The sequence below is a fragment of the Saccharopolyspora sp. 6V genome, from assembly GCF_020176785.1.
In the GTDB taxonomy this organism is placed as follows: domain Bacteria; phylum Actinomycetota; class Actinomycetes; order Mycobacteriales; family Pseudonocardiaceae; genus Saccharopolyspora_C; species Saccharopolyspora_C gregorii.
Window position 1 is genome coordinate 1 of the sequence record NZ_JAIUKB010000095.1, and the last position, 57,671, is coordinate 57,671.

A 57,671-nucleotide genomic window follows, 5' to 3' on the forward strand; every position below is an offset into this window, starting at 1 on the left:
ATCGTCAGGTGGGCGTGCGGGGTCGCCGTCCTGACGTCAATCAAGATCAACTAAGGGGGTTTCGCGGGGGCGCCCCCCCCCCCGGCCCGGGGGGGGGGGGGGGGGGGGGGGGGGGGGGGGGGGGGGGGGGCGCCCCCCCCGCGCCGAGGAGGGAATCCGATGCCCCGCCCCTTGCAGTTCTCCGCGTTCGTCATGAACACGACCTCGCACATCACCCACGGCGCGTGGCGGTTGCCCGAGGCGCGGCAGACCGACTTCAACGACCTGGACCTGTGGGTGTCGCTCGCGCGGGAGCTGGAGCGGGGGAAGTTCGACTTCATCTTCTTCGCCGACGTGGTGGGTCTGTACGGCGACCACCGCTCGTCGTGGGAGAAGTACGTGGAGTCCGGGTTGCAGATCCCCAGCAACGACCCGTCGGTGATCGCCTCGGCGATCGCGCACGCCACCTCGGAGCTGGGGATCGCGATCACCAGTTCGGTGTTGCAGGAGCACCCGTTCAACTTCGCCCGCAAGATCTCCACGCTGGATCACGCCTCGCGCGGCCGGATCGCCTGGAACATCGTCACCAGCCTGTCGCCGAACGCGTGGCGCAACTTCGGCTACGCCGACATCACCCCGCACGAGGAGCGGTACGCGTGGGCCGACGAGTACGTGGACGTGGTGTACAAGCTGTGGGAGGGCTCCTGGGACGACGGGGCGCTGCCGCAGGACAAGGCGTCCGGGGTGCACGGCGACTTCAGCCGGATTCACAAGATCCACCACGAGGGTGCCCGGTACCGCGTCGAAGGACCGCACCTGGTGGCGCCGTCGCCGCAGCGCACCCCGCTGCTGTTCCAGGCGGGCTCGTCCCCCACCGGCCGCCGGTTCGCGGCCCGCAACGCGGAGGCCCAGTTCATCCAGTCGCCCAGCCCGGCGGATGCGAAGGCGCTGGTGGACGACACCCGGCGGCTCGTGGCCGAAGCCGGCCGCCGGCCGGGTGACCTGCGGTTCTTCCAGGGCCTGTCGTTCGTCATCGGCAGCACCGAGGCCGAGGCGCGGCTGCGCGCCGACGAGCTGGACGAGTACCTCGACGACGACGCGATCATCGCGCACGCGGCGGGCGGCATCGGCGTGGACCTCGGGCACTACGACCTGGACACCCCGATCGGCGACATCGAGTCGGAGGGGTCCCGCAGCCACCTGCTGTGGTTGCGGGAGGCCGTGCCGGACCGGGAGCCGACGGTCCGCGACCTCGCGCGGCTGCGCACCCGGAACAGCCGCGTCGTCGGCACCCCCGAGCAGATCGCCGACCGGCTCGACGAGTGGCGGGCCGCCGGGGTCGACGGCATCAACGTCATGAACTACACGATCCCCGGCAGCTACCTGGAGTTCATCGAGCACGTCACGCCGGTGCTGCGGGACCGCGGGCTGGCGCAACGGGAGTACGCCCCCGGCACCACCCGCCGCAAGATCACCGGTGCCGACCTGCTCGACGAGCACCACCCGGCCGCCGCCTACCGGGGCGCGTTCTCCTGACCGCCCGCACGCACCGCATTCCCCGCCGCAGCGCGGCAGACCCTTCGAACGGTGAGGAGCCGAAGTGACCGCCGAAACCACGATCGCCGCGCCCGCGGACCCGGTGCTGCCGGGTTCCCCCGAACTCGCCGCGCTGATCGCCGAGATCGCCGCCGGGGCCGAGGAGCGCGCGGCCAAGGACCGCAACGCGCACGAGCAGATCGACTGGATCCGCCGGGCGCGCCTCGGCGCGATCACCCTGCCCGCGTCCGAAGGCGGCCCCGGTGCCTCGGTGCGGCAGCTGCTGTCGGTGGTGATCGACCTGGCCGAGGCCGATCCGAACGTGGCGCACGCGCTGCGAGCGCACTTCTGGCAGGTCAACGAGCTGCTGCGCGCGCTGCCTCCCGGCCCGCGCAGGCAGCACTGGCTCGACGAGGTCCGCGCCGGGAAGCTGTTCGGCAACGCCAACAGCGAACGCGGCGGGCAGGCGGCCGGGGCGTTCTCCTTCGCCACCGGGCTCACCCGCACCGGGGACGGATTCCGGCTCAACGGCGAGAAGTTCTACTCCACCGGCACCCTGTTCGCCGACCACATAGGGGTGTCCGCGCAGCTCGACGAGAACTCGGTCGCGGCCGTGCTGGTCCCGGTGGGCCGCGAGGGGGTGACCGTCCTGGACGACTGGGACGGCATCGGGCAGACCCGCACCGGCACCGGCACCGGCACCACCGTCTTCGACGACGTGCGCATCGAGGAGCACGAGGTGATCGACGTGCGGGTCACCGACGGTTCGCCGCGGCCGACGAGCGATGTGGCGCAGCTGCAGCTGTACCTGCAGGCGATCATCGCGGGCGTCCTGCGCAGCGTGGCCACCGACGCCGCCGCGCTGATCCGCGGCCGTTCCCGCTCGTTCCAGCACGCGCCGACCGCCTCGCCCGCCGACGACCCGATCCTGCACGCCGAGGTCGGCCGGATCAGCAGCGCCGCCTACGTCGCCGAGGCCGCGGTGCTCGCCGCCGCCGACGAGATCGACGCCGCCTACCGCAGCGAACGGCTCGGCTCGCCCGACCCGGCGCTGTTCGCGGCGGCCTCGCTGGCCGCGTCCAAGGTGAAGGTGCACGTGGACGCCATCGCGCTGCGCGCGGCGACCGACCTGTTCGAGGTCGGCGGCGCGTCGGCGGCGAGCCGCTCGCGGAACCTGGACCGGCACTGGCGCAACATCCGCACCCTCACGCTGCACAACCCGACCGCCTACAAGGCGGCCGTGGTCGGCGACGTGACCGTCAACGCCACCCCGCTCCCCGTCAACGGCTACTTCTGATCCCACCAGGTGAACGGCCCACCGGCCCCGCCACGCTGGGCGGATGGGCCGTTCGCCCCTGCCGCGGTTCTCACCTGGCGGAACGGAGTCGTGCCGGTGCGGTAGTTTTCGCCCGTGCCCGGCAACCCGACCGCTCCGCCTGAGGTCACCTACGTGACCGTCGCGCTCGCCTGCCGCCTGCCGCTGGTGCGGGTGCTGTGTCGCGGTTCGTCCCCGCTCCGCTGACGAATCCGCCGACCGCACGGCGCCACCGGGCCGTTCGCCCGGGTGCCGTCCTCCCGTTCCCGAGGACCCCATGCCCGCAGCACTGCACGCGCTCCCCCCTGCCCGCGACACCGGTCCGACCGTCATCGCCCCCGGGCTGCGGATCGTGGACGCGCCCGCGGCCGCGGTGCTGCGGGTCGCGCGGCGCGAGGGGCCGGTGTTCCGCGACGTCGCCGCCACCCGCACCGGGCTCAGCGCGCCCACGGTGAACCGGCACGTCGCCGCGCTGATCGAAGCCGGGTTGCTGCGGGAGCGCACCGACCTCGCCCCGGCCGGAGCGGTCGGGCGGCCGCGCCTGCCGTTCGAGCTGCGCCGCGAACCGCACCTCACCGCGGGAGTCCACATCGGATTCCGCACCACCACGATCACCGCGCACGACCTGCACGGGCGGGTGCTCGGCGGGATCCGGGCGCACACCGGCGGCGGGGACGCCGGCGAGGTGCTGCGCGCGATCGGCTCGCGGGTGCACCGGTTCCTCGCACGCTGGCCCGGCCGGACCCCGCTGTGGGCCGGGGTCGCCCTCGGCGGCCGGGTCGACGACCTGGGCCGCGTCGACCACCCGCTGCTGGGCTGGCGGGCCGCCCCGGTCGGCGAGCTGATCGGCGAGCAGCTGGGCCTGCCGGTCTCGGTGGCGCCGCACGTGGAATCGATGGCCGCGGCCGAGCTGTCGTTCGGCCCGGCTGACGACCCGCACGGCAGCACGCTGTACTGCTACGCCCGCGAGATGATCGGGGTGGCGCTGACCATCGGCGGAGCCGTGCACAACCCCAGCACCGGCCCCGGCGGGCTCGGCCACCTGCCGTCCGGTCCGACCGAGCTGCTGGACCCGCGCGGCACCGGCAGGCTGTCCGACGCGGTGAGCGACACGGCGCTGGTCGCGGCGGCAGGCGCGCACGGGCTGGAGGTGCGCAGCACCGCCGCTCTCGCCGAGCTGGCCGCGGGCGGGGACCCGCTCGCGACGTCCCTGCTGCGGGAACGCGCCCGGGTGCTGGGTCGCGCCCTCGGGCACATCGCGGACGTGGTCAACCCCGATCGGATCGTGCTCGGCGGCCAGGCGTTCACCGAGCACCGGGCGGCGCTGCGCGACGTGGCGGGCGCGGTGGCGGAGCACTCCGCGGTGCCGCGCGACCTGCGGCTCACCGCCGCCGGGGACGGCATCCAGCAGCAGGCGGCGGCCGCGGTGTCGCTGGACGTGCTCTACGCGGACCCGCTCGGCGCGCTGCGCCACCACGCCCGCGCGACTAGTGGGCGCGGATCAGGCCGCCGTCGCAGCGCAGCTGCGCACCGGTGATGTAGGAGGCCGGGGCGCTCGCGAGGAACACCACGGCGGCCGCGTACTCCTCGGGCGTGCCGAACCGGCCTGCCGGGATGTCGGCGCGGGAGGCGTCGCGGACCGCGTCCGGGGCGACCCCGCGGTGCGCGGCCATCGCCTCGTTGATCGAGGTCAGCCGCTCGGTCTCGATCCGGCCGGGCAGCACCAGGTTGACGGTGACGCCGTCGGCGGCGACCTCGGTCGCCAGCGTCTTCAGGTATCCGGCGAGGGCGGCACGGCCCACGTTGGAGGCGGCGAGCCCGTTGATGGGCTGCTGCACGCCGCTGGAGCCGATGGCGACGATCCGGCCCCAGCCGCGCTCCCGCATACCCGGCAGGACCTGCTCGACCAGCCGGACGTGCGGGGTGAGCAACCGGTGCACGGCCTGCTCGGCGTCCTCGGCGGTCATCTCGGCGGCGGTGCCGGGGGCGGGACCGCCGCCGTTGAGCACCAGCACGTCGACCGGCCCGAACGCCCCGGTGGCGGCGTCGACGAGGCTGCGCGGCCCGTCCGGGTCGAGCAGGTCCACGCCGACGCCGACCGCCGACGGGAGCTCCGCCGCCAGTTCCGCGGCGAGCTCGGCCCGCCGCCCGCCGAACGCGACGTGCGCGCCCTCGCCCGCGAGCCCGCGCACGACGGCCGCGCCCAGCCCGGAGGTCGCGCCCGGCACCACCGCGACTCGCCCGCTCAACCCGAGATCCATGCGTCCTCCTCGATTCCCGCCCGCTCCGACCAGGTGAGCGGCCCGTCCGCCCACTGTGACCGGTCGAACGGGCCGCTCCCCCGCGGGGGTCAGGCGTGCTGCGGGAGCAGGCGGGCGGCGTTCCCGCGGTCCACGGCGGCGTGGTCGATCACCGGTGACGCGTCGAGTCGTTCGGTCATGACCGTGGCGATGTCGGCGGGCGCGTAGGGGAAATCGCTGCCGAACAGGATGCGCTCGGGGTCGGCGAACGCGGTCAGCCCGGGCAGCGCGTACGGCGAGGCGGACAGCGCGGTGTCGAAGTAGCAGCGGCGCAGGTCGGCGATCAGGTCCGCGGTGCTCCGCTCGCCCCCGGCCATCTCCAGGCAGGCCGCGATGCGCTCCACCGCGTAGGGCAGGAAGCCGCCCGCGTGCGACAGGATGACCTTCAGATCGGGGTGGCGGTGCAGCGTGCCGCTCGCGGCGAGCTTCGCCGCGGCGCGGGTGGTGTCGAGCAGGAAGTCCGCGGCGAACGGCGGGATTCCGGGCACCGGATCGGCCGGCAGCGCCGAGGGGTGCACGAACACGACGGCGCCGCGCCTGCCGAGTTCGGCCAGCAGCGGTTCGAACGCCTCGTCCCCGAGGTAGGTGCCGCCGCTGTTGGCCAGCAGCACGACCCCGTCGGCGCCCAGTTCGTCGAGCGCGTGCTCGGCTTCGGCCAGCGCCCCGTCCACGTCGGGCAGCGTGAGCGTCGCCCAGAACCCGAACCGGCCGGGGTGGTCGCGGACGAGCTCGGCGCAGTGCTCGTTGAGGGCGCGCGCCAGGTCGCGCCCTTCCTGCCCGGGCCACGGTTCGACGCCGGGGGTGGTGACGGACAGGATCGCGGTGCTGATCCCGTTGCGGTCCATCAGGTCCAGCGAGGCCTGCGGGCTCCAGTCCGGCAGGTGCCTGCCGCCCGCCGCGTCGGAGCCGACGCGCTGCAGGGCTTCCCGGTAGACGGGCGGCACGACGTGGTGGTGGACGTCGATGCGTTGTGCCGTGGACATGACCGCCTCCTATTACTTAGCTTGCTAACCAACGGCTACGCTAGCACCCATGAGCGGACCCGCCCAGGAACCGGACTCCAGCCCCGACGAACCCGGCCCCGACGAACCGGGCCTCAACGATCCCGGGGTCGACGAGCTGGCGCAGGCCGCCGACGCGCTGTTCCTCGCGATGCGCCGGGCCAGGGCCGCGCACGCGGCGGGCGTCGAAGGGCTGTCGCTGGCCCAGCTGGCCCTGGTGCTGCCGCTGGCGACCGGCGCCGAACTCCCGGTGAGCGACCTGGCCGCGGCGGCGGGCGTCACCCTGCCCACCGCGACCCGGATGCTGAACCAGCTGGAGGGCAAGCGGCTGGTGGCGCGGCGGCGCAGCCCCGAGGACGAGCGCCGCGTGCTGATCAGCCTGACCGAGCGCGGCACCACGGCCTTGCACCGCCTGCGCGAGCAGCGCCGCCGCGAGCAGGCCCGCGGCTACGCCGCGTTCACCCCCGAGGAGCGGCTGCACCTGGCCGCCCAGCTGGAACGCCTCACCGAGATCATCAACTCCGGCTACCGGGAGCAGCTCGACTGATCCGCTGTGGACCCGGGCCCGGCCGGACGGCGATGATCGGGCCCACCGGCGACCTCGGGGAGGAACCACCGTGTCCGAAGAGACCGCGCAGGCCGGGTTCGGCCGCGACCGCCAGTCCGCGATCTACGGTGCGGGCGTGTCGGGCCGCAGGCCGCGGGTGCCCACCGACCACCGGGAGCTGGAGCGGCGCGCGCGACGCGCCTGCTCGCCGCGCGCCTGGGCGTACGTGGCGGGCGGTGCGGGCGCAGAGGCGACGATGCGGGCCAACCGAGCGGCGTTCGACCGCCGGTCGATCGTGCCGCGGACGCTGCGCGACGTGTCCCGGCGGGACCTGGGCGTCGAGCTGTTCGGCCGCCGCATCCCGGCCCCGGTGCTGTTCGCGCCCGTGGGCGCCGTCGAACTCGTCCACCCCGAAGCGGACCTGGCCGTGGCGCGGGCCGCCGCCGAGCTCGGGTTGCCGTACGTGTTCTCCAACCAGGCCTGCGTGCCGATGGAGGACTGCGCGGCCACGATGGGCGACGCGCCGCGCTGGTTCCAGCTGTACTGGAGCACCGACGAGGAACTCGTGGACAGCCTGCTCGCCCGCGCCGAGCGCAGCGGCGCGGAGGCCGTGGTGGTCACGCTCGACACGACCATGCTGGGCTGGCGCCCGCGGGACCTGGACCTGGGTTCGCTGCCGTTCGCGCGCGGCGAGGGCATCGCGCAGTACACCTCGGATCCGCGCTTCCGGGAGATGGTGCGGGAACGGGTGGCGCGCGGCTCCGGCGGCGAGGACGTGCGGATCACGTTCGCCGCGGTGCGGGCGCTGCTGTCGATGAGCCGCCGGTTCCCCGGTCCGCTGCTGCGGAACCTGCGCTCCCCGGAGCCGCGGGAGGCGGTGCGCACCTTCCTGGACACCTACTCGCGGCCGTCGTTGACCTGGGCCGACCTGGCCTCGCTGCGGGAGCGCACGAAGCTGCCGATCGTGCTCAAGGGCGTGCTGCACCCGGACGACGCCCGCCGGGCGGTGGACGCCGGGGTGGACGGCGTCGTCGTGTCGAACCACGGCGGGCGCCAGGTCGACGGATCGGTGGCCGCGCTGGACGCGCTGGCGGAGATCGCTCCGGTCGTCGGCGCGGAGCTGACCGTGCTGTTCGACAGCGGGATCCGCTCCGGCGGCGACGTGGTCAAGGCGCTCGCGCTGGGCGCGGACGCGGTCTGCGTCGGCCGCCCCTACGTGCACGGGCTGGGGCTGGCGGGGGCGGCGGGAGACCCGGACGCGGTCGCCGACGTCGTCGCCGAACTGGACCTCACCCTGGGCCTCACCGGCCACGCCTCCCCCGCCGAGCTGACCCCGAACGTCCTCCGCGGCTGATCTGCCTCTGAGCGGGGAATGGCGACAGCCGGTTCCACGCGAGCACGTCCATGCGGCGGACCAGCGCGAAAGCGGGCACGAACGTGAGGTCGTCGAGCGGCCGCCGGAATGCCCCTACCGGCGCGCGAGGAGGCCGGAAGCGGTCACCGCCGTGGTGCGGCGGACCAGGTCGGTGAAGTCCAGGCGCATCGCGGCCAGCGAGGGGTCCGAGTCGTAGACGGCCACCATCTCCGGGGACGGGCGGCTGCACTGCCATGCGGTCATGGCCGTCAGCAGAGCGGTCTCGGCCAGCGCCCCGGCATCGGCGTCGGTCAATTCGGGGAGGTGCCGCCGGACGAGCCCGACCAGTGCGCGGAGCGACTGCTGGGCCCTGCGCTTGTGCCGGATGCCGACGTCGGTGGAGATGTTCTGCTCCAGCACCGCACCCTGCGCGCTGAACAGGTCGCACAGCACCGGGCGCTTCGCCATCGAGGTGGCCCAGAGGTCGGCCAGGTGGTCCCCGCGCTCTCGCGGCGTGCCCTGGTCGCGGTGCGGCACCTGCTCCAGTTCGGCGATCCAGTCCGCGATCTCCACGTCGAGCAGATCGAGCAGGACCGCCTCGCGCGATTCGAAGTACCGCAGCACGTTCGCCTTGGCCAGGCCGACCCGGCGGCTCAGCTCGTTCAGGCTCAGCCTGGCGACCGGCATCTCCGCGAGCATCGCGGCCGCGGTGTCGAGGATCTGCCGCCGCCGCTGGGTTCGCTGTTCATCGGTGCGGGCGCGCTGGAAGCTCACGCGCACATGTTACATACCGCCGGTACGTTGATAAGATACCACCGGTCCTTTATGCTGAGGTCGACGAAAGACCAGCGGCGCGCGAAGGAGTTCGGGATGTACCAAGTTCCTGACCAGCAGGGGAAGCTCGCCGTGGTGACCGGCGCCAACAGCGGCACGGGCGAGGAGGCCGCCGCGCGCCTCGCAGGTGCCGGAGCAGAGGTCATCCTCGCGGTGCGCACCCCGGCCAAAGGCGAACAGGCGAAGACCGAGATCCGCGCCGCACACCCCGGCGCCCGCGTGCAGGTCCGCCGCCTCGACCTGGCGGACCTGTCCTCGGTGCAGGACTTCGCGGAAAGCCTCGTGGCAGCAGGAAGGCCGCTGGACCTGCTGCTCAACAACGCCGGAGTGATGAACGTGCCCCAGCGCACCGTGACCGCCGATGGCTTCGAACTTCAGCTGGGCAGCAACTTCCTCGGGCCGTTCGCCCTCACCAACCGGCTGCTGCCCGCGCTGCTCGCAGCCCCCGCACCACGGGTGGTCACGATGAGCAGCGGCACCGCCAACCGGGCGCGCATCGACTTCGCCGATCTGCAGTCCACCCGCGCTTACAGCCCGACCCGCGCCTACGCGCAGTCCAAGCTGGCCGACATGCTGCTGATGGTGCACCTGGCCGAGCTCGCAGCCAGGCGCGGTTGGTCCTTGCTGTCGACCGGCGCGCACCCCGGCTACACCCGCACCAACCTGACGACCTCCGGGCCCACCCTCAACGGCGGCAGGCCCGGTCTGCTGGAATCGATCCTGTACAAGATCGTGCCCTCGCAGGGCCCAGCACAGGGCACGGAACCCCTGTTGTTCGCGGCGACGAGTCGCGCCGCCACCGCGGGCGGCTACTACGGCCCGCGATGGGGCTTGGTCGGCCCGGCCAAGCAGGTCGCACTTCCGCGATCGGGGCGGGACGCGGCCCTCGCGGCACGCCTGTGGGCTGAGGCCGAACGCCTCACCGGAGTGACCGTCCCCGCCTGAGGGCCGCGATCGACCGGCGACCGCCGCTCACCGCCGAGCTCATGCGGCGCCGCCTTCGGTCCGCAAGGATTCGGCGATCTTCTCGCCGACGAGGACGGCGGTCAGGTGCGGGTTGGCGCGCGGCAGCCACGGGAACACGCTCGCGTCGGCGACCCGCAGTCCGTCGACGCCGAGCATCCGCCCGTGCGGGTCGACGACGGTGTCCGGCCGGTCCGGGTCGCCCATCCGGCAGGTGCCCGCGGCGTGCGCGGTGTCGGAGACGTTGGCGAGCGCGAAATCGGCGAACTCCCGGTCGTCCATGTCGGTCGCGGGATCGACCATGCCCGCGCCGAGCCCCATCGCCGCGCTGATCTTCCGCAGTTCCGGTTGCGCCGCGAAGGCGCGCAGCTCGTCCACCACCACGCGCAGCCGCCGCAGGTCCCGCTCATCGGAGAGCAGATCGAACGCCACGTCCGGGTCCGCGGCCGGGTCGGTGCCGGTGATGCGGACCCGCCCGGTCGAGTGCACCCGGTTGTTCCAGCCGAGGACGCCCGCGACGGGGACGCCGATGCCGAGCGCGCCGGGCGCCGCGAGCATCCCGTCGTTGATCTCGTCGCCGACGCCGGTGGTGAACCGCAGGCACAGCTGCCCGCGTTCGGGCAGGCCGCCGTAGTCCGGTGGTTCGTGCAGCGCGAGCGCCAGCAGGATCGCCGGGTGGTCCTGCAACCCGTCTCCCACCGGCAGGTCGGCGACCGGCCGGATGCCGAGCTCGCGCAGCTCCGCGGCGGGCCCGATGCCGGAGCGCTGCAGGATCGCCGGGGTGTGCACGGCACCGGCGGCGAGCACGGTCTCGGCGGCGCGGTACTCCACCGGCTCACCACCGATGATCGCCCGCACCCCGATGGCGCGGTTCCCGGCGAACCGGATGCGGTCGACGAGCGCGCCGCCGATGACGTGCAGCTCGGCCCGGTCCCGGTTCGGTTCGAGGTAGCCGTCGTTGGTGGACACGCGCCGGTCGCCGATCGCGTTGAACGCGTACGGCGACACCCCGGTCGAGCCGGGTGCGTTGTGGTCCGGCGCCCACGGGTGGCCGCGCCGCTCCGCGATCCGGTCCAGGGCGGCTTCGACGGTGGCGAAGTCCTCCCGCCGCGGCCGGCGCACCGGGATGGGGCCGCCGGAGCCGTGGTAGGGCCGGTCGGCGAAGTCGTGGTCGTCCTCCAGCCGGTTCAGCAGCGGCAGCACGTCCTGGTATCCCCAGCCGGCGCACCCCTGCGCGGCCCAGCCGTCGAGGTCCTCGACGGTCGGCCGGATCGCGAACAGCCCGTTGACCGCGGAGCTGCCACCGACGCCCCGGCCCCGCACGTAGCGCGCGGGCCCTTGCGCGGCGGACCGGGACGCGCGCAGCTCGGGGAACGTGTGGGTGGCCGCCAGCTGCTCCACCAGCTTGATCTTGCCGGGTTCGACGCCGCGGATCTCGGGTGGCGTGTCGGCGGAGCGGTAGTCGGGGCCCGCTTCGAGGAGCAGCACGCGCCGTCCGTCGTCCTCGGCGAGCCTCGCGGCCACCGCCGCCCCCGCGGACCCTGCTCCGATGATGATCGCGTCGTACATCGCCCCTCCTCCGCCGACGCCCGCGCGGACGCCGGTTCTCGATCTCCCCGGTGGCAGGAGAAACCATGCCGCCACGGCACGCGCAACGGACTGTGCGCCAGCTCACCGATTTCAGCTTCCGCCGCAGGTGAACGGCGCACCGGAACGCGGCATCCGGACGAACGGGACATCGGCCGGCCGCGGCAGGCCTGGGCGGCGGGACTCGGCCGCCGCGACCGGGAAGCGCGTCGGCCGCCGCGGAAAGGTCGGACCAAATCGTTGACAGGTCTCCTGGTCACGCTTAACGTACCCGGCATTGGTCCTACCAAAGGAGGTGTCCAGTGGGTGTCGATCTCTCGTTCCTGGTGCGCAGCCTGGCCGAGCAGGCCACTCCCGAACCGGGCACGGACCTGCTCCGGCTGCCGACCGAGCGGGAGCTGGTCTCGTCGCTGGACATCAGCCGGGGCGCGCTGCGCGAGCAGCTGTCGATGCTGGAGATGCTGGGTTTCCTGACCCGCACCCAGGGCCGCGGCTCCTACCTCGGCGTCCCGGACGCCGGTTTCATCCAGCTGTACTTCGACCTGTCGAACGAACTCGGCCAGCTCGGCGGCGGCCAGTTCCGCTCCGCCCGCGAGATGCTGGAGATCAGCATGTCCGAGGCGGCGGCGCGGCTGGCGACCGCCGACGACGTCGAGGTGCTGCGCGACCTGGTCGACGAGATGGTGCGCGCGAGCGCGGCGGGCGAGGACGACCGCGCGCTGGAGGCGGACCTGGACTTCCACCGCCGCCTGTTCACCATCGTCGACAACCCCATCTTCACCTTGCTGCACGACGGGCTGAGCCACGTGCTGCGCGACGAGGTGGTGGACCGCCGCCGGGTCGCCGTCGCACGCGCTCCCCTGGCGCCGGGCGAAGAACGGGTCATCGACACCGTCCACTACGGAATCGTCGACGCCGTCGAGAACCGCGACGGCGAAGCGGCGCGGGCCGCGATGCGCCACCACTTCGAGGTCTGGTCCTCGCTGACCGGCGAGAGCTGACCGCACCAGCCACCCCTGGGCCGGAGCCGATCACCCGGCACGCCCACCCAGCACCGCACCCGAGGTCCGGGTGCCGGTGCGCGCTGCCCGATCCCGGGCCCGAGCAGGAGGTTTGTCAGATGAGTGAACCCGATGTCGTGTTCGTCGGTATCGGGGCCATCGGCCGGCACATGGCGAGCAGGCTGGTCGCCGCCGGCCGCGCGACGACCGCCGTCGACCCGGGCCCGTCCGCGCGGGAATGGGCCGCGGAGCGGGGGATTCCGGCGGTCACGTCGATCGCGGCGGCACCGCGCGCCGAGTTCGTCGTCGTGATGGTCGCGACGCCGGACCAGCTGACCGCCCTCGTCGACGAAGCGTTGCGCCGCAACGACCTCGACGGGCAGCGCTGGATCGTGATGAGCACCGTCGGCCCGGATTCGGTGCGGGAGCAGGGATCCCGGCTCGCCGCGGCCGGCGCGCTGGTGCTCGACGTGCCGGTGACCGGCGGCGTGGCGCGGGCGCGCACCGGTGAGCTGACGCTGTTCGCGGCCGGGAACCCGGCGACCGTCGCCGCCGCCCGCCCGGTGCTGGAGCGCTTCGGCGCGGTCCGCGAGGTCGGCGAGCGCATCGGCGATGGGCAGGCGATCAAGGTGGTGAACCAGCACCTGTGCTCGGTGCACATCGTCGCCGCCGCCGAAGCTCTGTCGCTGGCCGGAGAACTCGGCCTGGACCGCGAGCAGGTGCTGTCCCTGGTCGAGTCCGGCGCGGCCGGGTCGTGGATGCTCTCCGACCGCGGTCCGCGCATGCTGCGGGGCACCGACGTGGAGGTGACCAGCACCATCGGCATCTTCGTCAAGGACAGCAACCTCGTCGCCGACGCCGCCCGCCAGGCCGGGGCGGACACGCCGCTGCTGGACCTGGCCCGGGAGCGCTACGAGCGCGCCGCCGACGCCGGACTGGGTGCGCGCGACGACTCGCGGGTGATCGAGACCTACCCCGCGCCCTGACCCGTTCTTCCCCGCACCACGCGGAAATCCCTGCGTCCCCTGCGGTCGCTGCAAAGGAGCAGACCATGTCCGCTGCGCCCACCACCGGACCACCGCGCGACAACCCGGCGAAGGTGTCGGTCGCGTCGATGATCGGTACCGCGGTCGAGAGCTACGACTTCTTCATCTACGGGACCGCGTCGGCGGCCTACTTCGGGTCGGTGTTCTTCCACACCGGCAACGAACTCATCGGCGTGCTGGCCTCGTTCGCCACGCTCGCCGTCGGCTTCTTCTTCCGCCCGCTGGGCGGCTACCTCGCCGGGCACTACGGGGACCGGCTGGGCCGCAAGACGGTGCTCATGTGGTCGCTGGCGATCATGGGTCTGGGCACGGTGCTGATCGGCGTGCTGCCGACGTTCGCCGAGGTCGGAGCGCTGGCACCGGTGCTGCTGATCCTGCTGCGGATCGTGCAGGGCATCGGGTTCGGCGCCGAGTGGGGTGGCGCGGTGCTCATGTCCGTGGAGCACGCGCCCGAACGCAGGCGCGGGTTCTTCGGCGCGGTGCCGCAGATCGGCATCCCAGCGGGCCTGCTGCTGGCGAACGGCGCGTTCCTCGCCTCGGAGGCCCTGTTCGACGGCGACTGGGTGTGGCGGGTGCCGTTCCTGGTGTCGATCGTGATGGTCGGCGCGGGCATGTTCATCCGGATGAAGATCTCCGAGTCCCCCGACTTCACAGCCATGAAGGACGGCGGCGAGATCCACGCGACCCCGGCGCTGGAGGTGCTGCGCCGCGACTGGCGGGTGATCCTCAAGATCGTGGCGCTGCGGCTCGCGGAGACCGGCGGCTACTACATCACCACCAGCTTCATGCTCTCGTACGTGGTGCTGGCCGGGCTGGCGGACAAGCAGCACGTGCTGGTCGGCACCATCGTCGGTTCGGCGCTGGGCCTGCTCAGCCACCTGCTGTTCGGCGCGCTCTCGGACCGGATCGGGCGCAAACCCGTGTTCCTGCTCGGATCGGTGTTCACCATCGCCTTCGGCATCCCGATGTTCCTGCTGGTGAACACGGGCGCGGGCATCGCCGTGGTGGTGGCGGTGTCGCTGGGGCTGCTGCTGAGCCACGACCCGATCTTCGCGGTGGAATCGTCCTGGTTCTCCGAGCAGTTCCCGCGGGACGTGCGCTCGTCCGGGATCTCGCTGGGCTACAACGGCGCCTCGATGGTCGCGGGCCTGCTGCCGTTCCTGGCGACCGCGCTGTACGGCGTCGCCGGTTGGCTCGGCGCGGCGCTGCTGTTCGTGCTGCTGGGTGTCGTCTCCACCGCCGCGGCCGCGTTCACCGCGGAAACCGCTCCCGCGAAGCTGCCGGACACCGATCCGGCCCCCGGAAAGGAAGTGAGGACCGCATGACCGCACCGAGCGAGTCGCGCGCGGAAGGTCTCGCCGCGCGCGCGGATCGGGTGCGCCACGCCGCGCACCGGATGCGCCACCACATGCTGAACATGGGCGAAGTGCAGGGCCAGGGCTACGTGGGGCAGGCGCTGGGCGTCGCCGACGTGCTCGCGGTGTCCTACGTGGACCAGCTGCGGCTGCGCCCGGCCGACCCGCACTGGGCGCAGCGGGACCGGTTCCTGCTGTCCACCGGCCACTACGCGATCGCGCTGTACGCGGCGCTGGCGGAGGCCGGGGTCGTTCCGGTGGCGGAGCTGGAGACCTACGGCTCGGACGGGTCGCGGCTGCCGATGTCCGGCATGGCCTCCTACACCCCGGGCATGGAGATCTCCGGTGGGTCCCTCGGCCATGGCCTGACGGTAGCGGTGGGCATGGCGCTGGGGCTGCGGCTGCGCGGCGAATCCCCGCGGGTGTTCAACTTCCTCTCCGACGGGGAGCTCGACGAGGGCTCCACCTGGGAGGCCGCGATGGGTGCGAAGCACCACCGGCTGGGGAACCTGACCGCGATCGTCGACATGAACGCGCTGCAGGCCGACGGGAAGACCGAATCGGTGCTCAGCATCGAACCGGCCGAGGAGAAGTGGGCGGCCTGCGGCTGGTTCACCCAGCGCGTCGACGGCAACGACGTCGAAGCACTCCTGGCGGCGTTCGACGCGGCCACCGAGCAGGCCGGGCCGGAGGGCGCCCCCTCGGTGATCCTCTGCGACACGAAGATCGGCCGGGGCGTCCCACTGCTGGAATCCCGCGAGAAGGCCCACTTCATGCGGATCGACGAGCACGAGTGGCAGCTGTGCCGCGACCAGCTCACCGCCGGTTTCGAAGGAGCGAGCGCATGAGCACCCCCACCACGAAGCGCCTCACCACCTCGGCGATGATCGCCTCGTTCGCCGACCCCGGGCAGCGGACCGCGCCCGCCCCGTTCGGGCACGCGCTCGCCGCGCTCGCCGAGCAGGACCAGCGGATCGTCGGCCTCACCGCCGACCTCGGCAAGTACACCGACATGCACGTGTTCGCCGAAGCCCACCCGGACCGGTTCTTCCAGATGGGCATGGCCGAGCAGCTGCTGTTCGGCGCCGCGGCCGGCATGGCGGAGGTCGGCCTGGTGCCGTTCGCCTCCACCTACAGCGTGTTCGCGGCGCGGCGGGCGTACGACTTCCTGTGCCTGGACATCGCCGAACCGAACCTGAACGTCAACATCATCGGCGGCCTGCCCGGGCTCACCACGGGGTACGGCCCGAGCCACCAGGCGACCGAGGACGTCGCGATCTTCCGGGGCATGCCGAACCTGACCATCGTCGACCCGTGCGACTCGGTGGACATCGAGCAGGCGGTGCCGCAGCTCGCGGCCTCGGACGGACCCACGTACCTGCGGCTGCTGCGCGGGAAGGTACCGACGGTGCTCGACGAGTACGACTACGAGTTCCGGCTCGGCAAGGCATCGGTGCTGCGCGGCGGCAACGACGTCGTGTTCGTCTCCAGCGGGCTGATGACGATGCGCGCGTTGCAGGCCGCGCAGGACCTCGCCGAGCACGGCGTGGACGTGTCGGTCGTGCACAGCCCCACCATCAAGCCGTTCGACTCGGAGACCGTGCTCGCCGAGCTCGGCGGCGGCAGGCTCGTGGTCACCCTGGAGAACCACACCGTCGTCGGCGGCCTCTTCGAGACCCTCGCCGCGGAACTGGCCAAGGGCGGCGTGCAGCAGCGCGTCGTCCCCATCGCCCTCCCCGACGAATTCCTCGACGCGGGAGCCCTCCCCACCCTCCACGAACGCTACGGCCTCGCCCGCACCACCATCGTCGACAAGGTCCTCACCGAACTCGGGTGAGGCCCAGCCCGCTGAGATTCCGAGCGCCCGGCCGGTGCGGTCCGGCCGGGCGTCGGCTGGGAGGCGTGAGCGAGCCGGGCCGGGTGAACCGCCTCCGCGTGCCTCCGTTCGGGTGCGGATCTTCGATTTCGCCTCGGGGGGCAGGTTTCCGGCTGAACACTTCGTCGGGTGATGGCAGCTGATCCGGGCGACGCCGAGCCCGCACCGCGACCCCCGCAGCCGCGGGTCACCTTCGCGGCGGCCGTCCGCGGCGCCTTCCGGAAGTCCTTCCAGGCGAGGGGACGCGCCGCGCGCAGCGAGTTCTGGCTGTTCGCCCTCTTCTACGGGGCCATGACCGGCACGCCCCTGATCCTCCTGGGCGCGGCACCGGACCTGCTCTGGCAGGGGATCCTCGCCTACGCCGTCATCGCGTACGCGGGGTTGATCCCGTTCATCGCCGCCGGCATCCGGCGGCTGCACGACACGGGCCGCAGCGGTCTCTGGTGCCTGCTCCTGCCCACCTGCCTCTTCTTCGTCGTGCTGATCCTCTGGACCGAGCCGAGCCAACCGCACGCGAACCAGCACGGCCCCTGATCGCGCGAACCACCTAGCCGTCCGCGGCGTTCGACCTAGGTGATTTTCGCCGACGCGTTCCGCCCGGACCCGATGCCAGGGTCGACGTCGTGAGTGGAACGACGCTTCAGGGAACGCCGACGCGGGCGGCGCGGGCGACGGTGCTGGGCGCCGCCGGGTTGACGATCATGTCGGCGGCGCTGATCGCGCCGAGCCTGCCCGCGATGACCGGCGAGTTCGCGGGCGCCGACGTGCTGGTACGGCTGGCGTTGACGATCACGTCGCTGGCGATCGCGATCAGCGCGCCGATCTCCGGTGCGGTCGCCGACCGGCTCGGCCGCCGTCCGCTGCTGGTCGGCGCGCTGGCGCTGTACGCGGTGGCGGGCACGGCGGGCTACTTCGCGACCGGCCTGGGGCCGCTGCTGGTGACGCGGGTCCTGCTCGGGGTCGCCGTCGGCGGGCTCATGACCGCGATCAGCGCGTTGATCACCGACTGGTTCGACGGGCGGCGCCGCGCCGCGTTCCTCGGGATGCAGCAGGCGGCCGCGAGCCTCGGCGGTGTCGTCTTCCTGCCGCTTGCCGGGGTGCTGGCGGCGGTGCACTGGCGGCTGCCGTTCTGGCTCTACGCCGCCGGTGCCCTGGTGCTGCCGTTCGCGCTGCGGACGATCAGGGGGACTCCGCGCACCGCGGACCCGCCCGCCGCCGGTCGGGCGCGGAACAGCGGACGCATCGGCAGGATCTACCTGCTGGCGCTGGTGGCGACGCTCGTGTTCTACATGGCGCCGACGCAGCTGCCGTTCCTGCTGGCCGGTTTCCACCTCGGCCCTGCGGTCACCGGTGCCGTCGTCGCGTGCAGCACGCTGACCGGCGCGGTCGGGGCACTGGCCTTCCCGGTGTTGCGCGGCAGGCTCGCCCCGCGCGTGCTGACGGCGGGCAGCGTCGTCCTGCTCGGGCTGGGCTGGGTGGTGATCGGCACCGCCGGTTCCGCCGGGCCGGTCGTGCTCGGGCTGCTCGTCGGCGGCGTCGGCGTCGGGCTCGTGGTCCCCGACCTGAACCTGCGGCTCGCCGAGCTGGCGGCGCCCGCCAGGCGCGGGCGAGTGCTCAGCGGACTGGTCACCGGCATCTTCCTCGGTCAGTTCCTGTCGCCGCTGGCCGCGCAACCGCTCATCGAGGTGGCCGGGATCTCCGGCGCCTTCACCTGGACCGGCGCGGCGTTGGCCGCGGCCGGGTGCACCGCGACGGCGCTGCACCGGAACGAGAGGACATCCTGATGATCTACCACGGAAACCGGTTCACCTTCCGGGCCGACGCGGACCCGGAACGCGTCGAGGAGGCCCTGGAGAGCCTGCGCGAGCAGGGCCGGGCCATCCCGGCGGTGCGGTCCTTCGTCGTCGGCCCGGACCACGGTGGCGACTACGACTACGGCGCCGTCTTCGTGCTGGCCGATCTGGACGGCTACCAGGAGTACCTGGTGCACCCGGCACACCTCGCCACCGACCGCGTCGGGTTGCCGCTGGTGGACAGGTTCGCCTCGTTCGACATCACCGACGACCCGGACCTCGGGCTCGCCGAGAGGATCGCGGAGCTGCACCGGCGGCGGTACGACGGCATGCCGGACATCGCCGCGCTCGTCTCCGGCCTCGGCGAGTACCGCGGCAGCGCCGCCCCCGGCCCGCACGGCGAGCGGGTCAGGGAGTGACGCCGGGGAGGTCGCGGAGCTGCCGGCGCGAGGTGACGCCGAGCTTGCGGAAGATGTTGCGCAGGTGGGCGTCGACCGTTCGCGGGCTCAGGAACAGCCGTTCCGCGACCTCCTTCGACGTCGCACCCGTCGCCACCTGCCGCGCGATGTGCCGTTCCTGGAGGGTGAGTTCCGCGGCGGCGGACGCGGGGCGGCTGGTCACCCGTCCGCCGGCCGCGCGCAGCTCATCGGCGGCGCGGTCGGCAAAGGCGGTCATCCCGAGGTCGGCGAGTTCCCGGTGCGCGGCGCGCAGGGTCTCCCGGGCGTCGAGCCCGCGGTTCCGCCTGCGCAGCCATTCCCCGTACAGCAGCCGGGTCCGCGCCCGGTGCGGGGCCGCCGGGGAACCGTCGAGGTGGTCGAGGGCTTCCCGGTAGTCGTCCTCGTCCCCGCTGATCAGCGCGCGGGCGCAGGCGGCCACGCCGAGGCCCCACGCCGAGCCACCGGCCCGGGTGCGTTCGGCGAGCGAGTCGGCGGCGGCTTCGGCGGCGGCCCGCGCACCGCAGCGGGAGGCGGCCTCGACCAGTTCGGGCAGCGCGATCCCGGCGAGGAACAGGTCGCCGGGCGCCGTCGCCTCCTCGGCTGCGGCCAGCGCCGCCCGGTAGTCGCCGCGGCCGTTGTGCAGCAGCGCGGTGGCCCAGTGCAGGTTGGCGGCGAGCTGCCCGCCGCCGTCCCCCTCGGCGCCCAGCCGCGCCAGTTCCGCGTGTTCCCCGCGCATCGCGGCCAGGTGCAGGCGCGGATAGCGCAGCGGCGGTTCCCCCGCGGCGTCGGCGATGGCCTCTTCCTCGGCGATTGCCGACGCGGCGGTGGCGAAGTCACCGGCGAGCACGGCACCGGACGCGGTCTGGGCGAGGCCGAGCCGCACCACCATCGGCGAGCCGGAGGCGCGGCCCGCCCGCACGATCCGGCCGGTGACGTCGGCGTGCGCGTCCAGGTCCCACAGCTCGGCCACGATCATGGCGGCCAACGCGGGGCGGGCGGCGATCGCGGCGTCGTCGGCGACGGCGGCGCGCAGCAGCGGGCCCGCCGCCCGGTGGCCGCGGGTCTCCAGCGCCACCAGCGCGTCGAGGACGTCCGGCGGCCCCGGTGCGGGTGCGGCGGCGGCCAGCACCGCGTCGAGCACCCCGGACGCCCGGCCGACGACCAGCGCCATCTCCAGCGCGTCCAGGTGGTGCTCCCGGGACACCGCCGGGTCCACTTCGGACATGCGCTGGGCGGCGCGGAGCATGAACGCCGGGCCATCGTCGCCGCCCGCGGCGAACGCGATCCGGCCGCGCAGCAGGTCGGCTTCGGCACGCCGCCGCTCGTCGAGGCCGCCGGTGTCCGCGGTCGCGAGCAGCTCGGCCGCCGCCTCGACGCCGCCCGCCGTGAGCCGCGCCCGCACGGCCGCGAACGCGCGGTCGGTGCGGCGCACCGGGTCCAGCGACAGCGCCGCAGCGCGTTCGAGGACGGTGGCGGCCGCCGCAACACCACCGCGCGCGCCGGCGCGGGCCGCGGCCGACTCCAGCTCCGCGGCCACGTCCTCGTCGGGGCCGGTGCCGGACCGGCCGCGGTGCCAGGCGCGGCGGTCCGGGTCGGCGACCGGGTCGGTGACGGCGGCGAGCGACCGGTGCGCGGCGTGGCGCTGCTCCGCGTCGGCGGCGCGGAGGACCGCGGACCGGGCCAGCGGATGGCAGAACCGGACCCGGGTGCCGAACTCGGCCAGTCCGGAGGCTTCCGCCGCCGCGGCCGCCGCGCCGTCGATGCCGAGCCGGCGAGCCGCGGCCCACACCGGCACCGGATCCCCGGCCGGTTCGGCGGCGGCGACGACCAGCAGCGCCCGGGCGGTCGCGGGCAGCTGCGCGAACCTGGCGCGGAAGGAGCGTTCGATCCGGTGCGGCACGGACGAGGTCACCGGCGGATCGCCGTCCTCCCCCGGCAACTCCAGCAGTGCCAACGGGTTCCCGCGCGCCTCGGCGAGGATGCGGTCCCGCACCTGCTCGTCGAGCGTGGCGCGCACCAGCAGGCGCGCCTGCGCCTCGGGCAGGCCGCCGAGCACCAGTCCGGGGAGTTCGTCGAACCCGTCCCGCGCCGCGAACACCATCACCACCGGTTCTTCGGCGATGCGCCGCGCGACGAACGACAGCACCTTCGCCGAGGCGTGGTCCAGCCAGTGGGCGTCGTCGATCGCGCACAGCACCGGCCGTCCCCGCGCGGCCTCGCCGATCAGCTCCAGCACCGCCAGCCCGACCCGGAACACGTCCGGCGCGCCCGCCGAGCCGAACGCGTCGCGCAGGGCCGCGGGCACCTCGGCGGCCCGGCCGAGCAGCGGCAGGCACAGCTGGTGCAGCCCGGCGAACGGCAACTCCGCTTCGGGCTCGACCCCGGAGGCCTCGACGACCCGGAATCCGTCCGCCCGGCGAACCCGGTCGAGCAGCGCGCTCTTGCCGATGCCCGGCTCCCCGCGCAGCACCAGCGCGCCACCGCGCCCCTCCGCCGCGGCGCGGGTCAGCTGCTCCAGCCGGCGAAGTTCCTCGTCCCGCCCGACGAGCGGCGGCACCGTGCGCATGCCGCGAGATTACCGGCGCGGCGGGCGGCGAGGCACGCGATCCCCGATCCCGAGGCGTCCGCCGCCCCCGCGGGGAGGGCCGGACCGGCCGCGGCATCGCTGCGCGCCGAAGTCCGGGCGAACGGCCCGTTCGTCCCATCAGCGGAGTTCGATGCTCCGATCACCCGGCCGGATTGCGCGGTACGGTGCCGGGCGATTCGAATTCGGCGTGTTCGGTCGAGGATGCGTAACGATCGCGCTCCGCGAGACGAACCCATCCGAGAAGAATGCTATCTTCGATGCACCATGAGTATTCCGAGCGGCTTATGCGGACGCCAGCGGGCACGAACGGCGGATGCACCGCTCTCGGATCGCGCACGTTTCGCGGAGGAATCCGCACGCGCGCACCATTGTTCCGCCCATCAGGCATTGATCAGCCCCATTCGAGTGATGCGAAGCAATGCTTCCCCCTCTTCCCATCGCCGCGTCCTTACACTGGAACTTCCCGAACGATCCACCTCGCACAACGGGAAGTTTCCAACGATCGGTGAATATCGGAAAACTTCCCCGAACAAGGCTGCTCCCCGCGGCCTTGTCCCGCCCGGTACGCGATCAGCGGAGGGGATGACCATGCCACGACCTTGGGAAGCGGACGCTTCGGCGGCCTTTCGAAGACGACTCGGCAAATCCGCCCTGGAACTCGGCCACACCGACGACGAACCGACCTGCCCCGACATCTGGGAACTGGACAACGGCGACGTCGCCGTGATCGGCCGCGACCTCACCGACTCCTACGCGGGCTCGCTGCCGGACGGGGTGAACGTCGGATTCGACGAACGTCTCGTCGTCATCCCCGGATCGATGCTCAGGTCCGCGAAAGGGGACATCCCCGATGACTGACGCGACCTCGATCAACGAATCCCCCATTTCGATCACCGGGGACGAGCTGGCGCTCGACGACTACCTCGTCGATTTCCGCGACCGGTTCTGGAACCGCAGCAACACCGGGGCGTGGAAGTTCGAACGCAGGCAGGTCTTCCGGCAACCGGAAAGCGCCAGTTGGAAAGCGTTCGACGACGGGGATTGGGATCGGTCGCTGCGACTGCTCGAAGAACGGCGGCCGAAGCTGGTGGACTACTTCGACCGGGTCGAAGCGCACGGGTTCTCCGTGCGCCGCGTCCGGGTGGTCGAGGAACCGCTGAGCCCCTACCTGATCTGGGAGTTGAACTCGTTGCTGATCCGGCACGAGTCCGGCGCGTCGATCAGCGTGGTCGACGCGGCGGCGCTGGCGGAGTGGGAACGCGACGGCCCGCTGCCGGAGATCTTCGTGCTCGGCCCGGACACCGTCTACGAGGTCCGCTACGACGCGGACGGCGTGGCGGTGGGCGCGGTGCGGTGCGTCGATCGGCCGACCGCGCAGCGCTGGACGACGTTCATCGAGTCCCTGCACCGCAACGGGGAACGCATCGACGCGTTCTTCGGCCGGGTCGTGCGGGGACTGCGCCCCGCGGGTCGCCGAGCGCCCTCGGCCTGACGTCGGAACCGGGGGTGGTGCCATGCCCGCACGGGGCGGCGACGAGTCCAGGAACGAGCTCTCCGGCGCGGCGCACGAGGTCGTCCAGGCCGGACTGGTCAGCGGCGGCATCCACTTCCACGGCCCGCGGCGCCCCGAGGACGGCGTGCCTCGGCAGCTGCCCGCCGACGCACCGGGATTCGTCAACCGGCGCGCCGAACTGGACCAACTGGACCTGCTGCTGCCCGACGGCGAGGCCGGTCGCACGACGGCGCCGTGCGTGGTGGTCGGCACCGCCGGAGTCGGCAAGACGTCGCTGGCGGTGCACTGGGCCCACCGGATGGCGCCGCGGTTCCCGGACGGGCAGCTGTACGTCAACCTGCACGGCTACGACCCGGGTCCGCTGGTCACGCCCGATCAGGCGCTGGAGCGCTTCCTGCGCGCGCTGAACGTGCCCGGGGCGCAGATCCCGGCCGACCTGGAATCGCGGGCCGCCCTGTTCCGCTCGCTGCTGGCCGGGCGCCGCATGCTGGTGGTGCTGGACAACGCGGCCACGGTCGGGCAGGTGCGGCCGTTGCTGCCGGGCAGCGGCGAATGCCTCACCTTGATCACCAGTCGCAGCAGGCTGTCCGGGCTGGTCGCGCGCGCCGGCGCGCGGCGGGTGACGCTCGGCGTGCTGCCCGAGCAGGAGGCGGTCCGGTTGCTGCGGAGCCTCGCCGCCGGGCATCGCGGGCCGGACGACGACGCGGAGCTCGACGAGCTGGCCCGGTTGTGCGCGCGGCTGCCGCTCGCGCTGCGGATCGCGGCGGAACGCGCGATCAGCAGGCCGACCGCGCCGCTGCACGACCTCATCGAGGAGTTGCGGGACGAGTCCGCGCTGTGGGACGCGTTGACCGCGGGCGATGACGACGATGCGGATGCGGTGCGCTCGGTGTTCGCCTGGTCGTACCGGGCGCTGTCGAAGGACGCGAGCCGCCTGTTCCGGCTGCTCGGCCTGCATCCCGGGCGCGAGTTCGGATCGGCCGCGGCGGCCGCGCTGGCCGACGTGCCGGTGAGCCGCGCGCGGCGGCTGCTGGACGACCTGGCCGGTGCGCACCTGCTGGAGCAGCCGCGGCCGGACCGGTACGAATTCCACGACCTGCTCCGCGCGTACGCCACGGACCAGGCCCGCACCGAGGAATCCGCCGAGACCGCTCGCGCCGCGCTGGACCGCGCGGTGCGCTGGTACGCGGGCTGCGCCGACCGGGCGGTGCGGGTGCTCGCCCCGGGGCATCGGCGCCCGCCGGCCGAGGAACCCGGCGTCGCGATCCCGGAGTTCACCTCGCCCGAGGACGCGTCGCAGTGGTTCGAGCGGGAGCGGGTGAACCTGGTCGCCGCCGTGCGGGCCGCCGAAGCCGCGGGCCTGCACGAGGCGGCGTGGCGGCTTCCCGCGCTGCTGCGCGGGATCTACGCGGGCCGCAACCAGTTCGACGACTGGTTCGCCACCAGCACCATCGGCCTCGGGGCGGCTCGCGCGTCCGGGGACCGGCACGCGGAAGCCGACATGCTGGAGAGCTTGGGCAAGGCGCACACCCAGTCCGCGCGGCGCGCCGAAGGGATCCGGTTCCAGCTGGCCGCGCTCGACCTGCGCCGGGAGCTCGGGGACCGGGCGGGCGAGCTGGCCTCCACCAACGCGGTGGGCATGGCGCACCTGCGCGGGCACGAGCTGGAGCAGGCGCTGCGCATGTTCGAGCGGACCCGGCGGCTCGCGACCGGCGCCGAGGACGAGTACTGGATCGCGGTGTCCACCAACGGCATCGCGAACGTCCACTTGGGACTCGAAGGGTTCGAGGAGGCCGCCGGGCTGCTCCGCGACGCGGTGCGCCGCTACACCCGGCTCGGCTCGCCCGGCGGCAGGGGCGACGCGCTGCGCGGGCTCAGCCACGCCCACCGGGGGCTCGGGCGCCCGGACGACGCGCTGGGCTTCGTCGAGGAGGCGCTGGCGATCGCCCACGAGCACGGGAACCGGGCGTGGCAGGCGTACTGGTCGCTCGAACTCGGGCGGGTGGAGGCCGATCTCGGCCTGCCGTCCGAAGCGCTGGTGACGTTGCAGCGGGCCGCCGCGCTGCAACGCAGGCTGGGCGACCACGCCAGGGAAGCCGAGGTGATCGACGCGACCGGCGCGGTCTACTCGGCGCTGGACCGCGCCGACGAGGCCGTCGGGTTCCACCGGCTGGCGGCGAACTCCTTCCGCGAGCTCGACGACCGCTGGCAGTGGGCGGTCGCCTTGGACCACCTCGCCACCGCGCTCGACCGCTGCGGGTCCGACGAAGCCGGAGACCGTCGTGCCGAGGCGGCGGACCTGCTGGCGGCGTTCTCCGACCCGGTGGCCCAGCGGATCCGCGCGCGTCTCCTCGAACCGTGAACCACCCGGCCCGCCCCGGCGGCGCGAATCCGGCCAGGTGGCCGGGCCGCTCGCGTGGGGAACCCGGTCGAGCGGGCCGGTCACCTGGTGGTCCGGGAGGGCTTCAGCTGTCGAAGCGGCCGGACTTGATCGCCTGCACCAAGGGCGCGACGGCGGCCTTGAGAGTCGGGCCGTGCGGGTCCTTGGAGTCTCTGATCTCGTCGAACGTCGTCGTCACCTCGACGCAGGTCGAGGTGTTCTGGCTGCGGCTCGACTTGATCCAGGTCCGTTCCGCGCTCATCGGCGCTCCTCCATCCTCCTGGCGAGGTCGGCGATGATGGCTCGTGACTCGTGCGCGTTCCGCGACACGCTCTCGATCATGCCGACGGCTTCTCGGTAGATCTTCACATCCGCTTGCTCATGCAGGAAGAGCCCGGACTTACGATTCTCCAATTGGACGACCTCTTCCAGACCGGTTCGGATGAGCAGGAAGGGGCCCTCCAGACCCGGATGCCAACCGCTGGCCAGCGGAACGATGCGGAGTTCGATGTTCGGCCGGGCCGCCACCTGATCAAGGAATCGAAGCTGCGGAACGAGGACCGATCTGTCCCCGATCACCTGGTACAACGCGGCTTCCCCGATGAACGCGACGAGATCAGCGGGTTGTGAACCGGTCACCGATTCCCGACGACTGAGCCGCAAGGACGTTCGGGCGGCGAGCTCCGCCTCCGGCACACCTCCTCCCCGCATGACCGCCGTGCTGTAATCACTCGTTTGCAGCAACCCTGGAATCATCAGCGGCGATACCTCGACGATCTTCATCGCCCGCCGCTCCAAGTCGATCAGAGCCTCCAACTGCTGCCGCTGTGCCGGAAGCGTCGTCGCCACCCAGTTGGGTGCGTCGGCCCCGTGCGCGAGCTCGACGACCTCCTCGTACCGCTCGCCGTTGATGCCGAGCGAGGTCAGCACCTGCGCCACCTGCTCGGGACGCGGCGTCCGATCACCGGTCTCCCAGCGCGACAGCACCCCGGGGTCGCGTTCGAGCCGTTTCCCGAGCGCGCGCAACGTCAATCCGTTCTCCTCGCGGGCCTGCCGCAAGGCCTTCCCCAATGCCTGGTTCTTCGGAGTTTTCGCCATCCGCGCTCCGTGTCGTCGCTCCCGCGAGATCGCATTCGTCGCGGGCCCACCTACTTGATCACCCGATGCGGCTACCACGACACCGTTGTCGCCGAAACCGCCCGCGGTCCATGGTTCTCGGACATCGGCGAACCGATCCGGGCATGATGCCAGCCCACCCCGACAGCGGATCCGGGGGCCGCGGAATCCGAAGGAGTGCAACGATGAATTCGTTCCAGAGCAGCGCGACGGGAACTCCGCTCCGAACCGACGACAGCTCGATGAGACAGTTCCACTTCGGAATCGCTCGCAATCGGGAGGATCGATTTCCCGCCGCGACGATCTCGGCGTGGGCGGCTTCTCGCGGGCCGGTGGACACGCGGTGGCACGCGGTCGGCCGGGCCGGCGGCGGGGCGCTGGCCGCGGAGTGCGGGACCTACGTCTACGGGCCGGTGCACCTGCGGCGGTCCGCGAGGATTCCGGACGGGGTGGCGGATCGGGCGATGTGCCAGGCCTGCGCGCGGCGGGTCTCGTGAGTTCCCGGCACTTCTGGCGGCCAGCGGCGGACGGGGTGCGGCACGCGTTCCGGGGGCCGCGGTGGAACGGGCAGCCGGAGGGCACGTCGGTGTGCGGCACGCGCACCGGAATGGTAGCGGAACCGTCCGAAGAGGACTGGGTGCGGGCGCCGTCCTGCGCCGCCTGCAACACCGCCCTGCACGCGGCGCGCGGCACCGAGGTGTGACACCGGCGCTCGCGGGAAACCCCCGTCGCGGAGATCCCGCGAGCACGGGGACGCACCGGAAGCCGCTAGCCCTCGACCCGCTCGCACGGCGGAACTCCCCGCCACAGCAACGAATACTCGGCCCGCAGCGCTGATTCCCCGACCAGCCGCGGGCCGGGGCCTCGCCGATCACCGGCGAGGTCCGGCCGGACGCGGTCCCTCCCCGACCGCCCGGCCGCGCAGGAAGGAGCCCGGCCGGGCACTCCCCCACATCCCGGCCGGGCTCCCCCGCTACAGGCCGAAAGCCCCGCCCTCGACGAGGATCAGCACGCCGATCCCGATCAGCACGACCGGCATCAGCACGTGCCCCCACCGCGACAACGCCGCCGCGATGGCGGGCCGGGTCGCGAAGAACCGCCCAGCGGCGATCCACACCGCCAGCAACAGCAAAAACACCACCACGTGCGCGCTCATCCCGCCGATGCCCGCCGTGGCGAACACCGGCACGTAGACGCCCACGTTGTCCGCGCCGTTGGCGAGGGTGACGGCCGCGACCTCCAGGACGCGGGGACCGCCGCGCCGCCGCTGCTCCTCGGCGGGATTCCCCCGCTCGCGCCAGGCCTGCACCGCGGCTTTGACGCCGAGCGCCAACGGCAGCAGGCCCAGGTAAGGAATCGCCCCTTCCGGGAGGAAGGTGGCGCCGAACGCCGCGGCCACCGACACCGCCAAGATCGCGGCGAAACCCAGGTACTGGCCGAACGCGATGACGCGCACGGCACCGCGGTGCCCCGCGCCCTGGGCGAAGAACAACGCGAGGACGAGGATGTCGTCGACGTTGGTGACGGCGAACAGGCCCACCGCCCGGCCGATGGTGCTCAGGTCCACGACCGCACCACCTCCGCCGAAGAGGACTGCCGTGGGAAGGCGCGCACGCGCGCGCGGAAAGAGAACATGGTCGACCTTCACTGGGTTCGCGGACTGCGGCGGACACGAGAGGCCGCACGCCCGCATCAGCGGCGGCGCACGGGCCTCGGGCCGCCATCAGCAGCGCAGGATCCCGAGGGAGATCGGCGTCGGCGGATCGACCGGCACAGGAATTCCCACCGCACCACGGGACATCCGCACGTCCTTCGCACGGAGGGCAGGGGCCGCGCAGTGGATCGCCGGGACGACGGCGAAGGCGGCGGCGGGCGGCACCTCCCGCCCGAACACCACCACCCCGTCCGAAGCCGGACCGCGGTCCCCGGGATCGTCCCGCTCGAAGACCGGCCCGCCCGAGACCTCGGGCGCCGGATCAGCCGTCGGCGCGGCGGAGGTCGAGCTCGCGACGGCGGCGGGAACCGCCGACCCCGCGAACGCGGCAGGCGGGTCCGGCATCACCAGGTACACCAGCAGCGCGGTGGCCACCAGCGCCACGACCGCGCACGACCGCCGCACCCGCGCACCCCCCACCGTTCGAAGACCCCGAGAAGCATCGCACACGATCAGGCGCCGCCCCACCGGCCTCAGGTGAGGCCGAACGTCAGGCGCAGGTCCACGATCTGCTGCTCGCCCGCCACCCACGCCAGGGGCGCGTGCTGCACGAAGATGCCGGTCGGTTCGCGCAGCAGCGGACGGCTGCCCGCATCGGTCGGCCACTCGACGTCGCCGGTGGCGATGCGGGCCGGGATGAGCCAGTGGTCCCCGGTGCGGTAGGCGGGCCGGCCCGGGTCGGTGCGCTTGAAGTGCACCTCCACGCCGTCCTCCAGCCGCAGCCACCGGCCTTCCTCCACGGGGATCGCGCCGCCGCGCATCGGCCGGGTGGGGGCGCCGGGCTGCCTGCTGCCTTCGCGCTGGTCCCAGCGGCGCAGGAACGGGTGCAGCCGCGCGTCCCGGCCGGCTTCGGGTTCCGCCGACAGCCGCACCCGGCGCTCCGGCAGGTCCAGTTCCTCCACCCGCAGCAGCGGGTCCGGTTCCAGGCGGCTGGCGTAGGCGGTGTCCACGACCTCCACCAGGTCGCCGACGTCCAGGTCCAGCTTCTCGTCCCCGCCCAGCGAGGCCAGCGCCACCCAGGTGCCGTCGACCTCGTCGATCGGGAAGACGACCGAACCGTTCTCCCGGGACCACTTGAAGGTGGCGCCGGATTCCGCACCGCCCTCGTGGATCTCCACCCGGTACAGCTGGTTCTCCGGGCCGCGGTAGCGGGCCTCCGGGTGCACCAGGCACGGATCGGTGTCCGCGTCGGCGGGCCGCTTGCTGCGCGCCGCCAGCAGCGGGGACTGGGCGCGCTGCTCGCGGGACCACTCGTCGAACGCCTCGCGCACGGCTTCCGCGGGCGCATCCGCGTTCGTGACGCCGAGTTCGGCGGCGGGCAGCGCCATCACCTGCCACACCACCTTCACCCGCGCCGAGGTGTCCGGTGCCGCGGTGCCCAGCGCCACCTCCCGCAGCTGCGGATCCTCGGCGGCGGTGACGATCCGCTCCCACACCTTCAGGTACACCAGGTACGGCTCGTCCGGCAGCCGGTCCGCGGGCAGCTCCGGGTCCCGGAACCCGTCCGGCTGGTCCCAGTAGGTCCAGCTCGACGGCTGCTCCACCGGCGGCACCGGCTCGTCCTCGTCCGGCACCGCCTGGCCGGGCGCGGGCCGGTGGGCGTCGCAGCGGATGCCGCCCACGTAGTAGCGGCCACCGCCGATCGCCAGGTCCGACAACCCGTGCGGGCCGGCGATCCGCTCGATGCCGAACCCGGTGGCGTCCACCGGACCGCCGTGCGGGCCGATCAGGTCGGTGAGCACCGTCCGCTGCTCGTGCAGCTGGATCAGCGCCTGCTCGTTCGCGTCCGAATCCAGCTGGACGCGGCCCTGCTGGGCGACCACCGCGGAATAGCCGCGCTCCGGCTGGAAGTTGATGCGGGACAGGTCTGCGTGCATGTTCGGAGCGTCCTCTCGTGCTGGAGATCAGGAGACGAAGATCAGGCCCGCGTCGGCCCCCGCCGGGACGTGCTCGGCCAGCCGCGCGCGCAGGTTGTCCTCCCGCTGCGGCTCGTACAGGTCGTGGAACGCGCCGAGCTCGGACCCGTCCTCGGCGCCGCGGCGGATCGGCAGCGGGCAGTTCGCGGCGAGCCGCGCGTAGTCCGGCGTGCCGTAGCGCACCGACTCGAACACCGGCCGCACCCCCTCGGCCACGTCCCCGGCGCAGCGGTGCCTGCGCGGGGTGCGGGAACCGGACGGCACGTAGCTGTAGCGCAGGTCGCCGACACCGCGCCGGGCCACGTGCATCCGCCCGGTGAACAGGCTGTTCTCCGCGAGCCGCACCGCGTGCGCGTGCACCTCGCCGAACACGGTGCTGCGGTGCGCGTGCAGTTCCGCGTGCGCGTGGCGGCAGTCCGGGGCGGACAGCGCCTCCCGGTCGTGCCCGGTGGCGTCGAGGACGCTGTCGCGCAGGTGGATCGGCAGCGGATCGGTGCTCACCTCGTCGCCGATCACGGTGATGGTGCCGAGGATGCTGCGGTCGATCTCCACGCAGGCGGTGGTGCGGTCCAGCAGCAGGCTCGGTTCTCCGGGCGCGTGCGGCTCGCACCCGGGTTCCAGCGACCAGCCGGGGACGAGCGTGCAGTGGCGGACCTCCAGCGCCGCCAGCGGACCCGTCACGTTGACGCCGCGGCCGGTGATGAGCAGCCCGTCCAGCACCACGCGCGGCCGCCGCCCCGCCGGAACCTCCTGCGGCACGCGGATGTTCAGCGCGTCCGGGCGGTTGCTGTAGGTGTCGAGCAGCCGGATCACCGGGCGCTTCCCGTCGGCGGCGCGCAGCAGCAACCGCTCGTCCGGGCCCAGGTCGAAGTCCAGCTCCTCCTGGTGCGCGCCGTTGTGCGCGATCTCGATGACGCAGTCCGCCGCGCCACCGGACTCGCGTTCCGCGCGCCACGCCTCGTAGGCGTCGAGGATCAGCGGGTGCTCCTCGCCCGGCCCGACCCGGCGGATCCGCGCGTGCGGCGGGGTCTCCGGGTCGCGCGGGTAGGCGCCGCCGCCGATGTCCGCGGAGAACGCGTGGTGGTAGTCCACCGACACCCCGGCGCGCGGTGCGGACCGCGAGCCGAACGCGATCCGGCCCAGCACCGGGTCGACCGCCACCTGCCCGTACCCGGGCCGGTAGCGCCAGCCCGTCAGGTCCGCGATCGTGATCGCCGCCGGCGGCACCGGAGCGTCCTGCCCGTCCAGCCGGATCACGAAGCTCTTGCCCGGCCCGTAGTAGTCCGCCAGCCGATCCGCGACCTGCCTGCGCCGCAGCCGGGCGGGCACGTTGTCCAGGGTGGCGATGTGCGTCGCCGACGGCTCCGGCACCGGTTTCGTCACCAGCGGCACGTCGTTGCCCAGGATGGAGAACGTGTAGAGGCTGCGGGTGCGGTCGATGCAGTACGCGGGCGCGCCGAGCACCGGGTGCGGCCGCAGCCGCCACGCGAACAGCGCCACCCCCGCCGGGGTGAGGCCGCCGCGCCGGTGCCGCGATCCGGCGCGCCGCACATCGGCGGACCGGGCGACGGTCCCGAACGGGCCGCCCGCCAGGTCCAGCGCCGCGGACTCGCGCACGTCGGCGAGCCTGCCGCGCCGCAACCGGAACGCATCCCCTGCGCCGTGCAACCGCACCGGCTGGTGGTGCGCCACCAGCCGGGACAGCTCCACGGCGCGGGCCGGCCACCCGGCGGTTCCGGCGGCGAGCTCTTCCAGCAGCGGCAGCGTTCCCTTGCGCCGCCGGTGCGCGACGGTCGCCGCCACATCGCGGCGCGGGGCGAGCGCTTCGGCTAGCCGCCGCCGCGCCTCCGCCGGATCGCCGCCGTCGCGCAGTCCGGCGGTGCCGACCCGCTCGTAGCCGGGCAGCCGGTGGTAGCCGACGAGCTCGCCCAGGTACGGCAGCGCCCATTCGGCGGCGGTCTCCACGAACCAGTCGTCGTACTGCTGCGCCACGGCATCGCGCACCAGGTCGAGCTGTTCGCCGACGACGGCGAGCAGCTCGCGCAGCGGCTCGCCCTGCTCGGCGTCGCGCAACCGGTGCCAGGCGGGCAGCAGGTTCGCGAGCGCATCCGGTTCCCGGCTCATCGGTGGACCTCCGTGAGGATCAGCGAGTCCGGCACGTCCGGGGACAGCAGTGCCAGCTGAGCGGGACGCAGGCCGCGGTGCACGAACACCCGGCGACCCGGTTCGAGCCGGGCGGTGCCGGTGATGTCGGGGTTGCGGCGCAGCAGGTCGCGCAACGAGATCCCGTTGCGGGCGGCCACGTCGGTGAGGGTCTCGCCGCCCGGTGCGGTGACGCGGTAGCGCTGCTCGACGTGCTCGGCGAGGCGCGCGGGCACCACGTCGGCGGGCCGGGCGAGCCGGTCGGTGACCGCGGCGAGCTCGTGCGGGCTGCCGTCCTCGGGGATCCCGCCGAACACGTCGACGTCCACGTAGGACACTCCCGGCACGGAGTGTGCGGTGGCCAGCACTTCGGACAGCAGCGCGGGCCGGCCCAGTTCCCGGCCGGCGAAGCCGAGTTCGTCCAGCAGCGCCCGCCGGATCCGCGGTCGCACCACGTCCCACGCGTGGTCGCGCTCCAGCGCCACCTTCGCCGACACCACCAGCAGCACCGCCTCCCGCGGCTGCACCCGCACCGGCAGCCGCGGATCGCCGTACTCGTCCAGCGCGGACCGCAGGGCGCGCAGCAGGTCGCCGTCCGGCGCGAGCGGCAGGTCGTCCACCCCGGCGACGGTCAGGTGCAGCACTTCGCGCCTGCCGTCGAACACGCGCCGCGCCGCGGCCCGCCCGATCCCCGCGCGGGACCGGGCGAAGTCCTCGTAGTCGCGCACCGACACCAGCCGGTCCAGCGCCGACACCGCCAGCGGCACCGTGCGCCGGGTCAGCGCCGGGCCGTCCGCGTCCGAACCACCGGTCGCGGGCAGCGGGTTGGTGACCCCGGTGACGCCCAGCGGCCGCGTGACGGGTTGCGTGATGCGGTCGGCGCCGACGTTGGCTGCGCGCCCGGTGCCGAACCGGTAGCGGGCCCGCACGTTCTCCTGCCCGGTGGGCAGCCGCGCGCCGTGCACGCCGTCGCCGAAGGTCACCGTGGTGCGCCCGGACGCGTCGCCGCCGACCACGTAGACCCGCTCCGTCGGCCCGCGTCCGGCGAGGCTGTCCACCGGGTGCCAGCGCAGGCCGTCCACCCGGACCTCCAGCGCCGGGGTGGCGCCCAGCGGGTTGTCGGCGGGCAGCCAGGTCAGCGGGGACTGCCAGAGCGCGAACGTCTGGTGCGCCTTGCCCGCGTCGCCGCTGCCGATCGGTTCGTCGCGGCTCTCGCCGTGCGTGGCGGGCACGACGTTGCCGTGCACCACGACGGTGTCCCGCCGGTAGCGGTGCCGCAGGTCGGTGGTGAGGGTGAGCACGGTGTGCGGGTGGTCGCCGGGCAGTTCCGGGTCGAGGGCGGTGTCCGCGGCGGCGATGACGGCGACCTCGGTGCCGGGAGCGCCCGGCGGGTCGGCGAGCTCCCCGGACACGACCAGGTACCGGCCGGGGCGCAGACCTTCGTGCAGGTCGGCGAGTTCGAGGGTGCTGCCGCGCACCTCCTCGTCCAGCGGTTCGTCCGCGGGCCGCAGCGGTTCGCCGCCCGCGTGCGCGGTGGCGTCGCGGATGTCGGAGAGCTGCCGGTCCTGGTCGTCCAGCCACGGGTCGGCGAGGGTCAGCTCGGTGGCGCGGCCGGTGATGCCGTAGCGGGTCCCGGCGGTGGTGCGGACGGCGGTGGCGCGGGTGACGACGCACGCCAGCGCCGGGTCGCCGGGGATCCCGCCGGGCGCGCCCTTGCGGGGGCGCCGCACGACTACGCGGCTGCCGGTGGTGATCTGCTCGTGCACCCCGTCGAGCACCAGGATCCGTTCGCTGCCCGGGTGGGGCGCGGTGGTGAAGGTGAGCTCCACGTTCGCCGGTTCGCCGCCGGCGCCGTAGCGGGCGGTGAGCCGGTACGGGCCGACGAACGCGGTCTCCTGCTGCTGCGGCAGCAGGTCCCACTCCTCCCGGGAACCGTTCTGCACGCCGACGTGCACCCGGCCCTGCTCGTCGGGGCGGGAGATCGTCAGGGTGCAGGCGGGCAGCTCCGGCAGCATCCGGACGGTGACCCCGGCGGCGTTCTCCTCGCGTGGTGCGGGGCTGGGGAGCGCGGGGTCGGGTGCGGTCAGTTCGACGCGGCCACCGCCGAACTCGAACTCCTTGCGGGTCGGCAGCTGCTCCACGTGCTGCCAGCCGCCACCCGGTTCGGTGCGCTGGAACTCGGCGCGCACCGGCCGGGTGCCGCCCGCGTCGAACGCGATGCGCACGCTGGTGCGGGTACCGCCGGGCAGCGGCCAATCCGATTGGCGCACCACCCGGCCCACCGCGTCCTGCACCGGTTGCAGCGGGGCGGTGGCGCCGAACGGGGCGGCGGTCACCCGCATCGCGACCAGTTCGCGGAGCACGCCCGGCGGTGGCGCGGCGGAGTTCGCCCGCAGCGCGCGGGCCGGGGCGGCTCCGGCGGCGGGAGGGGTGCCGCGGCGCGCGGCCGGTGCGGCCGGTGCCAGGTCGAGGGCCCGGTCCCGCAGCTCGGCGACGACGGCCCGCAGCCTGCCGAACCAGTCGGCGACCGGTTCGCGGGGTTCGGCGAGCACTTCGGCCTCGGCGAGCCGGTCCAGGGGTTCGGCCAGCCGCAGCGCGAACTGGGCGGGCGAGCCGATCGCGGGCAGTTCGGCGCGCAGCGGTGCGAGGACCTGGGCGTCGAACTCCTCGATCAGCTCGTCGGCGGGCCGCGGGTGCGGCAGCTGCGGGGACGGTTCCCCGGTGCCGGGTGCGAGCCAAGCACCGAGTTCGGCGCGCAGCTCCGCCAGGGTCGGCGGTGGTGCCTGCGGCAGCGAGATCGCGGTGACGTCCTCGTCCCGGTCCACGCGCACCGCACCGACGGGCCGCAGCAGCTGCTGGTCGCCGAAGTCGAACAGCAGGTTCTCCCCGGCGCGCAACGAGATCGAGGTTCCGGCGACGTAGATCTCCGAACGCTGCTCCAGCTCCTGCCGGGTGAGCAGCGCCGGGCGCCGCCGCCGCACCGCCAGCCGGTTCCACGTCCAGCGCGCGAGCAGGTCCTCGCCGGTCTCGAACACCACCGACTCGGTCTCGGCCGCGCCGGGCACGCTGTTGCTGCGGGCCCCGCGCGGGATGAGCACGGTGGCGTCCTCGTCCCGCGGGTCCCGGTCCAGGGAGTAGGCCAGGTAGGTGCTCGCGGCGACGCCGGGGCGCGGCCGGTGCCCGACGAGCCCGCCGAGCATCGCCAGCGACCGGTGGTCGTCAGCGGTGCCCAGGTAACCCTCGTCGGCGATCCGCTCCGAGTGGAACGTCAGCAGGTCGCCGAGCACCGCCCACGCGTCGAGCAGCCCGATCGCCGGGTCGTCGGTGGTGCGCACGGTCAGCCCGCGCAGCGCCGGATGCGCGGGCGAGGCGAGCCGGTCGAGCATCGCGGCGAGGAACGTGCCGTGCTCCCCCGCACGCAGGTCCAGCGCCGACCGGCCCGGCGGGTTGTGCGGGCGGGCCGGGGCGCGCCGTTCGTCGTGGCGGTCGCAACCGCATCCGCATCCGCTCACCGCGCACCCCCGAATTCCAGGTGGAGCACGCCGTTCTCGGGGCGCTCCGGGTCGTTGTCGCAGCAGGCGATCTCCAGCGGAGCCACCCGCAGCAGGCCCGCGTCGAGTTCGCCGTCGTCGTCGTGGAAGGCGCGCCGCAGCCGGGTGACCTGCGCGCTGCGCACCCCGGGCACGGCGGCGGCGGCGACGAGCCTGCTCAGCCGCACCGGTTCGCCGAAGCTCAGCGCGTCGGGGTGGAAGAACCCGAGCGCTCCGCCGCGCAGCCGCCGCCTGCCGAAGACCCGCAGCAGGTCGGCGACGATCGGGCCGCGCTGGTGCCCCGGCGCCGCGCAGATCCGCAACGAGACCTCCAGCGGCACCTGCCGGGCCGGGCGCACCACCAGCTGGTGGCCGATGCGGCGGTGCCGTTCGAGCAGGTCGGTGACCTCGGCGAGCAGTTCCGGGCCCGGGGTGCCGGTGCGCTCGGCGTCGACGGCGACGTGCACTTCCCGGGTGCTGCCGCTCCAGCGGATCTCGGCGGCGGCGCGCTGCACGCCGGGCACGTTCCCGGCGAGCGCGGCGTAGTCGGCGGCGGTGACGGCGCGCGGCCGGGTGCGGCGCAGGTCCAGCGGCGCGAGCTGGCGCACCTGCTCCACCGGTTCCGGTTCGGTGCCGCCGGTGGCGGGCAGCGGGTTGCGCACCACCACCCCCGGCAGCGGTGCACCGTCCGGTTTCCGGCGCAGCACCAGGCGATCGATCGCTTCGGCGCCGACGTTGCCCGCGGTGCCGCCGCCGATCCGGTAGCGGATCTCCAACGCGGCGCCCGGTGCGGGTGCCGCGCCGCAGCGGTCGTCGCCGAAGCGCAGCGCGAGCCGCCCGTCGTCGTCGAGCTCGCCGACGAAGTGCCGGTCGCGCGGCCCGCTGCCGAGCAGGTCCCGCCGCGGTTCCCACCGGTGCTCGCCGTCGGTGACGTGCACGGCGGGCAGCGCGGCCCGCGGATCCGGATCGTGCGCGGCGGGCCCGTGCAGCACCGGGTCGTCGGGGTGCAGCCCGGTGGCGTGCTGCTCGCCCCAGCTCTGCCCGATCTCCCAGGCGATGTCGGGGCCGAGGACGGTGCCGGCGTGGGCGCGGGCGGTGAGCACGTCGAGCCTGCGCCGCTTGGTGGCGAGCAGGTGGTCGGCGCGGTGCAGCAGGTCGCGCAGCGCCCGCACCGGGTGCCGCCGCAGTTCGAGGCGTTCCAGCAGGTCCCGGTCGAACAGCACGGCCAGCTCGTCGACCTCGGCGTCGCCGAGCCCTTCAGAGTCGCGGGCGCTGCGCCACAGCTCCACGAGCCGTTCCCGCACCCGGCCGGGGATGGCGGCGAGCCGGGCGGCCTGCCCGGCGGCGAGGTGCGCCGGCTGCGGGTGCGGCACGGCCTGCACCACCGGGGTGCGGTGCAGGACGGGCCGGAACCGCGGCCGGATTCCCGGGTAGACGGACTGGGCGAGCAGCCGCCGCAGCGCTTCGGCCTGCTCGTGCGCCGTGGTGGGCAGCACTTCTTCCTGCCTGCGACCGGCGTTCTGCACGTCGATGCCCGCGCGGGTCGTGGCGGGTTCGCCGAGGACGGCGTGCAGCTCGCGCACGTCGTCGCCGGTGAGCTTCCGGCCGCCGCGGGTGCGGTCGATGAGGAAGCCCAGGAGTTCGGCGGGTTCGTTGCCGTCGGTGCGGTCTCGGCAGCCGGACGCGTCGCAGGCACCGAGCACCGCGGGCTCCGGCGGCACGACGACCCGGTCCGGGGTGCGCCGGGTGCGGCCGTGGTCGACGAGCGCCACGTTGCCGCGGGCCACGCTCACGTCGGGGATCGGCGCGCAGTCGTAGCCGCCGGTGGAGCTCAGGCGCAGCGGGAACCGCAGCGCGTCGGCCCGCGCCCAGGTCACCTCCAGCACCGGCTGCGCCAGCAGCGCGTCCTCGCCCGGAGTGGTGGAGGTGAGCCGCACCGCCTGCCTCCGCGTCGGATCGGCGTCGCCGGGGGTGCCGGTGACCGGACCGCGGACCTCTTCGAGGACCAGCAGGTCGCCGGGCCGCAGGTCCAGCGCCCGCTCGTCGTCGCGCAGCGTCGCCCCGGTGGCTCCGGCCGGCAGCGTGCAGTCCTCGTCGCCCCAGGTCCAGAACCGGATGCGGTTGTGCGCGGGCCGCAACCGGAACGGACCGTCCGCGAGCGGTTCGAAGACCTCCACCGCGTCCTGCTCGTCCAGCTCCGCCAACGCGTCCTCGTCCAGGACGGGCCCGGGCGCGGGCGGGTCGTGCGGGCCGCGCGGGCGCAGATCCACCGCGGCGAACCGGAACCCGCCCGGTTCGAGGTCCAGTTCGGTGGCGGTCTCGGCCACGACGAAGGCGCGGGCGGCGCAGCCGTCGTGCATCGGGTAGTCGATGAGCCGCACGTGCCTGCGCACCGACACCCGGCGCCGCGCGGTCTCCAGGTAGGCCTCGGTGGCGACCGCGTCCTGCTGGTAGCCGAGCTGGTCTGCGGTGTGCGCGAACAGTTCGACGAGGGTGACGCCGAGGTCCGGCGCGAGCCGTTCGGTCCAGCCCGGGATGGTGAGCGCGAGCCGGTCCAGCAGCACGCGCTTGAGCGAGTCGAAGTCGCGGGCGGTGTAGTCGATCAGCGGTGCGGGCGCGGGTTCCGGTTCGCACGGCGGTGGCGCGGCGTGGTCGAACGGGGTGGGGCCGCCGGGGTGGAAGGTGAACTCGGCGCTGCAGTAGCGCTGGTCGAAACCGGGGAACGGTTCCTCCCCCGGCCTCCCGTACGGGTCGCTGTCCACTAAGGACAATCGATAGCGGGTGGTGTCGCCGGGCCGGTCGACGGTGACGAACATGCGGTCGTCGAGCTCCGGGTCCTTCTCCCGCTCCACGGCGACCTCGACCGCGGTGATGCCGGTGATGCGGCGCCCGCCGTCGATGCGCACGTTCTCCGGCCGCACCCCGTGCGGGGCCTTGCCGATGAACGTGACGACGAGGGTGCGCCCGCCGTCGGCGGCCTCCACCGCGTCCACCCCGCCGAGCCGTGCCGCGCGGACCCGGGCCCGTCTGCCGTCGGTGCGGTAGTGCAGCTCGCTCATGCCCGCCTCCCCTCGAAGATCTCGTCGCGGTGCTCGCCGGTGGCGCGCACCAGGTAGCGCAGCCGCACCCGCACCACCTCGTCCTCGGCGGTGACCTCCAGCGCGTCCACCTCGACCAGGTCGCCGAGCCAGCGCTGCAGCGCGGCGTGCACGGACAGCTCGACGGTCGCCGCGAGCTCCGGGCTGTTCGGCGCGAAGACCAGGTCGAGCAGGCCGCAGCCGAAGTCGGGTCGCATCACCCGCTCGCCGGGGCTGGTGAACAGCACCTGTTCGACGAGGTCGGCGAGGTGCTCGTGGTGCCCGGCGCGGGCGGTGCGGCCGCGGCGGTCGAGGCGGAACGGGAACGCGATGTGGGTCCTCATCACCGGCACCGCACCCCGCGAGAGTCGCCGCGGAACACCGGCGGCCCTTGCGGGCGCAGGTCGGCGCTGAAGCACTGCCCGTCGGTGTCGTCGAGCAGCGCGGGCACGCCGTCGACGAGCAGCCCACCGGCACGCGGCGTGAAACGCACCGTGCGGCACGGCCCGCTCAGGTTCGGGCAGCCGAGCACGGCGTACGCCTCACCGGTCCTCCGCACGGCCTGCCCGTCGGCGCGGACCGCCGCGTTCCCGGTCGCGGCGACGATGCGGCCGCCGTGCGGGCAGTGCACCGCGGTCGCGGCGGTGACGAGGTTCCCTCCGGTCACGACTTCCCCCCTACTGCCTCTTGGGCACGATCAACCGGCCCTGGTTGATGTTCACTTCGTCGCCGACGAGTTCCACGGACGCGCCCTTGCCGTTGCCGACGGTCACGCCCTTCTCGTCGATCTGCACGTACGCCCCGCTCGCCGCGCGCAGCAGGATTCCTTCACCGCCGGGCACGTCGGACATGAGCAGCTTGTGGTCGCCGGGCGTCCGGATCACGACGGGCTGGCGCTCGCCGAGCGCGTCCGGCGGCAGCTCGGAGCGGTCGCCGTACCAGCAGCCCGTCCAGATCGGGAAGCTCGGATCGCCCTGCTCGAACTCGATCCACACGCCGGCGCCGACCTGCGGCACCACATACTGCCCGGCGCCGCGGCCGGTGAACGGCAGGCACGGCAGCGCCCAGGTGGAGGCCACGTCGCCGAGCACGTCCGGCACCTGCGCGGTGATCCGCCCGATCTGCAGCGGGTCGGCGTTGTCCACGACCCGGCCGCGGAACTTGCCGAGGAAGCGGTTGTTCGATGCGTCGGCCATGCGGTTCCTTCCTCGGGCTAGGGGCGGACGGTGTCGCTGCGGGCCACGAGCCCTTCGCGGGAGAGCGTGAAGTTCTGCTGGTACGAACCGACCCGCAGGTTGTGCGTCACCGATTTCACGTAGTAGTCGCCGTCGTAGGTGACGCCCGCGCCCCGCACCCCGACGAGCTCGCGGGGCCGCAGCACGTACCCGTGCCGGTTCACGTCCAGCGAGCCGGATCCGGAGATCGCGTCGGCGGAGGTCGCGGCCCGCGCGAGCGCCTGCGCGCGGGCTCGTTCCGGATCCATCTTCGCCATGCCGGACAGGGGTTTCCGCTTCAACGCCGGGGATTCGCGCCGCGCCAGCGGTGGGCGCAGCGGCCCGATGTCCGGGTCCGGCAGCAGCGTGACCTGCCGGGTCGCCGGGTCCTGCACGCGCGCCTCGGGTTGTTCGCGGGCGGTCCCGTCGTAGGCGAAGGTCAGTTGGTCCACAGTGGAATGCGCATCCATGTTGACGGTGAGCGCGTGCTGCCGCTGCCCCAGCCGCTGCTCCGGGCCCCAGTAGGCGGTGGAGCGGCCCGGGCGCGGTCCGGGATCGAGGTAGAAGGTGTACCCGTTGGCGCGGGCCAAGTCGTTGACGTACTGCAGATCGGTGCTCGACTGGTAGTCGACGCGCAGTTCCTCCCGCGGCGGCTGGTGCACCTGCTCGCGGATGATGCGGCTGTCGATGCCGTAGTCGGTGTACTTGCCCAGGATCCGCTCCACCCGCTGCGAGGGCGCCAGGTTCGGATACCGGTCGGTGCGCTCTTCGAGGTCCAGCAGCAAGGTGAGGTCTTCGCCGGTGACGGTGAGCGTGGACTGCCCCGGCTGGTTGCTGGCGCCGACCTCGTTGCGCACGATCAGCCCGTCGAGGATGACGCTCGGCGTCCCCTTGATGGTGAGCGCCAGGACCACCCGCGTCTTCGGGTCGAAGAAGCCCTCCGGCAGCAGGCGGTCGACGATCCGGCCCTTCTTGGTGAGGTCGAACGCCAGCTGGAAACCGCTGCGCTCGCCCGCGGTGCTGGTGATCTGCGCGGACAGCAGTGCTTGCGCCACCTCGCCCGGCACGGGCCTGGTGAGCTTCGGGCCCATGTGCAGGCTCAGGTGCACCGGGCCGGAACCGATCGGGACCTCAGACATCGAAGCTCCCCGGGCTCGGCACGTCGATCGCCCGGCCCGGCTCCGCGGTCAGCTCTGCCGGGTCCAGCACCGGGTTCGCGTCCGCGATCCGCCACCACTGGCCCGGATCGCCGAAGTACCGCTGCCCCAGGTGATCCGGGCGCTCGCCGGCGTTCACCACGTGCTCGTCCGCGTGCTCCGGGAGCTTCGGCAGCAGCCGGCGCTTCGCGTACCGCACCTCGGTGCCGTCGGCCGTGCGGTGCACCCCGATCTCCACGTCGTGGTACCGGCTCGTGCGCGGATACGGGTGCGCGCCCGGGATGTCGTCCAGCGCGGTCTCGTACGGTTCGATCACGGCCTACCTCCCCGCCCCTGCCCCGTTCAGGCCCAAGGAACCCAGCGAACCCAGCGTTCCGATGCCCGCGAGTCGTTCCTTCTGCGCCAGGTGCGCCAGGTACAGCTCCGCGCCCCGATGCCCCGGCGGCAGGTCGCTCACCGTCAGCAGCTTCAAGCCGAGGCTCAAGCTCGCCCGGATCGGATTCAGGTTCACGTCGAACGCGGACTCGTTGATGGACATCTCGGTCAGCCGCACCGGGATCACCCGCTTGCCGCCCCAGGTGAACAGGGTCAACGGCATCTCGATCGGGCTGATCTCGATCGTCCCGTTCTTCGCGAGCCGCGTCGCTTCGCGGAGCTGAGCAGTCGTCGGCTGCACCAGCATCTCCAGCGCCGCCAGCTGTGGGTGAATGCCCTCCGGTGCCGCGATCTCCAGCTGATCCGTCGCGTCGATCTCCGCCGTGAACTTCCACGACTCCTCCGCCGGGCCTTTCAGCCGCAGCGCCTCGTTCTTGTCGCCCGATCCGCTGCCACCACCGCCGGAATCACCCTCGCCTCCCGCGGACTGTGGCGACACCGAGCGTTCGAGCGTGTCCGGGTTGAACTGCAACACGATCACCCGCTGCGGGGTGCCGCGCTCGGGGTCGACGAGCACGATGCCGGACCGGATCGGCTTGGGGATGTCGACGTAGCGGGTCATACCAGTCCAATCAACTCGCGGTCACCGGTCACGATCTTCACGGAGGTAATAACCCGGGCTGCTGGAGAACCGAATCCCCTCAGACACGAGGACATCGATCACCACTCCACTCCAGATCAAGGTCGGAGGACTGGGCAACGTCGCACCCCCGTGCCGATACCCGGATACCCAAGCGATTCCACCAGCAGCGATCGCACGGGCGTTCGCATCGGTGAAGTACTCGCGACCATCATGCGAGACAACCCACAGCCCGCCACGTCGCGGCCATTTCTTGAAAAGCGACTTTATCTCGATCGGATCAGGAAGATGAGGCGCACTCGAAACACTTGAGAACCCCGCGCGATCGCTCGGCGACCATTGAACGCCAGGAGCCAGCGGCGCGACCAAATCCACCAGCTCCCGATTAGCTATGACGTCACCACTCTCGGCATAAGTCAGCTTCGGCCCAGCGGGAAGCTCATCCACCTGCCACTCAGGAACAAGGCACAAGTAAGCAGCTTGCTCCCCCCGGGGAACTCCCTGTTCCAGCCGAGGCGACGTCACCCGCAACTCGTACCCCCTTCCGATCAATTCATCGACCACCTCGTCGAACGACTCGTCCGGAATACGCCACTCCTCCGGATCAGAAGCTATTTCCACAGCTCCTCGAGCCGACAACTCCGACCTCACGACGGAGCCCGCACCGTCGAACAACACAACGTCACCCAATAGACTCCCCTCCCAAGGCCGCCACTACGGAAGTTTCAGGAAAATTCCGCGCCCCTTGCTCACACTCTGCATCCCGAGCGGATTCCGCCCGAGCACCTCCTCCATGCAGCGCACACCCCACTCCATCTTTTCCGAATACCCAGCACCTCGGAGGTACTGGTACACCGGCTTCCCGTTCGTAGAAGGCAGACCGTGCTTGGACGTCGTCGACGGGTTCGCGGCAGGCTGACTGTGATCCATCCAAGTATTGAAGTCCTGATTAGCAGTGGCCGCAGTGAGCACCAAGTTCTTCGTATGGTTGGGGCCGTTCTGCCGCTGCTCGACGATATGGTGCCACTGCGGCTTCACCGGGTTTCCTGATTTCGAAGTGCTCGTGGGCGTGTCCGGATTGGTGAACCTCGCAGTCATCCGATAGTTCAGAACCTGCCGAGCCTGGTTGTACTCACTCCACAGGTCCCGCTGCCGAATGGCCTCGAAGTCCGGACCGAGCGCGTACCACCTCTTATCGAAGTCGACCCGCTCCCAACGTTCCTTGACCTCCCGCACCGGAACCCTGAACTCGCCCTTCCCCGAAGGTCCGTGACCGTAGAAGTCGAACTGGACCTGGCGTCCATCCTTGCGCCGAACCTGCATGATCTTTCCGGTGTACCACTGCCCCTTCTTCGCACGGCCGGTCCAACCGTCCTGAACCACATCCTCCCCTTTCGGTTCTCCGGGAGGAACGCTGTAGGCATCGGGCTCAGAATGCGGCTCGGTGTACTCACCCCGCAAAACCGGCCGGGACGGGTTCAGCGTGGCGACCACGATGAAAGGATCACCGCCGACCGGACCCAACCCGGTCAATCGGTAGTGCGCCTTCAGCGCACCGAGCAGATCGAGGAACCGAGGACGCTGGATACCGTCCTTCATCTTCGCGTACAGCTTGGGGCGTAAGCGTGCCACGATCTTGTCCAGCTGATCATCCTTGGACTTCTTGGACTCCTCGTCCTTCTTCCGATCGTTCTTCTTGCTCTGCTTGTTCTCGTTCCGATCGCGTTCGCGCCTGCGATCCCTGGAGGGATCGCGGTCCCGGTCCTTCGGACGTCTCCGGTCGTCGTCGTCCTTGCGCTTGCGCTTGTTCGATCCGCTGTCCGCCTTGTCCCGGTTGTTCTTGCGATCCCGGTCCCGCTTCTCGTCGCGGTCCTTCTTCCGCTCCCGCTCCTGGCTGCGCCGATCGTCCCTGCGTCCGGGGACGTCGTCGTCCTTCTTCGGGCGGTCCGAGTCCTCGTCCTTCTTGCGGTTCGGGTCCGCTTCGTCCTTCTGCTTGCGCTGCGCGTCGTCGTCCTTGCGCTTGCGGTCCTGTTCGTCGTCGTCCCGCTTGCGGTCCCGCTCGTCGTCCTGCTGCTTCTTCTTAGCCGGGGATTCGCGGTCGTCGTCGCGGCGTTTGCCGTCGCGGCGCTCGTCATCACGACGGTCCGGGTCCCGGCGCCGCTGCCCGTCCTCGTCCTTCCGGCGGTGCGGGTCCGAATGCCGCCCGTCGGGCTTGTCCTCCTTCTTCGCGTCCTTGTGGTCGTCCTTGCGAGGCTTGTCGTCCTTCGCCGGGTGCTTCTTGGAGTCGTCGCCCGGCTTCTTCGGCGCGTCGGCCTTGTCGCCGGTCTTGCCCTGGTCAGCCTTCTTGTCGCTGCGAACGCCGGTCTTACCCCCCTGACCACTGGGTTTGCCGCCACCGGGACGGCCTGGTTTCGGGGCCGGGGTGTCTGTTCCGTCATCCGAAGGTCCCTTGTCTCCGGGGGCCTTGTCGCCGGCGCCGGGTTGCTGCTGCTTGTCGGAGCCGTTGCCGCCGCGGTCCTCGGGCGGAGCTGCGCCGCCTTCCTTGCCGCCCTTGTCCTTCTTGCCGAGGGAGGCCGCCAGGGTCTTGAAGCGGTCGCCGACTTTGCTGACGTACTTGCCGATGCCGTCGAGGAGGAACTGGTAGGCGAGTTCCAGGAGCGCGACGACGCCCGCCGCCACCGCCTTGGCGAACAGGACTCCGTTGCCGCCCTTGCCGACGGACTTGAGCCAGTCGAGGACAGCGCCGAACGCTCGGAGGATCTCGCCCAATGCGCCGATCGCGGTCTGCAAGGCGTCGATGACGGCGGCGACCCAGCCGGCGCCGGGGATGAGCTTCGCGATCACCTTGGTGATGACGATCTCGCCGATGATGAACGGCAGCTGCGGGACTACGGCGTCCCAGGTCTCCTTGACGATCTCCTGGAGGCTGATGCCGCCCTTCTTCAACCGCTCGAAGATGGCCTTCGGCAGGCCGATGATCTCCTCGATCTTCTGGTTGAACCAGTCCTTGACGGCGCTCTTGACCTCGCGGAAGAAGTGGTTCTTCGCGCCGTCCTCCGCGGAGCTCTTCGCTCCGGAGAGCCAGCCGCCGGGGTCGGCGAGGAAATCGACGGCGACCATCATGAACTCGCCGAAGCCCGCCAGGAGCTTCGAGGCGAAGTCCAGCACCGACTTGATGGCGTCCTTCACCGCCTGCACGACGTCGGCGAGCGCCTTCTTCAGCACGTTGAGGATGTCGCTGAGCAGCTTCGAGATCGCTTCGAGCAGGTCGGTGATGAGCTGCTTGAGCTTCGCGGCGAGCTCGGTGACGAAGGCGATGGCGGCGGCCACCAGGTCTTCGATGAACTGCCGGATGCGCCGGGCCAGCTCGATGACCGCCTTCACCAGCGCGACGGCCAGTTCGATCAGCGCCTCGATCAGGTCCTCGACCAGCCCCACGATCTTGTCGCGGATGGTCTTGATGAGGTTCTCGACGTCGCGCTTGAAGTTCTCGATGAAGTCGACGATGGCGTCGCGCGCGGCCTGCAGGATCGCCACGATCTTGTCGCGGAGTTCGATGAAGAACCTCTTGATCTCGTCGAAGGCCTTCTCCACCCAGTTCTTCGACTCCCGCGAGGTGTCGTCCCGCTTCGTCTTCGCCTCGGTCTTCGCGGTCTCCCGCTTGTTCTTGATGCCCTCGTCGTCGTCCTTCTTGCGCTCCTCGACCTTCTTGTCGGTGTCCTGCTCCTCCTTCTCCACGTCCTTGCGGGCCTGCTCGCGCTTCTCCGTCTTGCCGGTGCCGAGCTTGTCGAGCTCGGCATCCTGGTCCGCGCGCCACTTCTCCCGCTCGCCGGAGACGTCGTCGAACGTCGATTCGCGCTTGCCGGTCTGCTGGTCGGTGTTGCGCTTCACCTCCGCGTCGACCTCGCGGTCGTGCTTCTGCCGGGAAGTGCGGGTGTCGCGGTCCTTCTGCTGCTTGCCGTCGGACAGGCCCTGCTCGCCCTTGCCGAACGCGGACTTGAACTCCTTGCCGCGCTCGTGCTCGGCGACCTCCGAGGCCGCTTCCGGTGGTACGGCACCGGTTCCGGCGTCGACCTTGCCGCCGCCCTTCCCGCCCTCGCGGCCGGGGACCTCGCCCTTCAGCTGCTCCTTCGGCGCGTCCGGGTAGACCTGGTCCTCGCCCATGCCGCGGCTCGCGTCGTCCCGGGCGGTGTCGGCGGTCTGCTCGCCCTTCGTGGTGACCGCGTCGTCCTGCTCGCGGGACTTGTCCCCGGCGTCGCCCTGCATCTCCACCCCGGGGGCGGTGCCGGCCTTCGCCTGCTCCATCGCCTCGTCCTCAGTGGGCATCCCGGCGAACTGGGCGGCCAGATCCTCCGGGGAGACGTCGAAACCGACCTTCTCGCCGAGCCAGCCGATGACGTAGCCAGCGCCCATCAGGAACGTGTCCCAGCCGTCCGGCTCCTCCACCTCCTCGGCGGGGATCGGGCCCTCCGGCTTCTTCTCGCCCTTGACCTCCGCGTCCTTGCTCTCGGGGGCGTCGGACTTCGCCGCCTCGTCCTGGGAATACTCGGCGGGGGCATCGGTGTCCGGGGCACCGCTCGCGGTCTGCGGAGCACCGGACGGGCGCTGCATCGACGGCGGATCGGCCGCCAGCTGCTGGTGCTCGTCGCCGACCGTGCGGTCCACGGCGCCGTCCACCCCGCCCATCGCCTGCAACGCCACGTGCGGTTTCAGACCGGACGCCGTGCGCAGGCCCGCTTCCGGGGACACCTGGGAGAGGTTCGGGGCGGCCTGCGCCTGCTTCTTCGCCTTCGCCCCACCGCCCTTGCCCGCCTTCCCGCCGCCGCCGGAGCGCGGGGCGGTCGGAGCGGGTCCGGCCTTCGGCGCGGCGGGCGCCGGCTTGGCCTGTTCGGGTTTCGGGGCCGCCTGCTCGGTCTTCTGGGCGGGCGCGGAGGTCGGTTTGGCCGCTCTGGTCGTCGGTTCCGATGTCGGTTTCGGGGCCTCGCCGGTCGCCGCCGGAGCGGGGGTGGAGCTCTGCTTCGCGGGTGCGGGCTGCTCCTGCTGGGGCTGATCGGTACCGGTGCTGGACTCGTTCGTCGGCTCGGTGCCGCCGGTGGTGTGCGAATCCCGCGCTGTGGAAGGTGATTCCGCGTCGTCGGTGCTCTTCGCGCCCGCTGCGCCGCCGGAATCCTCGCCGCCGGCTTCGGACTTCTCGGACTCGGTGCCCCCGCCCTGCGCGTCCTGGTCCGGTTTCCCGCCCTTGCCCGGCTGCTCGCCGCCCTTCTCGGTCCCGCCCGCCGAATCCTTGCCGCCCGAATCCTTGCCGCCCTTGCCCGCCCCGTCCCGCTCCTCCTTCGCCGCGGATTCCTTGACGGCGCCGCCGGGTTCGTCCTTCGCGCCCTCGGTCTTGCCCGGGGCCTCCTGGGCGAGGCGTTGCGCCTCGGCGGGACCTGCTTCGGGATCCGCGCCCGCCTTCGGGTCGGTGGGCTTCGCCGCCGCGCCGGGTTGCTTCTCGGCGGCCTTGTCCGCGGCGAGGGTCGCCAGGTCCGCCGCTCCCGGCGTGCCCTCGGTGGTGATCGACGGGTCCGGTTCGGCCTGCTCCTCCGGTTCCGCCTCCACCGGCTCGGCTTCGGCCGCCTCGTCCTCGGCGTCCTCCGCGTCGCGTTCCGCCTGGACCTGCTCGGCCTTCGTCGGCGGTGGCGCGGGGAAGGACGGCATCGGCGGCGGTGCGGCGCCCGGTTCCAGCTTGTCCGCGGTCGGCACGCCGGAGACGTCCAGGTCCTGCTCGGGCAAGAAGTCCTCGGGGGCGAACTTCACGTCCCAGGCGCTCTTCTCCTCGCCGCCGACCTCGACCTCCGAGTCGCCGCCGTGCGCCTCCGAGTCCGGTTCCTCCTCCGGGCCGAGCACGTCCTGGTTGCGGGCGCCGTCCAGGGAATCGACGGCGCCGGCGAGCTGGGTGTCCTTGCCCGCCTGCTCCGGGGAGGGGTCGACGTCCTGCTGCCGGTCCTTCGGCTTCGCCACGAGCGGATCGATGGCGTCTGGGCGGTTCTGCGCCGCCGAGTCCTGCTCGGCGCTCTCCTCCTCGCCCGCCTCCTTCTCGTCCTGCTCGGCCTGCTCGTCCTCGCCCTTGTCCTCGGAGTCCTTCTCGTCAGCGGCTTTCTCGTCAGCGCCCTTCTCGTCAGCGGCCTGCTCGCCTTCCGGCTGCTGCTCGGCGTCCTGCTCCCCGCCCTGCTCCTCGGATTCCCCGGAGTCCGCGGCGGATTCCTCCGAGTCCTGCTCGGAAGCGGGCTCCGCCGACTCCTGTTCCCCCACCGCCGCGTCCTGCTCCGGTGCCGCGGCCTCCGGCCCCGCGTTCTCCGGCGTCCCGCCGTCCGCGCCGCCAGGGACCTCCTGCTCCTTCTCCGGTCCGGTGGCTTCGGGCGGCTGCTGCTCGGATTCGCGCCGCTGGTCGGATTCCTGCTGCTGCTCCTCGCGTTCGGCGAGCACCTCGGCGTGCGCGTCCGGTTCGACCGCCGGGGTCGCCATCGCGCCGGGTTCCAGGGCCGGGTCCGCCTCCACCTCGTCCAGGAGGTCCAGGACGCGTTCGTGCTCGGAGCTGAGCAGCCGCGACTCCAACCGGTCCAGCACGACGTCGAGGACGTCCTCGGGCAGCCGCGCGAGCCGCTTCCGAGTGCGCTTGGACCGGTCCTCCGGATCACCGCGCAGCGAGCGCTGGATGCCGTTGGCGAGCCGGTCGATCATCGTCGCCGGGTCCAGTTCCTCGGCGCGGCGGCGGTCGGCGTCGACCGTCGCGTAGCGCAACCAGCCGGGCGTGGCCTGACCGGAGCGCACCGCCGCCGGGTCCGAAGTGGACTCGGCTTCGCGCTCGATCGCCTGCTGCGGCAGGCTCACCGCGCCCAGCTCGCGGCCCGCGCGCAGGGCACCGAGCCCGTGCGGGTTCTGCACGGTGTGCAGGAGTTCGTGCGCGAGCAGCCGGGTGCCCTCGGCCGTGCCGGGCCGGAACTTCGCGGGCGCGAAAAGCACGTCCTGGCCCACCGCCACCGCGTCCGCGCCGAGGTCCTGCGCGAGCTCGCCGGAGTCGCGGTCGGTGTGCAGGCGGACGCGGCTGAAGTCGTGGCCGAGCGATTCCTCCAACTCGCGCCGGGTGCTCTCGTCGAGGGGCTGGCCGGCGCCGCTGACGATCTCCTTCGGCTCCGGGGCCCGGCCCGCGGTGCGGTTCTTCCGCTTGCGGCGCCGGGAATCCTGCGTCGAACGGGACTGCCGGGCCGGGACGGGTGCGCTCATCCGGATCGCCCCCTGCCGCTGAGACCCGCGTGCACCGACCGCGCCAGCGCCTCGCCCAACCGGGTCGGGGACGTGGTCGCGGGCAGCGGCGGCAGGTCCGCGATGCCGTCCACCTGGCGCGGGCCCCACGCGGCGAGCGGCACGCCGCGCTGCTCCACCAGCCGGGTCAGCTCCGCCTGGAACGCGACCGCGACCCGGTCCGGGTCGACGCCGTCGAACCCGTCCAGCACCAGCTCGCCGATGTGCACGTTCACACCCATCCCCGCACCTCCGAGGGCGTCAGGGACCGCTCCAGCTTGCGGTACTCGGTGTGCGCGGCGGCGAGCATGTGCCGCATCTGCACGGGTTCGCCGTCCTCGGCGGCGAGGAACGCGCCGGACAGCGCGATGTTGCGGATCGAACCGCCCGCCACCGTCAACTGCGCCAGCAGCTCCGGGTCGAGGTCCTTCACCGGCGCCTGCTCCGGCACCACGCGCCGCCAGATCTCGGCGCGCTCCGCCTCGCCGGGGAACGGGAAGTCCACCACGAAGCGGATCCGGCGCAGGAACGCCGAGTCCAGCGCCTTCTTCATGTTCGTGGTGAGGATCGCCAGGCCCCGGTACGCCTCCATCCGCATCAGCAGGTAGCTGACCTCCAGGTTGGCGTAGCGGTCGTGGCTGTCCTTGACCTCGCTGCGCTTGCCGAACAGCGCGTCCGCCTCGTCGAACAGCAGCAGCGCCCCGCCGCGCTCGGCCGCGTCGAAGACCTTGCGCAGGTTCTTCTCCGTCTCGCCGATGTACTTGCTGACCACCTGCGACAGGTCGATCACGAACAGGTCCAGGCCCAGCTCGCGGGCCATCACCTCGGCGGTGAGCGTCTTGCCGGTGCCGGAACCGCCCGCGAACAGCGCCGTCACGCCCAGGCCGCGGCGCAGCGTCGCGGAGAAGCCCCAGTCGTGGTGCACGGTGGCGCGCTGCCGCACGTGCGCGACGACCTCGCGCAACACCCGCAGCTGCCGCTCCGGCAGCACCAGGTCTCCCCAGCCCGCGGCCGGTTCGATGCGCCTGCCCAGCTCGTCCAGCCCCATCCGGGCCTGCTCCAGCCCGGCCCGCCACGCCGCCTGCGCCAGGTCGCCGTCCGCGGTGCCGCGCACGGTCGCGGCGGCGGAGACCACCACGTGCGGCGGCAGCGCGAACTGGGCGACCAGGTTCCCCACCTCGGCGTCGGCGAGCCCGCCGAACGCGCCGCGCCACAGCTCGAACTGCTCGGCGTCGTCCAGCGCGGGCACCGTGATCCGCGCACCGCGGGCGCGGGAGCTCGGGCGCGGTTCCGCACTGCCGATCACCAGCGGCACCGCCGCCGATTCCACGAACGCCTCGGCCGCCGCGAGCTGCTCGCGGTTCGGCTCGTCCACCTCCAGCAGCAGTGCGGCGGGCAGCAGCACCGCCTCCCGCTGCCACAACCGCGCCAGCAGGTCCCGCTCCGCCGGATCGTCCGGCACGTCCTCCGCGGACAGCGCGTACAGGCCCAGGTCGCAGGCGTCCGCGGCGGCGGCCGCCAGGTCCGCGCGGGTGCGCGCGTCCCCGCCGACCAGCTCCACGCGCAACGCGGTCTCCGCGTCGCCGTCCGCCCAGCTCGACGCGATCCGCTCCGCGGCGTCTCGGTAGGAGGCGGGCAGCCGCCCCGGCTCCGGGACGCGGCGCAGCAGGCCGTGCAGCCGCGCGTCCAGGTACGGGGAGCCGAGCAGGAAGTGCAGCACCCGCTCGTCGATCCGCAACCGGCCGGTGGTCAACCCCGCCTGCTCGTCCAGCTCCACCAGCCGCCAGCGGCGCAGCGGCGACACCGGCGTCAGCGCGCTCCAGTGCGGCTCGGTCAGCGCGGCCAGCGCGAGGGAGAACGTGGGGTGCGCGCGGGCCGAACCGCTCGCCGCCGCGCACCGGCCCGCCGTGCCCGCGTCCAGCTCCATCGCCGCGCACAGCAGCAGCACCTCGCGTTCGAAGGTGCTCAGGCCGAAGCAGCCGGCCAGCGCCTCCAGCTCGGGCACCGGCGGGATGGCGTGCTCGGCGGTCTCGCCACCGGCGTGCGCTTCGAGCGCGGCCAGCACCGCGCGCACCGCGACCGCCAGCGCCGAGTCCGCGCCGTCGCGTTCCTCGGTCATCCCGCGCCCCCTCTCCGCTCGTCGTGCACCGGATCAGCTCTGCTCATCACGAGCGCCGTCCGAAGTGGACTGTTCGCTGGATCCCGGCTCGGCGGAGGGAGGAGTGCGGGTTCCGCGCGTCGTACTCGTGCGGCCGCGCTTCGCTCCGGTGGTGCCGCCGGTGCTCTTCGCTCCGGTGGTGCCGCTCGTTCGCTTGGTCGCGGTGGTGCCGCCCGTGCGCTTCGCGGTACCGGGCCGCTTCGACGTGGTGGTGCGCCGATTCGGCTTCGCAGCACCGGGTTCCGACGCCTGCTCGGTCCCGGCAGCTCGATCGGACTCGGATGCTCGATCGGTCCCGGCTGCGCGCCCGGTCCCGGCTGCCCGATCGGTCCCGGACGCCCGCTCCGGACCGGTCGCCTCCGGCGGCTCGGCCGGCTCCTCGCCGCCGGGAGATTCCGCCGCGCCACCACGGGGATCCGCAGGCCCGAACGGCCGCGCCGTCGGCACGACCTGCCGCACCGGATTCGGCGGCACCGGCTCCTCGCGGCCCTCGATCAGCACCAGCGAACCCTGGTAGGTCGTGGACAGCGCGTACGGCGTCTGGTGCAGCATCCCCCACAACTTCGAGGTCTCGTCGGTGTCCATCTGGATCGGCGAGAACCGCACCCGCTGCGGCGACTCCGCCAGGTCGCTGCTCGCCAGGTACGGCCGCGAAGCCGCCTCCACCAGCAGTTCGCGGGGCAGCACCGGGATCTCCTGCAGGGTCCGCACCACGCAGCCGATCAACCGCTGCCCCACCAGCTCGGTCTCCTCGCCGTAGGCGCTGATCAGGTAGTGCAGGTCCAGCGCCGCGGTGGGCCGGGCCAGCAGCCCGCCACCGGAGGCGCGGCTGGGCAGCTCGGTGTTGCGCATCGACGGGTTCGGCGCCACCTGGTAGAGGAACACGGTGATCGTCGGCTCGGTCGGCGGTTCGGCCGGCGGCTTGCGGGTCTCCACCGAGACCGCGAAGTCGATCTCGGGCCGCAGGTTGCTCTCGATCAGCAGCGCGAGGGCCTGCGTGACCGTGGCGATGGCCAGTGCGTTGCTCATGAACCCGCCCGCTCGTCGAGGTAGTCGGCCAGGTTCACCGCTGGCGCGCGGCGGCCCGCGCGCTGCCGTTCCGGTGGGCGCGGCGGTGCGGCGGCGCTGACCTGGAGGCGCCCGATCTCCACCCGCACGGCCGGTTCCGCGGGTGCGGGCGTCCGGCGGCGGGCCGCGGGCGCGGTGCGCGGTGCGGCAGCGGCGGCGGCGATCCGGGTGCGCGGGGAGTCGGCCGGGGCCGGGGCGGCGGCCACCGGACGCAGCGTGCCGCCGCCCTCCCGCACCGGTTCGGGCTCGCCCGGCACGTTCTCCCGGGTCGGGCGCGGCGGTTCGGGCGCCGGGGTGACGTGCGCCGGCGGCACCAGCCTCGCCACCGGTTCGGCCTCGTCCCGCTGCGGTGCGGCTTCCGGCCGCGGTGACGGCTCGGTGGCCTGGGATTCGGTGCGTACCAAGGTGATCCGGTCGGTGCGGTGCACCTCCCGCTCCACCCGCCGCAGCTCGCGCTCCCGCAGCACCGGAGCCGGAATCCGGGCTGCTACGGGAGATTCGGCCTCCGGCGCCGGGTCCGGCAGCGAGTCCACCCGCTCGAACGGCCCCGGCAGCCGAGGGCGCAGCCGCACCGCCGCCGGATCGTGCCGGGCGGCCAGCCGGTCGAAGAAATCAGGCATCAGCGCACAACTCCAGGTAGTAACGCCGCCGAAGCGGACTGAGCGCCAGGATCTGCGGTTCGCTCCACCCGTAGGCGGCGGCGAGCAGGTGCACGTCCAGCAGCACGTCCCGGGACCACGAATCCAGTTCCGACCACAGGAATTCGGCCACGTCCAGCACCGTCGGCGTACCGCCGCCGCAGTGCGGGCAGTGCACGGTCACCGCCAGGTCCGCCGCCGGATCTGCCTGCTCGGCGAGCTCCGCCATCCGCCGCCGCACCCGCTCCGGCAGGCTTTCCGGCTCGACCGGTTCGCCGTCGCGTTCGGCGGCGAGCGTGCAGCGGGCCAGCAGCCGAGCGCCGCGCTGCTCGGCCGGGGCCACGGCCACGGCGTCCAGGTCCGCGGCCGTCGGCAACCGGAACTCGACCTCGATCCCGTCGTCGACGACCCGCAGCGGATCACCGGTGGGCCGCGGGTGGTCGGCGAGGCCGCGCGCGTCCAGGTCGAACTCGACGACCTCGCCGCACGCGGCGCACTCCAGCAGCACCTGCATCCGCTCGCCGAACAGCGCCCGGCGCAGCACCAGCAGGTCCGCCACCCGCGCCCCGAGCGGTTCCGCGTCGAGCTGCGCCACCGACGCCTCCGGCCGCGCCGCGCGGTGCAGCACTTCCGCCCGCCCGGCCGCGCGTCGCGCCAACCCCGCTTCCCAAGCGGCCAGCAGCTCCGCCGGTCCCGTCACCACCACCCGGTACCCCTCCCGCCGAACCGTCGTCCGCCGCGCGGTCAGGCGGGATTGGTGAACGCGGGTTCGGTCGGCTCCGGGACCTCGTAGTCCCGTTCCCAGCCCTCGCACTCCAGCTTCAAGCTCTGGATCGCCACCGCGTTCGCGTTCGCGTCCAGCTCGCCCAGCACCTGGTACTCGCTGGGCCAGGTGCGGTACAGCTTGTGCGAGACGGCGACCTGCCCGGCCTCGTTGAGCAGCTGGATGACGATGTCCTTGCGGAAGTCCGCGAGCGACACCTCCGACCCGAGCCCGGCGCCGACCTGCCAGACCTTGTTGGCCCACCGGTCGAACTCGGGGTCGTGGGTGACCCCGCGCTCCAAGGTGATGCCCTCGAACTCGGACCGCCCGGGCGCCTTGCGCGGGGAGCTCGGGTCACCGCCGTGGCGGTGCTTGACCACCTCGGTGGTGCGCTTCAGCGGGCTGATCTTGCTGACGCCCGCCACGGTGCGCCCGTCCCAGAGGACGAGGAACTTGAAGTTCTTGTACGGGTCGAAGCGGTGGGCGTTGATCTGGAACTCGGCCATGCTCACTCCTCCGGTTCGCTACGCCTGCGGGAGGCCGGCGAACTGCTGGATGGTCACGATCACGAACTCGGCGGGCTTCGTCGGGGCGATGCCGACGACGACGTTGACGACTCCGCGGTCGACGTCCTCCTGCGTGGTGGTGTCGGCGTCGCACTTGACGAAGTACGCCTCGCGGGGCGTGCCACCCTGGAACGCGCCCTGCCGGAACAGGGTGTGCAGGTAGGCGGAGGCGTTGAGCCGGATCTGCTGCCACAGCTGCTCGGTGTTCGGTTCGAACACCGCCCACTGCAAGCCGCGGCGCAGGCTCTCCTCCACGTGCAGCGCCAGCCGCCGCACCGGCAGGTACTTCCACTCCGAGTCGGCCGCGTCCGAACCCGCGAGGGTCCGCGCGCCCCACACGACCGCGCCCACCACGGGGAAGCTGCGCAGGCAGTTCACCCCGAGCGGGTTGAGCAGGCCGCTCTCCCGGTCGGTGAGCCGCACCGACGGCGATCGCACCCCGAGCAGCTTGGCCTCGGTCCCCGCGGGCGCCTTCCACACGCCGCGCTCGGCGTCGGTGCGGGCGATGACCCCGGCGACCGCCCCGCACGGCGGGAAGGACCGCAGCCGCCCGGACAGCGGGTCGACCAGTTGCAGGTGCGGGAAGAACAGACCGGCGTGGTCGCTGCGCACCGGGTCGAACGCGGCGATCCCGGCGCGCACCGCATCCACCCCGGACCACGCCGCCGGCGCGTCCACCAGCAGGAAGATCCGACGCTCGCGGCAGATCCGGTCGGCGGCGGTGAGCACCGCCAGCACGTCCTCAGTGGACTCGTACCCGGCGAGTTCGGGCAGTGCCAGCAGGTTCACATCGTCCACGTCGCGCAGCGCCTGCAACCCGGTCTTGCGCGCCTCGCTGCCGATGAGGTCGCGCGGTCCGGGCGGGTCGCCGTCCTCCCCGCACTCCAGCGGGAACACCGGCGGGCGCACCGTCTCGTCGAGCCCGAGGTCCCCGGCGCACTCGCCGCGGAACCGGACCTCGTCGGCCGGGTCGGTGGAACCGGCGACGGTCTGCAGCCGGTCGCCGAACGCGGTGACGGTCGCCCCGGCGAACGCGCGCCTGCCCGGCGCGTCCGGCAGCGAGCGCAGCTTGCGCTCCAGCAGCAGCGCCAGTTCGGCGACCGTGCACGGCGCCTCGCCGTCCACGTCCTCCTCGTAGAGGGTGAAGTCCCGCTCCACGTCGCCGATCTTCGCGGTGAGCTCCACGTTCAGGTCGGGCAGCTCGCCGTCGAACGGGCGGGAGACGGTGCCGCTCGCGGCGGGCAGCCCCGAATCCAGCACTTCGACGCGGATCAGCGCCGAGGACGAGTTCACCGCGGTCTCCGCGTACCGGCCGTGCCCGGGATCCAGCGACAGGCCGCCGAAGGATTCGCGGGCGCCGACCCGCGCGTCGGCGACGTGCAGGTTGAACGTCTCCTCCGGGTGGTTCGTGTCGTGGTCGACGGTGACGTGCAGGCCGTTGCCCCACGCACCCGGTTCCTTCGCGTGCACCGCGAGCACCGGGCAGTCCTTGCGCCGGTCACCGGCGTGCAGCACCACCGAGGCGGCCTTGCCGCTGCCTCGGGCGGCGACGCGCACGACGACCGCGATCGTGCCGCCGCCGGCGAAGAACTGGTGCACCGCGTAACCGAGCGCGCCGCGTGAGGTGAGCCCGCCGAAGCGGCGCTCGAACTCGGCGAAGCTGGTCACCCGGACCGGCTCGTTCAGCGGCCCGCGGCGGGTGTGCCCGACGAACGCGGTCACCGAGGTGGTGACGGTGGAGATGGTGCGCGCGCTGCTCGGGATCTCCTCGACGTGGACACCTGGATAGGACGTGTTCGTCGGCATGCCCCTCCCATTCCTCCACGCGCCGGAAAGCGCGCGGGGTCAGGGGGAAAGGCAGTGGAACGTGGGGCGCGAAAAGCGCTCGACCCGGAAATGCCGGGTCGCGAGATGAGACCATTCCCCCAATGGCTGTTCGGAGCAGTGGAGCTCCGATCGTTCGCGCGTCGAGCAGGGCCGGGACCCCTTCCCGGCTGGCGACCTGCTGGAACCGGTGCGCGAGCCCAGTTTCTTGAGATCGCACTCGGAGGTCAAGCGGTTTTCACGAATGGCCCAGCAACCCGAAGATCAGCGATTCGAAGAATCAGCCGGGGTGCGCCGAACGGCGCAATCGAATGTGTTGGTTCGAGTGAATCGGGAAATGCTCACCGGGGCTCGGCGATCGAGGGCACCCGTTCCGCGATCGGCGGCGGACCGGGCGGGGTCCCGTCGCCGAAGGGGCGGCCACCGAGCTCTTCGCGGCCGTGCGGGCTCAGCCAGCCCGACGGGTCCGGCCCCTTCGGCACGATCCCGGTCGGGTTGATCTCGGTGTGCACCCCGTAGTAGTGCTGCTTGATCTGCTCGAAGTCGATGGTGTCGCCGAATCCCGGCGTCTGGAACAGGTCGCGCGCGTAGGACCACAGCACCGGCATGTCGGTGAGCGTGGATTGGTTGCACTTGAAGTGCCCGTGGTAGGCGGCGTCGAAGCGCACCAGCGTCACCCAGAACCGCACGTCGGCCTCGGTGATCGTGTCGCCGACGAGGTAGCGCTGCCCGGCGAGCCGCTCGGACAGCGCGTCCAGCCGGGCGAACAGCGCGTCGTAGGCCTGCTCGTACGGCCCTTGGGCCTTCGCGAACCCGCACTTGTAGACGCCGTTGTTGACGTCGTGGAACAGCTGACCGGAGATCTCGGCGATCTCGTCGCGGTGCGCGGCGGGGAACAGGTCGGGCGCACCGGGCCGGTGGTGCGCGGTCCACTGCGTGGCGAGGTCGAATTCGAGGTCCTGGTAGGCGTTGGTGACGACCTTCCCGGTGGGGATCTCGACGACCGCGGGCACGGTCACGCCCTTGTCGTAGCCCGGGATCGCCCGCTCGTAGGCCTCGCGCAGCCATTCGATGCCGAGCACCGGGTC

Annotated in this window: 47 protein-coding genes (1 of these 47 running past the window's edge); 18 read left to right on the top strand and 29 right to left on the bottom strand. The window is 72.9% G+C overall.

What is annotated here, in order from left to right; translation table 11 throughout:
• Positions 1 to 159 precede the first annotated feature (159 nt).
• The 3 genes from LCD35_RS19070 to LCD35_RS19080 all read left to right on the top strand — a co-directional run bounded on the left by LCD35_RS19070 (position 160) and on the right by LCD35_RS19080 (position 4,367).
• Complete coding sequence (locus LCD35_RS19070; RefSeq protein WP_225044586.1) at positions 160 to 1,515, top strand: LLM class flavin-dependent oxidoreductase; 1,356 nt, start codon at positions 160 to 162, stop codon at positions 1,513 to 1,515.
• 64 nt (positions 1,516 to 1,579) lie between these two features.
• The gene (locus LCD35_RS19075; RefSeq protein ID WP_225044587.1) at positions 1,580 to 2,812 is read left to right on the top strand and encodes an acyl-CoA dehydrogenase family protein; all 1,233 of its coding nucleotides are present in this window, start codon (positions 1,580 to 1,582) and stop codon (positions 2,810 to 2,812) included.
• A gap of 295 nt (positions 2,813 to 3,107) precedes the next feature.
• A complete protein-coding gene (locus LCD35_RS19080) occupies positions 3,108 to 4,367 on the top strand; it encodes an ROK family transcriptional regulator (protein WP_225044588.1) in 1,260 nt (419 codons plus the stop codon).
• Here LCD35_RS19080 and LCD35_RS19085 read toward each other — a convergent pair.
• Positions 4,318 to 5,091: an SDR family oxidoreductase gene (locus tag LCD35_RS19085; protein WP_224955624.1), complete on the bottom strand. Its 774-nt coding sequence runs from the start codon at positions 5,089 to 5,091 to the stop codon at positions 4,318 to 4,320. The two genes, LCD35_RS19080 and LCD35_RS19085, sit on opposite strands and share 50 nt — an antisense overlap.
• An 89-nt stretch (positions 5,092 to 5,180) precedes the next feature.
• Complete coding sequence (locus LCD35_RS19090) at positions 5,181 to 6,113, bottom strand: amidohydrolase family protein (RefSeq protein ID WP_224955623.1); 933 nt, start codon at positions 6,111 to 6,113, stop codon at positions 5,181 to 5,183.
• 49 nt (positions 6,114 to 6,162) lie between these two features.
• Between LCD35_RS19090 and LCD35_RS19095 the strand changes: the two genes are divergently transcribed.
• Together LCD35_RS19095 and LCD35_RS19100 are read left to right on the top strand one after the other, a co-directional pair.
• Positions 6,163 to 6,678 carry a MarR family winged helix-turn-helix transcriptional regulator gene (locus tag LCD35_RS19095; protein ID WP_304612896.1) on the top strand — a complete coding sequence of 172 codons (516 nt, stop codon included), beginning with the start codon at positions 6,163 to 6,165 and terminating at the stop codon, positions 6,676 to 6,678.
• A gap of 70 nt (positions 6,679 to 6,748) precedes the next feature.
• Positions 6,749 to 8,032: an alpha-hydroxy-acid oxidizing protein gene (locus LCD35_RS19100; protein ID WP_224955622.1), complete on the top strand. Its 1,284-nt coding sequence runs from the start codon at positions 6,749 to 6,751 to the stop codon at positions 8,030 to 8,032.
• Between the two features lie 114 nt (positions 8,033 to 8,146).
• Here the strand turns inward: LCD35_RS19100 and LCD35_RS19105 are convergent, their stop codons facing one another.
• Positions 8,147 to 8,806: a TetR/AcrR family transcriptional regulator gene (locus tag LCD35_RS19105; protein WP_224955621.1), complete on the bottom strand. Its 660-nt coding sequence runs from the start codon at positions 8,804 to 8,806 to the stop codon at positions 8,147 to 8,149.
• A gap of 96 nt (positions 8,807 to 8,902) precedes the next feature.
• Here LCD35_RS19105 and LCD35_RS19110 point away from each other — a divergent pair, with 96 nt between their 5' ends.
• On the top strand, positions 8,903 to 9,811 hold the full coding sequence (locus tag LCD35_RS19110) for an SDR family oxidoreductase (RefSeq protein WP_225044589.1): 909 nt from the start codon (positions 8,903 to 8,905) through the stop codon (positions 9,809 to 9,811).
• A 39-nt stretch (positions 9,812 to 9,850) separates the two neighbouring features.
• On the opposite strand, the gene LCD35_RS19115 is transcribed toward LCD35_RS19110, so the two are convergent.
• Entirely contained in the window at positions 9,851 to 11,398 is a 1,548-nt protein-coding gene (locus LCD35_RS19115) for a GMC family oxidoreductase (protein WP_225044590.1), read from the bottom strand.
• Positions 11,399 to 11,718: 320 nt separating this feature from the next.
• Here LCD35_RS19115 and LCD35_RS19120 point away from each other — a divergent pair, with 320 nt between their 5' ends.
• From LCD35_RS19120 to LCD35_RS19155, 8 genes are all read left to right on the top strand, one after another.
• Positions 11,719 to 12,417: a FadR/GntR family transcriptional regulator gene (locus LCD35_RS19120; RefSeq protein WP_224955618.1), complete on the top strand. Its 699-nt coding sequence runs from the start codon at positions 11,719 to 11,721 to the stop codon at positions 12,415 to 12,417.
• Between the two features lie 119 nt (positions 12,418 to 12,536).
• Complete coding sequence (locus LCD35_RS19125; protein ID WP_225044591.1) at positions 12,537 to 13,403, top strand: NAD(P)-dependent oxidoreductase; 867 nt, start codon at positions 12,537 to 12,539, stop codon at positions 13,401 to 13,403.
• Between the two features lie 65 nt (positions 13,404 to 13,468).
• Complete coding sequence (locus LCD35_RS19130; RefSeq protein WP_224955616.1) at positions 13,469 to 14,788, top strand: MFS transporter; 1,320 nt, start codon at positions 13,469 to 13,471, stop codon at positions 14,786 to 14,788.
• Positions 14,785 to 15,666 carry a transketolase gene (locus tag LCD35_RS19135; RefSeq protein WP_224955615.1) on the top strand — a complete coding sequence of 294 codons (882 nt, stop codon included), beginning with the start codon at positions 14,785 to 14,787 and terminating at the stop codon, positions 15,664 to 15,666. The genes LCD35_RS19130 and LCD35_RS19135 overlap by 4 nt, the downstream gene beginning before the upstream one ends.
• On the top strand, positions 15,663 to 16,655 hold the full coding sequence (locus tag LCD35_RS19140) for a transketolase family protein (RefSeq protein ID WP_224955614.1): 993 nt from the start codon (positions 15,663 to 15,665) through the stop codon (positions 16,653 to 16,655). The genes LCD35_RS19135 and LCD35_RS19140 overlap by 4 nt, the downstream gene beginning before the upstream one ends.
• Before the next feature lie 171 nt (positions 16,656 to 16,826).
• Positions 16,827 to 17,228: a DUF805 domain-containing protein gene (locus LCD35_RS19145; RefSeq protein ID WP_224955613.1), complete on the top strand. Its 402-nt coding sequence runs from the start codon at positions 16,827 to 16,829 to the stop codon at positions 17,226 to 17,228.
• Positions 17,229 to 17,317: 89 nt separating this feature from the next.
• Positions 17,318 to 18,478, top strand: coding sequence for an MFS transporter (locus LCD35_RS19150; protein WP_224955612.1), 1,161 nt, complete (start codon positions 17,318 to 17,320; stop codon positions 18,476 to 18,478).
• Positions 18,478 to 18,906: a Dabb family protein gene (locus tag LCD35_RS19155; protein WP_225044592.1), complete on the top strand. Its 429-nt coding sequence runs from the start codon at positions 18,478 to 18,480 to the stop codon at positions 18,904 to 18,906. Before LCD35_RS19150 ends, LCD35_RS19155 begins: the two co-directional genes overlap by 1 nt.
• Here the strand turns inward: LCD35_RS19155 and LCD35_RS19160 are convergent.
• On the bottom strand, positions 18,896 to 21,490 hold the full coding sequence (locus tag LCD35_RS19160) for an AAA family ATPase (protein WP_225044593.1): 2,595 nt from the start codon (positions 21,488 to 21,490) through the stop codon (positions 18,896 to 18,898). The two genes, LCD35_RS19155 and LCD35_RS19160, sit on opposite strands and share 11 nt — an antisense overlap.
• A 609-nt stretch (positions 21,491 to 22,099) precedes the next feature.
• Here LCD35_RS19160 and LCD35_RS19165 point away from each other — a divergent pair.
• The 3 genes from LCD35_RS19165 to LCD35_RS19175 are packed head-to-tail and all read left to right on the top strand — an operon-like array spanning position 22,100 to position 25,386.
• Positions 22,100 to 22,369, top strand: a complete 270-nt coding sequence (locus tag LCD35_RS19165; RefSeq protein ID WP_224955609.1) for a hypothetical protein — start codon at positions 22,100 to 22,102, stop codon at positions 22,367 to 22,369.
• Complete coding sequence (locus tag LCD35_RS19170) at positions 22,362 to 23,003, top strand: DUF6879 family protein (protein ID WP_225044594.1); 642 nt, start codon at positions 22,362 to 22,364, stop codon at positions 23,001 to 23,003. Before LCD35_RS19165 ends, LCD35_RS19170 begins: the two co-directional genes overlap by 8 nt.
• 22 nt (positions 23,004 to 23,025) lie before the next feature.
• Positions 23,026 to 25,386, top strand: coding sequence for a tetratricopeptide repeat protein (locus tag LCD35_RS19175; RefSeq protein ID WP_224966971.1), 2,361 nt, complete (start codon positions 23,026 to 23,028; stop codon positions 25,384 to 25,386).
• Positions 25,387 to 25,489: 103 nt separating this feature from the next.
• Here the strand turns inward: LCD35_RS19175 and LCD35_RS19180 are convergent, their stop codons facing one another.
• Together LCD35_RS19180 and LCD35_RS19185 are read right to left on the bottom strand one after the other, a co-directional pair.
• The gene (locus tag LCD35_RS19180) at positions 25,490 to 25,666 is read right to left on the bottom strand and encodes a DUF397 domain-containing protein (RefSeq protein WP_224955606.1); all 177 of its coding nucleotides are present in this window, start codon (positions 25,664 to 25,666) and stop codon (positions 25,490 to 25,492) included.
• Positions 25,663 to 26,502, bottom strand: coding sequence for a Scr1 family TA system antitoxin-like transcriptional regulator (locus tag LCD35_RS19185; protein ID WP_224955605.1), 840 nt, complete (start codon positions 26,500 to 26,502; stop codon positions 25,663 to 25,665). Before LCD35_RS19185 ends, LCD35_RS19180 begins: the two co-directional genes overlap by 4 nt.
• Positions 26,503 to 26,852: 350 nt before the next feature.
• Between LCD35_RS19185 and LCD35_RS19190 the strand changes: the two genes are divergently transcribed.
• Positions 26,853 to 27,017 (top strand): hypothetical protein, encoded by a 165-nt coding sequence (locus tag LCD35_RS19190; RefSeq protein WP_224955604.1) that lies wholly within the window; start codon positions 26,853 to 26,855, stop codon positions 27,015 to 27,017.
• 476 nt (positions 27,018 to 27,493) lie between these two features.
• Here LCD35_RS19190 and LCD35_RS19195 read toward each other — a convergent pair whose 3' ends face one another.
• From LCD35_RS19195 to LCD35_RS19300, 22 genes are all read right to left on the bottom strand, one after another.
• A complete protein-coding gene (locus tag LCD35_RS19195; RefSeq protein WP_224955603.1) occupies positions 27,494 to 28,087 on the bottom strand; it encodes a cadmium resistance transporter in 594 nt (197 codons plus the stop codon).
• Between the two features lie 156 nt (positions 28,088 to 28,243).
• Positions 28,244 to 28,639 (bottom strand): hypothetical protein, encoded by a 396-nt coding sequence (locus LCD35_RS19200; RefSeq protein ID WP_224955602.1) that lies wholly within the window; start codon positions 28,637 to 28,639, stop codon positions 28,244 to 28,246.
• A 68-nt stretch (positions 28,640 to 28,707) separates the two neighbouring features.
• Positions 28,708 to 30,111 (bottom strand): DUF6519 domain-containing protein, encoded by a 1,404-nt coding sequence (locus LCD35_RS19205; protein ID WP_224955601.1) that lies wholly within the window; start codon positions 30,109 to 30,111, stop codon positions 28,708 to 28,710.
• Positions 30,112 to 30,138: 27 nt separating this feature from the next.
• The gene (locus tag LCD35_RS19210) at positions 30,139 to 32,274 is read right to left on the bottom strand and encodes a hypothetical protein (RefSeq protein ID WP_224966973.1); all 2,136 of its coding nucleotides are present in this window, start codon (positions 32,272 to 32,274) and stop codon (positions 30,139 to 30,141) included.
• The gene (locus LCD35_RS30525; protein ID WP_225044595.1) at positions 32,271 to 35,804 is read right to left on the bottom strand and encodes a putative baseplate assembly protein; all 3,534 of its coding nucleotides are present in this window, start codon (positions 35,802 to 35,804) and stop codon (positions 32,271 to 32,273) included. Before LCD35_RS30525 ends, LCD35_RS19210 begins: the two co-directional genes overlap by 4 nt.
• Positions 35,801 to 38,881 (bottom strand): putative baseplate assembly protein, encoded by a 3,081-nt coding sequence (locus tag LCD35_RS19220; protein WP_225044596.1) that lies wholly within the window; start codon positions 38,879 to 38,881, stop codon positions 35,801 to 35,803. Before LCD35_RS19220 ends, LCD35_RS30525 begins: the two co-directional genes overlap by 4 nt.
• Entirely contained in the window at positions 38,878 to 39,243 is a 366-nt protein-coding gene (locus LCD35_RS19225; protein ID WP_224955597.1) for a GPW/gp25 family protein, read from the bottom strand. The genes LCD35_RS19220 and LCD35_RS19225 overlap by 4 nt, the downstream gene beginning before the upstream one ends.
• The gene (locus LCD35_RS19230; protein WP_224955596.1) at positions 39,243 to 39,566 is read right to left on the bottom strand and encodes a hypothetical protein; all 324 of its coding nucleotides are present in this window, start codon (positions 39,564 to 39,566) and stop codon (positions 39,243 to 39,245) included. Before LCD35_RS19230 ends, LCD35_RS19225 begins: the two co-directional genes overlap by 1 nt.
• Before the next feature lie 10 nt (positions 39,567 to 39,576).
• The gene (locus LCD35_RS19235) at positions 39,577 to 40,095 is read right to left on the bottom strand and encodes a phage baseplate assembly protein V (protein ID WP_224955595.1); all 519 of its coding nucleotides are present in this window, start codon (positions 40,093 to 40,095) and stop codon (positions 39,577 to 39,579) included.
• A gap of 17 nt (positions 40,096 to 40,112) precedes the next feature.
• Positions 40,113 to 41,252: a hypothetical protein gene (locus LCD35_RS19240; protein WP_225044597.1), complete on the bottom strand. Its 1,140-nt coding sequence runs from the start codon at positions 41,250 to 41,252 to the stop codon at positions 40,113 to 40,115.
• Complete coding sequence (locus LCD35_RS19245; RefSeq protein WP_224955593.1) at positions 41,245 to 41,586, bottom strand: LysM domain-containing protein; 342 nt, start codon at positions 41,584 to 41,586, stop codon at positions 41,245 to 41,247. The genes LCD35_RS19240 and LCD35_RS19245 overlap by 8 nt, the downstream gene beginning before the upstream one ends.
• A gap of 3 nt (positions 41,587 to 41,589) precedes the next feature.
• A complete protein-coding gene (locus LCD35_RS19250) occupies positions 41,590 to 42,267 on the bottom strand; it encodes a hypothetical protein (protein ID WP_224955592.1) in 678 nt (225 codons plus the stop codon).
• A gap of 21 nt (positions 42,268 to 42,288) precedes the next feature.
• Positions 42,289 to 42,906: a hypothetical protein gene (locus LCD35_RS19255; RefSeq protein WP_224955591.1), complete on the bottom strand. Its 618-nt coding sequence runs from the start codon at positions 42,904 to 42,906 to the stop codon at positions 42,289 to 42,291.
• 93 nt (positions 42,907 to 42,999) lie between these two features.
• The gene (locus tag LCD35_RS19260; protein WP_225044598.1) at positions 43,000 to 49,548 is read right to left on the bottom strand and encodes a DUF4157 domain-containing protein; all 6,549 of its coding nucleotides are present in this window, start codon (positions 49,546 to 49,548) and stop codon (positions 43,000 to 43,002) included.
• A complete protein-coding gene (locus LCD35_RS19265) occupies positions 49,545 to 49,808 on the bottom strand; it encodes a hypothetical protein (RefSeq protein WP_224955589.1) in 264 nt (87 codons plus the stop codon). Before LCD35_RS19265 ends, LCD35_RS19260 begins: the two co-directional genes overlap by 4 nt.
• Positions 49,799 to 51,685 carry an ATP-binding protein gene (locus LCD35_RS19270; RefSeq protein ID WP_225044599.1) on the bottom strand — a complete coding sequence of 629 codons (1,887 nt, stop codon included), beginning with the start codon at positions 51,683 to 51,685 and terminating at the stop codon, positions 49,799 to 49,801. The genes LCD35_RS19265 and LCD35_RS19270 overlap by 10 nt, the downstream gene beginning before the upstream one ends.
• Positions 51,686 to 51,718: 33 nt before the next feature.
• Positions 51,719 to 52,753 (bottom strand): DUF4255 domain-containing protein, encoded by a 1,035-nt coding sequence (locus LCD35_RS19275; protein WP_225044600.1) that lies wholly within the window; start codon positions 52,751 to 52,753, stop codon positions 51,719 to 51,721.
• A complete protein-coding gene (locus tag LCD35_RS19280) occupies positions 52,750 to 53,412 on the bottom strand; it encodes a hypothetical protein (protein ID WP_225044601.1) in 663 nt (220 codons plus the stop codon). Before LCD35_RS19280 ends, LCD35_RS19275 begins: the two co-directional genes overlap by 4 nt.
• The gene (locus LCD35_RS19285; protein ID WP_224966070.1) at positions 53,405 to 54,130 is read right to left on the bottom strand and encodes a hypothetical protein; all 726 of its coding nucleotides are present in this window, start codon (positions 54,128 to 54,130) and stop codon (positions 53,405 to 53,407) included. Before LCD35_RS19285 ends, LCD35_RS19280 begins: the two co-directional genes overlap by 8 nt.
• A gap of 44 nt (positions 54,131 to 54,174) precedes the next feature.
• The gene (locus tag LCD35_RS19290; protein ID WP_224955584.1) at positions 54,175 to 54,699 is read right to left on the bottom strand and encodes a phage tail protein; all 525 of its coding nucleotides are present in this window, start codon (positions 54,697 to 54,699) and stop codon (positions 54,175 to 54,177) included.
• An 18-nt stretch (positions 54,700 to 54,717) separates the two neighbouring features.
• A complete protein-coding gene (locus LCD35_RS19295) occupies positions 54,718 to 56,565 on the bottom strand; it encodes a phage tail sheath C-terminal domain-containing protein (protein ID WP_225044602.1) in 1,848 nt (615 codons plus the stop codon).
• 359 nt (positions 56,566 to 56,924) lie between these two features.
• Positions 56,925 to 57,671, bottom strand: partial view of a glutathione S-transferase family protein gene (locus LCD35_RS19300; RefSeq protein WP_225044603.1) — the 3' portion only. It continues 261 nt past the right edge of the window; 747 of the gene's 1,008 nt are visible here — the last part of the coding sequence; its start codon lies off the right edge, out of view; it ends in the stop codon at positions 56,925 to 56,927.

Coding starts and splice junctions, on each gene's coding strand:
- LCD35_RS19225 (WP_224955597.1), bottom strand. CDS start 39,243: ATGAGGACCCACATCGCGTTCCCGTTCCGCCTCGACCGCCGCGGCCGC.
- LCD35_RS19160 (WP_225044593.1), bottom strand. CDS start 21,490: ATGCGCACGGTGCCGCCGCTCGTCGGGCGGGACGAGGAACTTCGCCGG.
- LCD35_RS19095 (WP_304612896.1), top strand. CDS start 6,163: ATGAGCGGACCCGCCCAGGAACCGGACTCCAGCCCCGACGAACCCGGC.
- LCD35_RS19140 (WP_224955614.1), top strand. CDS start 15,663: ATGAGCACCCCCACCACGAAGCGCCTCACCACCTCGGCGATGATCGCC.
- LCD35_RS19135 (WP_224955615.1), top strand. CDS start 14,785: ATGACCGCACCGAGCGAGTCGCGCGCGGAAGGTCTCGCCGCGCGCGCG.
- LCD35_RS19125 (WP_225044591.1), top strand. CDS start 12,537: ATGAGTGAACCCGATGTCGTGTTCGTCGGTATCGGGGCCATCGGCCGG.
- LCD35_RS19220 (WP_225044596.1), bottom strand. CDS start 38,881: ATGAGCGAGCTGCACTACCGCACCGACGGCAGACGGGCCCGGGTCCGC.
- LCD35_RS19205 (WP_224955601.1), bottom strand. CDS start 30,111: ATGCACGCAGACCTGTCCCGCATCAACTTCCAGCCGGAGCGCGGCTAT.
- LCD35_RS19155 (WP_225044592.1), top strand. CDS start 18,478: ATGATCTACCACGGAAACCGGTTCACCTTCCGGGCCGACGCGGACCCG.
- LCD35_RS19235 (WP_224955595.1), bottom strand. CDS start 40,095: ATGGCCGACGCATCGAACAACCGCTTCCTCGGCAAGTTCCGCGGCCGG.
- LCD35_RS19280 (WP_225044601.1), bottom strand. CDS start 53,412: ATGCCTGATTTCTTCGACCGGCTGGCCGCCCGGCACGATCCGGCGGCG.
- LCD35_RS19110 (WP_225044589.1), top strand. CDS start 8,903: ATGTACCAAGTTCCTGACCAGCAGGGGAAGCTCGCCGTGGTGACCGGC.
- LCD35_RS19080 (WP_225044588.1), top strand. CDS start 3,108: ATGCCCGCAGCACTGCACGCGCTCCCCCCTGCCCGCGACACCGGTCCG.
- LCD35_RS19085 (WP_224955624.1), bottom strand. CDS start 5,091: ATGGATCTCGGGTTGAGCGGGCGAGTCGCGGTGGTGCCGGGCGCGACC.
- LCD35_RS19290 (WP_224955584.1), bottom strand. CDS start 54,699: ATGGCCGAGTTCCAGATCAACGCCCACCGCTTCGACCCGTACAAGAAC.
- LCD35_RS19270 (WP_225044599.1), bottom strand. CDS start 51,685: ATGACCGAGGAACGCGACGGCGCGGACTCGGCGCTGGCGGTCGCGGTG.
- LCD35_RS19210 (WP_224966973.1), bottom strand. CDS start 32,274: ATGAGCCGGGAACCGGATGCGCTCGCGAACCTGCTGCCCGCCTGGCAC.
- LCD35_RS19295 (WP_225044602.1), bottom strand. CDS start 56,565: ATGCCGACGAACACGTCCTATCCAGGTGTCCACGTCGAGGAGATCCCG.
- LCD35_RS19170 (WP_225044594.1), top strand. CDS start 22,362: ATGACTGACGCGACCTCGATCAACGAATCCCCCATTTCGATCACCGGG.
- LCD35_RS19265 (WP_224955589.1), bottom strand. CDS start 49,808: ATGGGTGTGAACGTGCACATCGGCGAGCTGGTGCTGGACGGGTTCGAC.
- LCD35_RS19090 (WP_224955623.1), bottom strand. CDS start 6,113: ATGTCCACGGCACAACGCATCGACGTCCACCACCACGTCGTGCCGCCC.
- LCD35_RS19115 (WP_225044590.1), bottom strand. CDS start 11,398: ATGTACGACGCGATCATCATCGGAGCAGGGTCCGCGGGGGCGGCGGTG.
- LCD35_RS19260 (WP_225044598.1), bottom strand. CDS start 49,548: ATGAGCGCACCCGTCCCGGCCCGGCAGTCCCGTTCGACGCAGGATTCC.
- LCD35_RS19180 (WP_224955606.1), bottom strand. CDS start 25,666: ATGAGCGCGGAACGGACCTGGATCAAGTCGAGCCGCAGCCAGAACACC.
- LCD35_RS19185 (WP_224955605.1), bottom strand. CDS start 26,502: ATGGCGAAAACTCCGAAGAACCAGGCATTGGGGAAGGCCTTGCGGCAG.
- LCD35_RS19275 (WP_225044600.1), bottom strand. CDS start 52,753: ATGAGCAACGCACTGGCCATCGCCACGGTCACGCAGGCCCTCGCGCTG.
- LCD35_RS19130 (WP_224955616.1), top strand. CDS start 13,469: ATGTCCGCTGCGCCCACCACCGGACCACCGCGCGACAACCCGGCGAAG.
- LCD35_RS19240 (WP_225044597.1), bottom strand. CDS start 41,252: ATGTCTGAGGTCCCGATCGGTTCCGGCCCGGTGCACCTGAGCCTGCAC.
- LCD35_RS19165 (WP_224955609.1), top strand. CDS start 22,100: ATGCCACGACCTTGGGAAGCGGACGCTTCGGCGGCCTTTCGAAGACGA.
- LCD35_RS19070 (WP_225044586.1), top strand. CDS start 160: ATGCCCCGCCCCTTGCAGTTCTCCGCGTTCGTCATGAACACGACCTCG.
- LCD35_RS19175 (WP_224966971.1), top strand. CDS start 23,026: ATGCCCGCACGGGGCGGCGACGAGTCCAGGAACGAGCTCTCCGGCGCG.
- LCD35_RS19145 (WP_224955613.1), top strand. CDS start 16,827: ATGGCAGCTGATCCGGGCGACGCCGAGCCCGCACCGCGACCCCCGCAG.
- LCD35_RS19250 (WP_224955592.1), bottom strand. CDS start 42,267: ATGACCCGCTACGTCGACATCCCCAAGCCGATCCGGTCCGGCATCGTG.